We start from the raw sequence: 54,010 nt of genomic DNA on the forward strand, positions 1-54,010 counted from the left end.
CACCAAGTTCGAAGCTGAGGCCTACATCCTCACCAAAGAAGAAGGCGGTCGTCACACGCCGTTCTTCGCGAACTACCGCCCACAGTTCTACTTCCGTACAACTGACGTCACCGGCACAGTTCAGCTTCCAGCTGGCACTGAGATGGTTATGCCAGGCGACAACCTGAAGTTCGACGTTGAGCTGATCGCACCAATCGCGATGGAGCAAGGCCTCCGCTTCGCGATCCGCGAAGGCGGCCGCACAGTTGGCGCTGGTGTTGTATCCAAGATCACTGAGTAATGGGGTGCGGGCCTAGGCCCGCGCACCACGTGGGTGACCTGGGGCAGTCGTTCGTAAGAACGATGAGAGCAGAGAACCCACTCGGTTGTTACTAAACAGAAGGCCGCTTCCAAAAGGAGGCGGCCTTTTTGCGTTGGTTAAGTTGTGGGAGCATTAAACTTCCGCTTGGCGGACGACGCGGACTTTCAGTTTCTTGCCTTCGCTAACGCAGCATTTCCTCGCACTTGCAGCGGCATGCATTTTGCAGTGCAGCGGATTTCACCAGAGCGGCCATCCATGCGGGGATTTTGAAAATCGCAAGCAACGATGCTCCGCGATCGAGATGTTCGATCCAGTCTACTGCATCGAACATCCAATTTAGCCATGTCGATTTGCTACATGCCAGCCATCTTGCTGCGCTTAGAACATGTCGCGAAGATCGAGTGTGGGAGCGTCTCGCTCAATTTCGAACGCTGTGGCACCTTGGTCTGAGATGATCTGAACCTCTAGCTCCAGTGCGTTCGGGAATGGGCCAAAGTAGGCAAAAGTGATCAAAGACGCTACCTCGGTATCCAAGCAATTTAGCAGATATTCCGTATGGAATTCTGTGTGGCCTGTCTCTTCGGCATGTTCTTCGTGACCATGATCTTCATCGCCGTGTTCATGACCTTCTTTTGTATGCTCCTCATGCCCATATTCAATCGCAACCAAAATCTGGTCACCCGGTACGGCGAAGAAGTTCTCTGATCTGGGCCAAAACGGAGTTTTTCAACAGTATCAGCCCAAAGTTGCATTTATTTCGAATAGCGCGGACGTCTGCATTTGCGCGTAATCTCAAATGTCGGTGCGGATTTGGTGGCCTGGTCCAAAGAGAAGGCGCACGCTGGTAACTGCCGTGTCGATATCCCACGTAATGCGGTCGATTGTGAACAATGCACTCTGGAGAGGGCATTGCAGGACATCTGCTTCACCCTGCGTTGCTGATGTCGCTGAGAACTTTATTTCGCCGTGCGTGTAGGGTGCATGTTTGAGCAACCATTCGTTTGCACTGATCGTCTCAAAGTTCTCGTCTAAGATAGAGGGAACTACGGCTGGGTTGATCCACCGATCCTCATAGGCGTAGGACGCACCATCGGCCAAGTGCAAAGCGCAGACATGTAGCAACCACTGGTCCGGTGGCGTTTTCATGGCTTTGCTAACAGATGGCGGCGGTGCAATTTCGCGCCGTTTGATCCGCTGATAGTCGTAAGAATGGCCTGCATCCTCGACTTCGTTACGGATCACGGCAATGTTCAAAGTAGCTTTGGCAACGGGCTGAACCGCCACCCGCGTTCCTGCCTTGCGCCTGCGGTCCAACACGCCAGTTTCTGCTACAGCGCGCAATGCGCGGTTGACTGTGGTCCGCGCGCATCCAAATTCTAACGCGAGGTCTGCCTCATTCGGGATCAGATCACCAGGCCGCCATTCGCGTGCATGGATGCGGCGAAGGACTTCGGTCTGCACACTTTGCCAGTTCCGAAATTTCGGCGTGTTCATAGGGCTTCTTTCAGATCATCAATGGTGCGTTTGTATGCCGCGATGATGGCCTTGCGTGCAACATGTTCACCACCCGTCACCATATGACGCCCTGCAGACCAAACATCACGTACAAGGCGGTCGTCACCCGCAAAAATCCAAGCATCCAATGCGGTGTCGCCGCTGCGGCCCCACATATGTTCGTTGTCCGTATCAAGGGCCATCATGTCGGCCCAATGACCTGCCTCAAGCCGTCCGGTTTGGCGTTGGGCTGCCTGCGCCCCGCCGCGAAGAATTTCTTCAAATAACCTATGACCGGTCGAGAGTTCACTCGTTGCCAGCGCAGCGCGCGTGCCGTCCCGCAAGCGTTGCGAATATTCCAACGTACGCAGCTCTTCACTCAGGGCAATTCGGACATTGCTGTCGGAACCGATCGCAATCTTTCCGTTTGTATCCAACCATCGTACCGCGTCAAAAATACCGTCCCCTAGGCTGCTTTCGGTAATCGGGCATAACCCTGCCACTGCCCCTGATTGCGCCAAGCGCACTGTCTCGCTCGGCGTCATCTGGGTGCCGTGGATCAGGCACCACCGTGCATCCAGCCCCATATTGTCCAGCGCCCACTCCACGGGCCGAGCGTCCCAATAGGCTTGCACTTCATCAACCTCAAGCACCTGTTCTGCCAGATGCATATGGATTGGCCCTGTTGGAAACAGTGTTGCGTAAGATTTTAACGTCTCGACACCAACGGCCCGCAGTGAATGAGGGGCAACCCCGTGCTTGGTATCGGTAGGTAACGATGAGAGAGAAGCGATGGCTCCGTCATGCAAGGTTTGAAATTGTTCCAGATCGTTGCCAAACCTGATCTGGCCGTCTGTCAGCGCTCGTCCATCACATCCGCCAAATTGATAATGTACGGGGAGCAAGCACAACCCAATTCCCGTTTGCGATGCGGCAGCGGCCACGCGTGATGACATCTCTGCAATGTTATCATAGGGCACGCCGCCCGGTTGGTGATGCAGATAGTGGAATTCAGCATTCGTCGCATAACCTGCTTCTAGCATTTCCATCTGGACGAACGCTGTAATGGCTTGAACGTGATCAGGGTTTAAGCGGTCCAAGAACCGGAACATCAATTGCCGCCACGTCCAGAAACTGTCGCTAGGGTTCGGACCGCGCCTTTCGGTCAGGCCGGCCATCGCGCGTTGGAACGCGTGGCTGTGCACATTCACGGGTGAAGGAAGCAACATGTCGGTTGTCGTGCCAGCAGCGGCCGCATCCGATTGCACCGCCGAAATACGCCCGTCGACATCAATGTCGACCCGCACATCGGACGCCCAACCCGATGGCAGTAACGCAGATTTAGCCCAAATAGTTTTCATGATGCTCTCGCTTGACAAGTTTATTATGTATGCACATAAAAACACCAAGTGCTCATTATTGCAAGCAAGGCGATACATATGCTTTTGACCAATGGACAGGTTGCGACCCTCAAAGACGACGATAGCTTTGGCTTGATCGAAGATGGCGTGATTGCATTGGATGGTGCACAAATCGCCTGGGTCGGCATTGCGGCTGATGTGCCAGATACCTACCGAAACTTGCCAACCCATGATCTAGAAGGACGGCTTGTCACGCCTGCATTGATAGATTGCCACTCTCACGTCGTATTCGGCGGCAATCGCGCGGCGGAGTTCGAACAACGATTAAATGGTGCCAGCTATGAAGAGGTTGCAAAGGCAGGCGGCGGTATTGTCTCGACCGTAACTGCCACGCGTGCCGCATCCGATGAAACTCTGCTCGCAGATGCTTTGAAGCGGGTTGATACTATGATCGCCGAAGGCGTGACGCTTCTTGAAGTGAAGTCTGGTTACGGTTTGGACCGCGATTCTGAGTTGAAAATGCTGCGGGTGGCGCGTCGGATTTCCGAAGTGCGCCCAATTGACGTGCGCACCAGTTTCCTTGGCGCACACGCGGCTCCTTCGGAATATACGGGACACCCCGACGATTATATCGACGAGGTTTGCATCCCGACATTGCGCGCAGCCCACGGTGAGGGGTTGATCGACGCGGTCGACGGGTTCTGCGAGGGCATCGCATTTGATACGTCCCAGATTGCCCGCGTTTTTACCGTGGCTCAGGAGCTTGGCTTGCCAGTAAAACTGCACGCTGAACAGTTATCCAATATAGGTGGCACACAACTTGCGGCACGACATAATGCACTGAGCGCTGATCATGTTGAATACGCAACGGACGACGATGCTGCAGCTCTGGCTAATTCGGGCACTGTCGCCGTTGTTCTGCCTGGCGCGTTTTACACACTCCGAGAAACACAAGCGCCCCCGATCCAGTCTTTTCGCGACCACGGTGTCCGCATAGCGTTGGCCACCGATTGCAATCCCGGGTCTTCGCCGCTGACGTCACCGTTGCTGACGATGAACATGGCCTGCACGCTGTTCCGTATGACACCACTAGAGGCGCTGCTGGGCATGACCACCCACGCCGCCCGTGCACTGGGCGAAACCAACCGTGGCCGCATCATCGCGGGCAACCGCGCCGACCTCAATATCTGGGATGTCGCGCATCCGGCTGAACTTTCCTATCGCATCGGGTTCAACCCTTTGCACACACGCATTTTTAAGGGGTCGCTATGACAGTCTCGTTAACACCGGGTGCCGCGACATTAGCGCAGTTGCACGATATTTGGTCCCATCAAAAACCCGTCACGCTTGATGCGTCTTCGCACGCCGGCATCCACGCCGCCGCCGCTGTCGTTGCTAAAGCCGCCGCAAGCGATACCGCTGTCTACGGCGTCAACACAGGTTTTGGAAAGCTCGCGAGTGTCACGATTGCAGCCCAAGACGTGGCGACCCTTCAACGTAATTTGATCCTGTCGCACTGCTGTGGCGTGGGCGATCCGTTGGACACGGCGACCACACGATTGATGATGGTGCTAAAGCTGTTATCGCTGGGGCGCGGCGCATCGGGCGTGGTGATGTCCACCGTTGAGATGATCGAGGCAATGCTGGCCCGCGACGTGACACCCATCATCCCCAGCCAAGGTTCTGTCGGAGCGTCCGGCGATCTGGCCCCGCTCGCACATATGGCTGCAGCGATGATCGGCGAGGGCGAAGCGGTGTTTGACGGCACACGCATGCCAGCGGGTGAGGCACTGTCCAAGGCAGAGATCACGCCGATTGTTCTGGGGGCCAAAGAGGGCCTCGCACTGATCAACGGCACGCAGTTTTCAAACGCCTGCGCGCTTGTGGGCTTGTGGGGGGCGTGGCAAAACGCGGCGACGTCTGTGCTGACGTGTGCGTTATCCACCGACGCGATCATGGGGTCCACGGCACCTTTGCAAGATGCGATCCATACGCTCCGAGGTCACGCGGGACAGATTGCCGTTGCACGTGCGCAACGCGCCCTTATGGAAGGGTCGGTGATCCGCGAAAGCCACGTTGAGGGCGACGCGCGCGTGCAAGACCCGTATTGCATTCGCTGCCAGCCACAGGTCACGGGGGCTGCATTGGACGTGCTTCATTTCGCAGCCCGCACGCTTGAGATTGAAGCAAACGCAGTCACAGATAACCCGTTAGTTTTGGTCGACGATGATATGATCGTCTCGGGGGGCAATTTCCATGCCGAACCCGTTGGGTTTGCTGCCGACCAAATCGCCGTTGCCGTGTCCGAAATCGGTGCAATCGCACAGCGCCGTGTGGCCTTAATGGTGGACCCGACGCTGAGCTTTGATCTACCGCCATTCCTGACACCTGATCCGGGCCTGAATTCTGGCCTTATGATCGCCGAAGTCACGACTGCGGCGTTGATGAGCGAGAACAAGCACCTCGCCAATCCGTGCACAACCGACAGCACGCCGACCTCGGCCAACCAAGAGGATCACGTGTCCATGGCCGCCCACGCGGCAAGGCGATTGTTGCGAATGAACGCGAACCTGAATGTAATCCTCGGGGTCGAGGCAATGTGCGGTGTGCAAGGAATCGAATTTCGCGCGCCCTTACAAACAAGTGCACCATTGCAGGCAGCGATGAGTACTTTGCGCGCAGAGGTTCCCACAATCAAAGAAGACCGCTACATGGCGCTGTCGATTGAAGCCGCCGCAGCAATGGTTGCTTCAGGCAAGCTGACTGGTGCAGTTGACCTACCACCTTTCGTGAAAGGGCATGCAAAATGACACCTGTGTCAGTCACCCAAGGGTGTAGCCCGATTGTTTTAGGCTTGCCGCACACAGGAACGTTTGTGCCCGATGATGTAAGCGCAAATCTCAATGAAAATGGGCGCAAACTGGCTGATACGGATTGGCATATCGACAAGCTTTATGATGGGTTAATTCCAAACTTAACAACGGTCAGGGCTAACTTTCACCGCTACGTCATTGATGCCAATCGCGATCCTGAGGGGGCCAGCCTGTACCCCGGGCAAAACACGACGACGCTGGTACCATTGACTGATTTTGATGGTCTGAACATTTGGGATACGCCCCCAACCGAAGCCGACGTCGCGGCGCGGCGCAGTGCGTTCCATGCGCCCTATCATAACGCCCTCACGACAGAGCTGGACCGCGTCCGCGATATCCATGGCATAGCAATCTTGTACGATTGTCATTCTATCCGTTCCCACATCCCACATTTGTTTGAAGGCTTCCTTCCCGATTTCAACATCGGAACAAATCTGGGCACGACTTGCGCAGACCGGATCGAAGCTGCAACAGTTGAAATTTGCAAGCACGCCGAAGGCTACAGCAACACGTTGAACGGACGTTTCAAAGGCGGTTGGACGACGCGTCACTACGGACATCCCGCCTTAGGTATTCATGCAATCCAGATGGAACTGGCCCAATCAGTTTACCTAACCGACGAAGCCGCACCTTGGACCTATGATCAAGCCCGCGCGGATCGCTTGCGACCACACCTGACACAAATTCTCATTGCTTTGGCCGAACTGGCCCCGTCTTTAGGAGGCACCCAATGACCAATTCCCGCCACAACCTGCGCGATGTCTTTGCCCCAACAGGCACTGAGATCACGGCCAAAAGCTGGCTAACCGAAGCGCCCATGCGAATGCTGATGAACAACCTACACCCCGACGTGGCAGAGAACCCGCACGAGTTGGTGGTGTATGGTGGCATTGGCCGTGCCGCACGCACATGGGAGGATTTTGATGCCATCGTCGCTGCCCTCAAAGTGTTAGAAGATACACAGACATTGCTGGTTCAATCAGGCAAACCGGTTGGCGTATTCAATACCCACAAAGATGCACCGCGCGTTCTGATCGCCAATTCCAACCTCGTGCCGCATTGGGCGACGTGGGACCACTTTAACGAACTCGATAAAAAGGGCCTCGCGATGTACGGCCAGATGACGGCGGGGTCGTGGATTTACATCGGGACGCAAGGCATTGTGCAAGGTACCTATGAGACGTTCATGGAAGCGGGTCGTCAGCACTACGATGGCAATCTGACAGGGCGCTGGATTTTGACTGGCGGTCTGGGGGGCATGGGCGGCGCACAACCTTTGGCTGCGGTGATGGCTGGTGCATGCTGCTTGGCCGTCGAATGCGACGAAACTCGCGCAGATTTCCGCCTGCGCACGCGCTATGTGGACGAAAAGACCCACGATCTGGACGAAGCTTTGGCCATGATCGAGGCTTGGACCAAAGCAGGCGAGGCAAAATCAGTTGCGTTGATTGGCAACGCGGCCGATGTGTTCCCCGAACTGGTCAAGCGGGGCGTAAAGCCTGACATGGTCACCGATCAAACATCTGCCCATGATCCGATCCACGGCTACCTACCGCAAGGTTGGAACGTAGCACAGTGGCGTGAAAAACAAGAGAGCGCGCCGAAGGAAGTCGAAGAAGCAGCTCGCGCGTCGATGAAAACCCAAGTCGCAGCGATGGTGGATTTCTGGAACGCAGGGGTTCCGACGCTGGATTACGGCAACAACATTCGCCAAGTTGCGCAGGAAGAAGGGCTAGAAAACGCGTTTGCATTCCCCGGATTTGTGCCTGCTTATATTCGCCCGCTGTTTTGTCGCGGCGTTGGCCCGTTCCGTTGGTGCGCCCTGTCTGGTGACCCAGAAGATATCTACAAAACCGATGCCAAGGTGAAAGAATTGATCGACGATCCGCATCTGCACAACTGGCTCGATATGGCGCGCGAACGTATTGCTTTCCAAGGTCTACCTGCACGGATTTGCTGGGTTGGTTTGGGGCTGCGTGACAAGCTAGGCCTTGCGTTCAACGAAATGGTCCGGACTGGCGAACTCAGCGCGCCTGTTGTGATTGGCCGTGACCACCTCGACAGCGGCTCCGTCGCCTCGCCCAACCGCGAGACGGAAGCGATGAAAGACGGGTCAGATGCTGTATCTGACTGGCCCCTTTTGAATGCGATGCTGAACGTCGCTGGCGGGGCCACATGGGTGTCTCTGCACCACGGCGGTGGTGTTGGCATGGGCTTCTCTCAGCATTCCGGCATGGTCATCTGCTGTGACGGAACCGAGGATGCAGACCGCCGGATCAAGAATGTGTTATGGAACGATCCGGCGACGGGCGTCATGCGTCATGCCGATGCTGGATATGAGGACGCACTGGATTGCGCACGCGAGAACGGCCTGAACCTCCCTGGCATTTTGTGACATGATCGACTTAATCATTGGCGACGCAGCCCTGACACCCACGGCCTTAGATCGAGCGGTTCGCGAAAAGCACCGCGTTCGGATCGCAGAGAGCGCAATGGTTCGTGTGCGAAGTGCACGGGTGGTCGTGGATGATATTCTTTTGGAAGATGCGCCGGTCTATGGCGTGAACACCGGTGTCGGATCGCAAAAGGCGCACGCCGTCGATCTGAGTGCGATCACCGATTATAACCGCGCCTTGATCCGCGCTCATGGCACCCGTGTACCGGGACCCCATGCGTCGCAGGAAACGGTGCGCGCGACTTTGATCGTCATGATAAACGAGCATTGTCATGGGCTTTCAGGTATCTCCCCTGAGTTACTAAGTCTGATGGCGGAACTGGCCAATGCAGACATTATGCCCAAGATTGATGCCAGCGGTTCCGTAGGTGCATCAGACCTCGTGCCCCTTGCACAGATTGCTGAATGGATACTGTCAGATCCGCGTTCCATCGCCGCAGAATTGCCAAAGGCCAAAGATGCGCTTTGTCTCATCAATTGTAATGCATTCAGTTTAGCCGTTGCCGCGCTCGGGTCCTCCGATTTAAAATCTCTTTTCTCGGGCTTCGAACATGCCGCAGTATTCTCTCTTGAAGGGTTTCGCGCCAACCTCGATGCGGTTTCCCAAGATGTTGCATGCATGACTGCCCGTGTCGGGCAGCGTGAGGTTGCTGACAACCTCGCGGGTCTTCTCAAAGGCAGCGCGTTGCTAGAAAAAGGCAAGGCCCGGTTTCTTCAGGATCCGCTTAGCTTTCGTAATGTCACACAAGTCCTCGGTGCCGCATTGGAATGTGCCGACTGGTTAGAACGGGTATTAACCGATGAAATGGCCAGTTCGGTCGTGAATCCAATGATCGTCCGGTCCGATAGTTCGGCTGTAAGCCATGGCAATATGGATACGACACGCCTGACATTGGCGATCGACATGATGCGACAAGCCTTAGCAAAGGTTGCTGATGTCGTGGGGGAGCGTGTTCAGAAGCAGCAGTGGCCAACGTTTTCGGGATTACCAATCGGGCTTGCACAAGATGACGCCCCAACGGGCGGGGTTCAATTCCTTAATCTCGGGCATATTACGGCATCACTCGTCACTTCCGTGAAAATTTGGGCTACGCCCCATCTTTTGCACTCTGTCGGTCAAGTGGCGGACGGGGTTGAGGATACAGCCAGCAATGCCGTTCATTCGGCATTTGATCTAAACCGACAAATTGAGGCTTGCTTCAAGATCGCAACACTCGAAACGATCGTTGCACTATGGGCGATAGATCGGCGCGACCTACCAGTCGAGGATTTGGGACAAGCACAACGCGCCCTTTGTGATCAGTTAAAGCCACTTCTTCCGATCGGCAGTGAGGGTGCAGACACTTTTGACTTAGCCCCCTGTGTCAAACTGTTCCGCGACTATTTTTCGACCGTTGAAAGCAATGAGTGCGGTTTAAAGTAGTTGATTTTACTCTTTGCTGAGATGCATTGAAAACAATTTTACTGTGATTTTTTTCATTTCTCACATCATTGAAAAACACGAAAGGGTGGTTGGCGCAGCTGCAGCGACAGACTTTTTTGGCCGTACTTTGTGAATTCGTATATCATGTCTCGCTGCAGATTGCACGAATGACCGGTTTTCTCGCCACTCAGCAGCATTGAAAATTACGCAAGCGCAGCAAATTTCGCGCTGGGTGCGCAGGCAGCGCGAAAACTGAATTCACACAATGGGCTCAAAGCAGTCATCCGAAATAACACCAAAGCCCGGAATCAAGCGCGTAGCGCGCCGGGCGTCGCCAGACCGCGGGGTGGCGATATTGTAACCACAGCTCACCATTTCAACGGGGGATGTGCTCAGCTACCATAAAGTGGTGTGAACCAGTGTTGCATCGCCACCCCGCGGTCTGGCGATGCCCGACTTGTGACCAACTGAGAGGTTGCACGGCGCCCAGATTAGCAACGGGGTGTCGCTGTCACTTTGCATTCGCAAAATGACCTTGCGCATGGGCTTTAAAATCTCTGGGGATTTTAAACCCGTCAAAAAAGGTGTTGCCACACCCACCGACTCCCCCTATAGCACCCACACGGAACAGGGGTACGCGATGCGTGCCCTTCTTTTGTTCTGGAAAATAGACGCGATGAGGGTGCCGGATGAGCCGGTATCTTCCAATCCGTTAAGACCTCATTCGAGGGATATATGTCATGGCAGCAAGCCAAAACATTCGCATCCGCCTGAAAGCATTCGACTACCGGGTACTTGATGCATCCACACAAGAGATCGTTAACACAGCTAAGCGCACCGGCGCTGACGTTCGTGGCCCGATCCCTTTGCCAAACAAGATTGAAAAATTCACCGTTCTGCGTGGTCCACACGTAGACAAAAAATCCCGCGATCAGTTCGAGATCCGTACGCACAAGCGTCTGCTCGACATCGTTGACCCAACTCCGCAGACCGTGGACGCGCTGATGAAGCTCGACCTTGCTGCTGGCGTTGACGTCCAGATCTCGGTTTAAGGAGGGCTACTGAATGTTGCGCTCTGGTGTAATTGCGAAGAAGGTCGGCATGACCCGCCTCTTCATGGAAGACGGCAAGCAGATCCCTGTCACCGTTCTTCAACTCGAAAAGCTGGAAGTTGTGGCCAACCGCACAATTGAGAAGGACGGCTACACAGCTGTTCAGCTCGGTGCAGGCACAGCAAAAGCTAAACGGACGTCCAAAGCCATGCGCGGTCACTTCGCCGCTGCTAAGGTGGAGCCTAAGCGCAAGGTCGCTGAGTTCCGTGTGACCGAAGGCAACCTGATCCCCGTTGGTGAAGAAATCATCGCGGAGCACTACTTTGACGGCCAGTTCGTTGACGTAGCAGGGACTTCGATCGGTAAAGGCTTCCAAGGTGCTATGAAGCGTCACAACTTTGGGGGCCTTCGCGCTACTCACGGTGTGTCGATCTCTCACCGTTCGCACGGTTCGACTGGCCAGTGTCAGGATCCGGGTAAGGTTTTCAAGGGCAAGAAGATGGCTGGCCACATGGGCGCCGTCCGCGTGACCACGCAGAACCTGCAAGTTGTTAAAACTGACAACGAGCGCGGCCTGATCATGATCAAAGGCGCCGTTCCTGGTTCCAAAGGTGGCTGGGTCACCGTTAAAGACGCCGTGAAGAAGCCTTTGGCTGACACCGTTGTCTTCCCTGCCGCGCTGCGTTCCGCCGCTGTAACTGAAGCACCAGCTGAAGCTGCTGCCCCAGAAGGAGATGCGTCCGATGAAAGCTGATGCAATCAAACTTGACGGCAAATCGGCCGGCTCCGTAGAGCTGTCTGACGCCATCTTCGGCCTCGAGCCACGTGTAGACATTCTGCACCGTGTGGTTCGCTGGCAGCGCAACAACGCGCAGGCTGGTACTCACAAGGTGAAGACCCGTTCCGAAGTTAACTACTCGACCAAGAAGATATACCGTCAAAAAGGTACTGGTGGCGCACGTCACGGTGCTCGTTCGGCTCCGATCTTCCGCGGTGGTGGTGTCTACAAAGGCCCAACACCTCGCAGCCACGGCCACGAGCTTCCTAAGAAAGTTCGTAAGCTTGGCCTGATGCACGCTCTGTCCGCGAAAGCGGTTGCAGGCGAGCTGGTCATCATCGACAGCATCGACGTGAAAGACGTGAAAACCAAAACTTTGGCCGCACAGGTTAAGGAATTGGGTTGGAAGCGCGCTTTGATCATCGACGGTGCCGACGTGAACGCTGACTTCGTTCAAGCTGCCCGCAACATCGCTGGTCTGGACGTTCTGCCAACAATGGGCGCGAATGTCTTCGACATCCTGAAACGCGACACTTTGGTTATCACCAAAGCTGGTCTCGAAGCACTGGAGGCTCGCCTGTCATGAGCACGAAGTCTGAGCACTACGACGTGATCCGCAAGCCGTTGATCACCGAGAAAGCCACATTGGCCTCGGAGAACAACGCGGTTGTATTTGAGGTCGCTATTGAGGCCAACAAGCCGATGATCAAAGAAGCAGTGGAAACACTCTTCGGCGTCAAGGTGAAGGCGGTTAACACCTCCATCACTAAAGGTAAGGTTAAGCGTTTCCGCGGCCAGCCTGGTCGTCGTAAGGACGTGAAGAAGGCGTATGTTACCCTCGAAGAAGGTAACACAATCGACGTCTCTACCGGTCTTTGATTGGTTGGTGCGCTAGAAGGCGCACCACTTAAAGAATTAGAAACCCCGGTCTGGAAACAGGCTGGGGTTTTTTGTTGCCCGTTGAATTGAGCATAGAGCCGCCCAAACACAAAAATGTTGCGAGACATTTGCCAAGGCGCCGCTACATTCAAATTCATATTCAATGACGGAGATGGCAAGATGAAACGGTTAACCGCAAAAGACTTTGATCCCAAAATTTTAGAACTCTACGATTTCTACGCCCACGGGCAGATCACCAAACGCCAGTTCCTTGATGGGGCGGCCAAGTTCGCAGTGGCTGGCATGACCGCCACGACCATCCTCGGGCTGATGTCCCCGAACTATGCGCTGGCCGAGCAGGTCTCGTTCAACGACCCTGATATTGAACCCGAATACGTCACCTACCCATCCCCCAACGGCCACGGTGAAGTGCGCGGCTACATGGTCCGCCCCGCTGGTGTTGAGGGCAAACTGCCCGCAGTGGTCGTGGTGCACGAGAACCGTGGCCTCAACCCCTACATCGAAGACGTGGCACGCCGTTTGGCCAAGGCTGGCTTCATGGCACTGGCACCGGATGGCTTAACTTCGGTGGGCGGCTACCCCGGCAATGACGCGGAGGGGCGCGAGTTGCAGCGCACTGTGGACCGCACGAAGCTAATGAACGATTTCTTTGCAGCCGTAGAGCACTTGATGGCGCATGAAGGCTCCACCGGCAACGTCGGGATCACCGGCTTTTGCTACGGCGGCGGCGTGTCCAACGCGGCGGCGGTGGCCTATCCTGAGCTGAAGGCCGCGGTGCCCTATTATGGTCGCCAAGCGGCTGCCGAAGACGTGCCGAAAATCAAGGCGCCTTTGCTGTTGCACTACGGCGAACTCGATCAGCGCGTGAACGAGGGCTGGCCTGCCTATGAGGCCGCGTTGAAAGAGCACGGCAAAGATTACGAGGCCCATATCTATGAGAAGGCCAACCACGGCTTCCACAACGACAGCACGCCCCGCTACGACGAAGAGATGGCGAACCTGTCATGGGATCGCACCATCGCGCATTTTAAGAAGCATCTTGTGTAAGGTGAGGCGGTCCTCTTTCTAGAGGATCGCTTTGCGACGGCAATGAAGCCTCGGCTGCGAAAGCAGTCGGGGCTTTGTTTTTGGAGGGGCAAAGTTCGTGCCGGTCCGATGATTGAGTTTGGCGCGCCCGCGCGGGTATGTTTGAGGTCGATCCTCTAGAAAGCGGCTATTTCAAAGCAACAGCAATGATAAGCGCCGCAATCTTGCGATCTTTTGGATTGCTGAGCGCAGCACCCGAAGACAATTCCTTCGCGCCACGAGGACTAAGACCTGTGCGTTGTAATCCCGCAGGATCCAGCGTTGGGTATCTGACTTTGATCTCTTCGAACGGTAAGTTGTGGTGTGCCGCCGTCTGGCGTTTCACCTCGGCTACAAGTTTCATATTTCCTGACATTGAATTTTCCTTGCTAAAATTTGGGTACTCGGAACGGATGAAGTAAATAACTTCGCGGGCATCATGTCTCGGATTGGCATTTCGATCAAGCGGGCGTTTGCGAAGGCCCAGGTTCGAAATAATCCGCTCGGTCCCTATCATTCCTCGCTCCATAGCGTATGGGGTGTGGAACCCATTAGGAGAATGCACAATGGAAGCGTCACAAAGCGTACCAGACCTAGTTGCGGCGGCGCGCGAAGCGGCGAAGGATGCAAAGCCAGAGGAGCTGGCAGCGGTTGCCGTTGATGTCTTTTCGGCGTTCGAGGCGCGGATGCAGCACCACTTCAAGCGCGGCCCGTTCTCGCGCAAGCTACGCGCGGTGTTGTTGAAGGAGGGGCAGGCGGACCTCGCCGGGCGGCTGCACCAATACTACCTCGCGGTGAATGTGCTGAAGCACGGGAAAGGCGCGAGCCTGCGCGAGCTGCTGGATACGCAAAGCGCGCTGATTGTGGTAAAGCCGTTCGACGAGACGACCCCCGAGGCGGCGCTTGTCGATGTCACCGCACCGAGCTTTTTTGAAGGTCTAATGGCGACTATTCTGGACGCGTACGCGTTTCTTGAAAACAAGTAGCCCCGTTCCGCCTCCGGCCCTGCTCGGACTCAAGCCGCAGGCGCCGAGCATCGCCGGACCGTCCCACGGGCTGGCGATTTTCTGAGGCTGGGTTTGGCCTTGAGAAAGGGGACGTGCCTGGCTGCCATAAAGTGGTGTACCGGGAGGTCAGATCACCATCCCCCGGTCCAGCGATGCTCGGTTGTTTGACTGAATGTCTGCTTCGAGCCCAAATTGCACATAGTATTTGGTTATTTTCGCGATCCAGTTTACGAATTTTAGCATGACTAAGTTGCACCAAAAAACTGAAATAACTGGAACGTGTTGGATAGAGTTTAATATCTCTGGCAGCTCGGAAAAGTTCGAACATTGGCAGAGTTCATCCGCCTATGCATCACTCGATAGCATGTATGAAATACTGGATGTGCTCGTACACTGCTTTGAAAAATTTGATTTATACGGGCCCCCACTTTTTGTTGAGCCGCAAAACACAAAGGTCTTCATCGAGGCGTTGGACGATTTTTCAAAGTCTGCCCCATCTTCAACCAAAGCCTTCGCACGCGACCTAATTGATTTCTTCTCAAAGAGCCTGACAGGTGGTAAGCCGCTTTGGATTCTCACGGTATAGGTAATGGCGGCTTAGTCCGCATAGCTGCCATTCATGCTTCAAGCCGTCACTAACCTCTTGACCCCCAACACCCTCCAACCTAAACACCGACATCGGCCAAGCCCCAGATTCGTCTGGGGCTTTGCTGTTGTTCGCAAGAACACTTTAATTCGGGGACCTTCGGGGCCCTATAAACCAAGCAGCGGTAAGTCCCGCTTGCTCCAAAACGGAAGACAGAAAGCATGGCACTTAAGTCGTATAAGCCGACGACGCCAGGCCAACGTGGGTTGGTTCTGATCGACCGCTCGGAACTTTGGAAAGGCCGCCCGGTCAAAGCCCTCACGCAGGGTTTGACCAAGAATGGCGGACGGAACAATACCGGTCGGATCACAATGCGTCGCAAGGGTGGGGGCGCCAAGCGTCTTTACCGGATCGTTGACTTCAAGCGGACGAAATTTGACGTCACAGCTACAGTCGAGCGGATCGAATATGACCCGAACCGGACTGCGTTTATCGCACTGGTGAAATATGAAGACGGCGAGCAGGCCTACATCCTTGCTCCACAACGCTTGGGCGTTGGTGACACCGTCGTAGCCTCGGCCAAGGCCGACGTGAAGCCGGGCAACGCGATGCCGTTCTCCGGTCTGCCAATCGGCACAATCATCCACAACATCGAGTTGAAGCCAGGCAAAGGCGGCCAGATCGCCCGTGCTGCTGGGACTTACGCTCAGTTTGTGGGCCGTGACGGTGGCTACGCTCAGATCCGTCTGAGCTCCGGCGAGCTTCGCCTCGTCCGTCAGGAATGCATGTGTACCGTTGGTGCCGTGTCGAACCCAGACAACTCCAACCAAAACTTCGGTAAAGCGGGCCGCAACCGTCACAAGGGCATCCGCCCATCTGTGCGTGGTGTTGTTATGAACCCCGTTGATCACCCACACGGTGGTGGTGAAGGTCGGACCTCTGGTGGTCGTCACCCGGTTTCCCCATGGGGCAAGCCAACAAAAGGTGCACGTACTCGCAACAAGAACAAAGCGTCGCAAAAGCTGATCATCCGCTCGCGTCACGCCAAGAAGAAGGGACGCTAGTATATGTCTCGCTCTGTATGGAAAGGTCCTTTCGTCGACGCTTATGTGTTGAAGAAGGCCGAAGCTGCCAAAGACAGCAGCCGCAACGACGTGATCAAAATCTGGTCGCGCCGCTCCACTATCCTGCCTCAGTTCGTTGGTCTCACTTTTGGTGTGTACAACGGCCGGAAGCACATCCCAGTAAGCGTTACCGAAGACATGATCGGTCAGAAGTTTGGTGAGTATTCCCCAACTCGGACCTACTACGGTCACGCCGCTGACAAAAAAGCGAAGAGGAAGTAAGCCATGGGTAAGGATAAGAACCCCCGCCGCGTGGCAGACAACGAAGCAATGGCAAAACTGCGCATGCTCCGTACTTCCCCGCAAAAACTGAACCTCGTGGCTCAGTTGATCCGTGGCAAGAAAGTTGACAAGGCTTTGTCCGACCTCACTTTCTCCAAGAAGCGTATCTCTGACGACGTTAAGAAATGCCTGCAGTCCGCAATCGCGAACGCTGAGAACAACCACAACCTCGACGTGGATGATCTGATCGTGGCCGAGGCCTATGTTGGTAAAAACTTGACCATGAAACGCGGTCGCCCTCGGGCCCGTGGCCGGTTCGGCAAGATCGTTAAGCCGTTTTCCGAGCTGACAATCAAGGTGCGCCAAGTTCAAGCTGAGGAGCAAGCATAATGGGTAATAAAGTAAATCCTATCGGCATGCGTCTTCAGGTCAACCGCACCTGGGACAGCCGCTGGTACGCTGAAAGCAAAGACTTCGGTGACATGCTTCTGGAAGATATCCGGATGCGTGAGTTCATCAAAGTTGAGTGCAAACAAGCCGGCATCAGCCGTGTGATCATCGAGCGTCCGCACAAGAAGTGCCGCGTCACGATCCACACAGCACGCCCAGGCGTCATCATCGGCAAAAAAGGCGCCGATATTGAAGGTCTGCGCAAGAAGCTGTCCGCGTTCACTGAAAGCGAACTGCACCTCAACATTCTTGAGGTTCGTAAGCCTGAACTGGACGCAGCACTGGTTGGCGAGTCCATCGCCCAGCAGCTGGAACGTCGTGTGTCCTTCCGTCGCGCTATGAAGCGCTCGGTACAGAACGCAATGCGCATGGGCGCCCTCGGCATCCGTATCAATCTCGCTGGCCGCCTTGGTGGCGCCGAGATCGCTCGGACCGAATGGTACCGTGAAGGCCGCGTGCCTTTGCACACCCTGCGTGCCGACATCGATTACGCACACGTTGAAGCGATGACTGCCTATGGCATCATCGGGATCAAAACATGGATCTTCAAAGGCGAGATCATGGAACACGATCCACAAGCGCGTGACCGTAAGCAACAGGAACTCCAAGACGGCCCAACACCTCGCGGTGCTGGCGGTCGTCGCTAAGGGGGGCGTGAACAATGCTACAACCAAAGCGTACTAAATTTCGCAAGATGCACAAAGGCCGCATCAAGGGCGAAGCAAAGGGCGGGACAGACCTGAACTTTGGCACCTACGGTCTTAAGGCAGTTGAACCTGAGCGTATCACTGCGCGCCAGATCGAAGCTGCTCGTCGTGCAATGACGCGTCACATGAAACGTCAAGGCCGTGTCTGGATCCGTATTTTCCCAGACTTGCCAGTAACCTCCAAGCCTATCGAAGTTCGTATGGGTAAGGGTAAAGGTTCCGTGGACTTTTGGGCATGTAAGGTCAAACCTGGCCGTATGATGTTCGAAATCGACGGTGTGGCCGAGCCAATCGCCCGTGAGGCCCTGCGCCTTGCTGCGATGAAGCTGCCTATCAAAACACGGGTTGTTGTCCGCGAGGATTGGTAACCCCGTTGCGCTTTGGCGCGACGACGTAGAAATGACGACGTAGAAATAAAGGCCCCCGCTGAGAAATCGGCGGGGGCTTTTTTGTATTTAGACTTAGGGCTAGAAGAAGGGATGACTGATTTACATGACGAATATCATTTCTATTGGACTGGCCCTTTTAGCCAATGGCAGCCCTCGACGATCGAGTTGGACGAGGTTGTGTTCAACAGCGCCGAGCAGGCGATGATGTACCTAAAAGCCAAGCTCTTTGGTGATGATGAGATCGCGACCCAAATTTTACTCGCAGAGGATCCGGGGAAGCAAAAGGCGCTTGGCCAAAAGGTGGCTGGCTTTGACAACGCGACATGGGATGCCAACAAGGGCGAGATCGTTCTGCGGATCAACCTCGCGAAGTTTCGCCAGAACAAAGGTCTGCGCCGCAAGCTGTTTCAAACGGGTGCGAAGCTTTTGGTCGAGGCAAGTCCAGTTGATACCATTTGGGGCATAGGTTTGGACGCTGCGACGGCCTCCGTTACGCCCCCGTCGGACTGGCCGGGGCAGAACCTGTTGGGCAAGACGTTGACTAAGGTGAAGGCCGAACTGCGGTTGGAATATCCTGACGAAGCTGTCGCGCTTTAGCGCGACGCGGCGTGTTTTCCCGAAAACGGGCGTTCCGCCATGGTAGACTTAAGGAAGCCCCCGCTGAGAAAACGGCGGGGGTTATTCTTTTGATAAGACAATGGTAGGTAGAATTAGACTTTACTGAGAGTAACATGGTCATGACAGAGCCCAGTATCCCAGATTGGATTAATGCGATTGCAGCTGCGACAGGTGCGCTGGCGATTGTAGCAGGTTTGTTCGGTGCAAAAAATTCGATTGAAGAAAGTCGCAATACAGCACGTGAACTCAGAAAGTCTGAGGTGGCAGAAGAGTTGATCGCGATTGCATTTAACGTCGAGGATGCTTTGAAGGATATACGAAACCCCTTTAGCTCCATCCCTCAAGAAAAGCTTAAGGATAACCGCTATCCGTATCAGCGTCGCTATGAAAGGATAGTTATTTATAACGAGTTATTTAGGAGCTTGCGAGACGCACAAATCCGTGTACGCGCTGTGGTGAATGATCCGAAGGTTGACGAAGCGGTTGAGGTTCTTTTTTCTGCGCGAAGTAGTGTTGCCGTGGCCGTTGAGATTTTGGCTGATTACGCGGACGATCATTCTACCGAATTGTCAGACGACGAAAAAAACCACATGAAATCTTTGAAGAAAGATATGTATGGTAGCTTTTCTAAGCGTGATGAACTTGGCTCCGAAATCACATCTGCCATCGCGTGTATAGAAGAGCGGCTAGGGCCTGTGGCTCGCCTCAATAGCTAGCTCACTTCCCTTTTGTTCGTGGTGTTGCTTTGCTCACTACTGCCTAAGCTGTGCACTGTCGACTATTACCCCCAAGCGTAATTAAAGCTCACCGAGATTCTATCATCCTCAGACATATTCATCGGCACCTCATGCCGCAGAAAACTCTCCCACAACAACACATCCCCAACCACTGGCTTCACATAGATGAACTGCCGCAGTTCCTCGCGGGCATCTTTCAGACGGGTAGGGGCGGCCATCATCATTTGGGACCGTGGGTCCTCCAACTTCAACGCCGACGCGCCTTCGGGCATGGCCACATAGGTGGTGCCGGAGATCACCGAATGCGGGTGGATGTGGGAGGTGTGGATGCCGCCTTGGGGTAGGATGTTGATCCAGATGTCCTCTAGCTTCAGCTCGCGCCCGTCTAGGTCCAGCTCTAGATCCGCTGCGAATTCGGCGACGTGTTTGTCCAGCGCCTCGACCACTGCCTTGAAGATAGGCGACCGCCACGGCAGGTCCGTCAGCGACGCGTAGCTTGTGTAGCCCGCGAATTGGTTCTCCTCGCACCAGTCCTGACCGGCCTCGTCATCCTCAGCGGTGCCAAGGCACTCGTCCTCCAGCTCCTCTGGATCAATGGGGGTGCCATGATCGGCAAGGCGGGCTTGGTACAGGCGGGTCACGAAGAGGGAGCGTATGTTCATAACACCTGATACCGCAGGCCAAGACGCAAGTAAGCCCCTATTTTACAGATATATGCGCAGAGTCAGCGACAGGGCTTGCAATAAGTCGGGCAGGGGTCTAAAGCCACATTTCATCATGAACTCCATTGGAATCAGGGTGACCTCTTTAGGGGCCCTCCGATGTATGAAAAAGGAAAAGGCTATGAACGCCAGCGAGCTTCGCGAGAAGACTGCTGACCAGCTCAATGAAGAGCTTGTCGCACTGAAAAAGGAAGCATTTAACTTGCGCTTCCAACAGGCCACCGGCCAACTCGAAAACACTGCACGTATGCGCGACGTTAAGCGCGGTGCTGCACGTGTGAAAACAATCCTGAACGAAAAAGCGCAAGCTGCAGCTGGGGAGGCTAACTAATGCCTAAGCGTATCCTGAGTGGTGTCGTCACCAGCAACCAGAACGAGCAAACTGTAACAGTTTCCGTTGAGCGCCGTTTTCAGCACCCAGTGATGAAAAAGATTATCCGTAAGTCCAAGAAGTACCGGGCTCACGATGAGAAGAACACGTTTAACGTGGGTGACAAGGTTAGCATTCAAGAATGCGCGCCGAAGTCCAAAACCAAGCGTTGGGAAGTTATCGTCGGTTAAACGATAACTTTTCGATTTATTCGAAACCCTGGGGCCTGAAAACGGGTCCCCAAAGGTCGGGAGACATCAAATGATCCAGATGCAGACCAACCTAGATGTGGCTGATAACAGCGGCGCTCGCCGTGTTCAGTGCATTAAGGTTTTGGGTGGTTCCAAGCGTAAGTACGCATCCGTCGGCGACGTAATTGTCGTGTCGGTTAAGGAAGCCATCCCACGCGGCCGTGTGAAAAAAGGCGACGTTCGTAAGGCCGTCGTTGTTCGCACAGCTAAAGAAGTTCGTCGCGAAGATGGCACAGCCATCCGCTTTGACCGCAACGCAGCGGTTATCCTGAACAACAACAATGAGCCAATCGGTACACGTATCTTTGGGCCAGTTGTTCGTGAGTTGCGCGGCAAAAACTTCATGAAAATCATTTCGCTCGCGCCGGAGGTGCTGTGATATGGCTGCTAAATTGAAAAAGGGCGATAAGATCGTCGTGCTGACCGGCAAAGATAAGGGCAAAGAGGGCACTATCGCCTCCGTTAACCCTAAGACCGGTAAAGCCATCGTGGAAGGCATCAACATTGCCATTCGCCACGTGAAGCAAAGCCAGAACTCGCAAGGTGGTCGCGTACCACAAGCGATGCCAATCCAGCTGAGCAACCTCTCCTTGATCGACTCCAACGGTAAGGCCACTCGCGTGGGCTTCAAAATGGACGGCGACAAGAAGGTGCGCTTTGCTAAGACAACAGGGGACGTGATCTGATGCTTGACGACGCAAACTACACCCCACGCCTGAAGACTGTTTATGCCGACACAATCCGTGCCGCCATGAAAGAAGAATTCGGCTACAAAAACGACATGCAGATCCCGCGCTTGGACAAAATTGTCCTGAACATCGGCGCTGGTAAAGCTGCGGTTAAAGACAGCAAAAAGCCCGCTGGTGCTGCTGCTGACCTGACCGCCATCGCTGGCCAAAAAGCCATGGTGACCCGTGCTAAGAAATCCATCGCTGGCTTCCGCGTCCGCGAAGAGATGCCTATTGGCGCCAAGGTTACTTTGCGCGGCGAGCGTATGTTCGAATTCCTTGATCGCCTGATCACAATCGCAATGCCTCGTATCCGTGACTTCCGCGGCGTATCTGGCAAGTCGTTCGACGGCCGTGGCAACTACGCCATGGGTCTCAAAGAGCACCTCGTGTTCCCAGAGATTGACTTCGACAAGATTGATGAAGCCTGGGGCATGGATATCGTTATCTGCACCACCGCAACCACCGACGCTGAAGCAAAGAGCCTGTTGAAAGCTTTCAACATGCCTTTCAACAGCTGATCGCTGGAGGGAATTAGACATGGCTAAAAAAGCAATGATCGAACGCGAAAAGAAGCGCGAAAAGCTGGTGAAGAAATACGCCGCTAAACGTGCTGCTCTGCTCGCTATCGCAAACGACCAAGAGAAACCAATGGAAGAGCGCTTCAAAGCACGTCTGAAATTGGCTGAACTGCCGCGCAACAGCTCGGCTACCCGTTTGCATAACCGCTGCCAACTGACCGGACGTCCTCACGCTTACTACCGTAAGCTGAAGATTTCGCGGATCATGTTGCGGGACTTGGGCTCTGCTGGCCTGATCCCCGGCATGGTTAAGTCCAGCTGGTAAGGAGGGCATTAGATTATGAACGATCCTATCGCAGATATGCTCACACGTATCCGTAACTCGCAGCTTCGCGGCAAAGCCACTGTCGAGACACCAGCGTCCAAGCTTCGCGCTTGGGTTTTGGACGTCCTCGCAGACGAAGGCTACATCCGTGGCTATGAGGCGACTACGGGCAAAGACGGTCACCCGGCTTTGAACATTGAGCTGAAATATTACGAAGGCACTCCTGTCATTCGCGAACTGAAGCGGGTTTCTAAACCTGGTCGTCGCGTTTACGTGGGTTCCAAAGACATCCCAACAGTCCGTCAGGGCCTGGGCGTGTCGATTGTCAGCACGCCTCGCGGTGTGATGTCGGACGCAAATGCTCGCAGCCAAAACATTGGCGGCGAAGTTCTTTGCACGGTATTCTAAGGAGCGCCTAGTATGTCTCGTATTGGTAAAAAACCAGTCGATCTGCCTTCCGGCGTTACCGCGTCCGTTTCTGGCCAGACCATCGAAGTTAAGGGCCCTAAGGGCGTCCGTACCTTCAAAGCAACTGATGATGTTAGCTTCGGCGTCGAAGACAACGCAGTTACCATCACGCCTCGCGGCTCTTCCAAGCGCGCGCGCCAGCAGTGGGGCATGAGCCGCACTATGGTCGCAAACTTGGTGACCGGCGTGACTGACGGCTTCAAGAAAGAGCTTGAAATTCAAGGTGTGGGTTACCGCGCCGCGATGGAAGGCAAAAACCTGAAGCTGAACCTCGGCCTGTCGCATGACGTTGTGTACGAAGTGCCTGAGGGTGTGACCGTTGTGGCTCCTAAGCCCACCGAGATCACCATCGAGGGGATTGACGAGCAGCTGGTCGGCCAAGTGGCTGCCAACATCCGCGCGTGGCGCAAGCCAGAGCCTTACAAAGGCAAAGGCATCCGCTACAAAGGCGAGTTCGTCTTCCGCAAAGAAGGGAAGAAGAAATAATGGCTAATACTAAACGCGATCTGTTCATCAAACGCCGCCTGCGCGTTCGTAACAAACTTCGCAAGGTTAACGCTGGACGTGTTCGTCTGTCCGTTCACCGCTCGAACAAAAACATCAGCGTGCAGCTGATCGATGATGTGAACGGCGTAACAATCGCTTCGGCTTCTTCTCTCGAGAAGGATCTGGGCATCGTTGGCAAGAACAACATCGAAGCTGCAACTAAAGTCGGTACGACTATTGCGGAACGCGCCAAAAAAGCTGGCGTTTCCGAGGCGTATTTCGACCGCGGTGGTTTCCTCTTCCACGGTAAAGTGAAGGCCTTGGCCGAAGCTGCCCGTGAAGGTGGTCTGAAAATCTAAGTCTTTGGGCGCTCCTCTTGAGGGGCGCCCATTTTTGCAGGTCACCTATGGCCTCGATGATCGGGGGGCTCACGCCCACTGCGATTGAACCAAAAGCGCCCTAGGCGCATGAATTTAAGGAATTGCCCAATGGCAAGAGAACAAGGAAATCGCGGTCGCCGCGATCGGGAAGAAACACCCGAATTTGCAGATCGTCTCGTAGCGATCAACCGCGTATCCAAAACCGTTAAAGGTGGTAAGCGCTTTGGCTTCGCCGCACTTGTCGTTGTTGGCGACCAAAAAGGCCGCGTAGGCTTTGGTAAAGGTAAAGCGAAAGAGGTCCCAGAGGCCATCCGCAAAGCCACCGAGCAAGCTAAGCGCCAAATGATCCGCGTTCCACTGCGCGAAGGCCGCACGTTGCACCACGATGTATCGGGCCGTCACGGTGCTGGTAAAGTTGTGATGCGGACTGCACCACAAGGTACTGGTATCATCGCTGGTGGTCCAATGCGTGCTGTGTTCGAGATGCTCGGCGTACAGGACGTTGTTGCGAAATCCATCGGTTCGCAAAACCCTTACAACATGATCCGTGCTACTTTGAACGGTCTCGTGAACGAAGCGTCGCCTCGTATGGTTGCGCAGCGTCGTGGTAAGAAAGTTGCCGACATTTTGAAGTCGGACGCCCCTGCAACTGCTGAAGCTGCCCCAGAAGCTGCTTCTGCCGAAGCTGAAGCGTAAGGAGCTGAACAATGGCTAAAACTATCGTTGTAAAACAGGTTGGCTCGCCAATCCGTCGTCCCGCCAAACAGCGCGCTACGCTGATCGGCTTGGGCCTGAACAAGATGAACCGCACACGCGAGCTGGAAGATACACCTTCCGTCCGCGGCATGGTTGATAGCATCTCGCACATGGTCGAGATCATCGAAGAAAAAGGCTAAGCGTCACGCTTAGCACTTCGACAGTCTAAAAATTAGAAACGCCTCGCTGAAAAGCGGGGCGTTTTTTTGAAAATTTGTGTAGTGTTATTTAAAATCAGTTCCATAGTTTTTTGAAAGACAACTATTCCAATGATGCACAATGATTACATTAGTAAACTTCCCAAAAATGAACTTCTGGCAGCGAACCAAATCTGCACTGACTTCTTAGGTGGAGACTTAAATGAAGCACCACGAGATGTAGCTTACACTCTTGAAGTATTGCTGGAGGGGCAAATGCCTGCAGGGTGGGAAAAGGAAGTAATAAGAACTTCATTCTTTGGAGCAGTGTTGGGGTTGACGACACCACAACTTTCGAATTCAGAGCGAAAAATTTACCTGATTCACCGACATGTGAAGGCATTACTGGCAAGAGCTACTATTATGAATCCTCAGTTAGTAAATATCTATCTTGTTGAGCTTTCAGACGGTGAGACAGCGAAAATAGATGGTCTATTGGCGGAAATTAGGGACATCATTCGTGGCAGTAAGGCGATCAGTGAAGATCACAGGAGAAGGCTTCTTAAAGTTGTTAACAGCCTCCAGTCAGAAGTGGACAAAGAGTACAGTGACTTTCGCGTCTTCTTAGATGGAATGGTTGAAGCAAGCGAAGCACTTGGAGACGCAGGCGAAAATGTTAAGCCCGTTTTCGATCGGATGAAGGAGGTGCTTGGAATTGCCGATAAAGTTCGTAAAGCTAAAGAGGCGATAACCGGACCTGAACAGCCAAAGGCTTTACCTGCTCCACCAAAGGAGCTTCCTGCTCCGACAGAGGAGCTCTAGTATTTGCTGCGAGTGTTTCTGAAGTTAAGCTTGAAGCTATGCCATCGCCTTCTCGGGTGGCTGCCTACAGTTGATGAGTTGGTTTGAATTTAGCTAAGCCTTGCAACAGAGTGCACAGCGGTCTATAGCCACGCCGGTGGGCATCCGGCCTACAGAATCAACAAGAAACGCCGCGTTTGGTCCATTTCGCTTCGAGGACCCTTCCGGCAATAGGAGAAGCGACATGAAACTTCACGAACTGCACGACAATCCCGGCGCAACCCGCACCAAAAAACGCATCGGCCGTGGCCCTGGCTCCGGTAAAGGTAAGATGGGTGGCCGTGGTATCAAAGGTCAAAAATCCCGCTCGGGTGTTGCCCTGAACGGCTACGAGGGTGGCCAAATGCCACTGTACATGCGTCTTCCTAAGCGTGGCTTTAACTCCCGCAACAAGAAGTCTTTCGCTGTTGTGAACCTCGGCATGATCCAGAAATTCATCGACGCCAAGAAATTGGACGCCAAAGGCGACATCACTGAGGACGCTTTGATCGAAGCTGGCATCGTGCGTCGTAAGCTTGACGGCGTTCGCATTCTTGCAAAAGGCGACATCACATCCAAAGTGACATTGACTGTTACTGGCGCTTCTAAAACGGCTGTTGAAGCTGTTGAAAAGGCCGGCGGCAAGCTTAACACTGCGGCTGCTGCTGAATAAGCCTTGTGAGGGGCCTATACGCCCCTTACATATCTGATAAGTTTTCCAGCGCCGCGACGGGAAGCCCCGTTCGCGGCGCTGTGCATATTTAGACAGGGATACCCAAGCACATGGCTTCAGCCGCCGAGCAAATGGCACAAAACATGAGCTGGTCCGCCTTCGGGAAGGCCACCGAGTTACGCCAACGCATTCTCTTCACCATCGGTTTGCTTATTGTCTACCGTTTGGGCACCTATATTCCTATTCCGGGCATCGACGCGGACGCCTTGCAGGCGTTTGTCGAGCAAGCCCAGCAGGGCATCGGCGGCGTGTTGAACATGTTCACCGGTGGCGCGATTGGCCGCATGGGGCTCTTTGCTCTAGGTATTATGCCTTACATTTCGGCCTCGATCATTGTGCAGCTGATGACCGCTATGGTCCCGCAGCTGGAGCAATTGAAGAAAGAGGGCGAGCAAGGCCGCAAAAAGATCAACCAATACACCCGCTTCGGCACGGTTTTCTTGGCGACATTGCAGGCATATGGCCTCGCAGCCGGGCTCGAGGGCTCGGGACTTGCCACGGAAGCGGGTCTTTATTTCCGCATAAGCGCGGTTGTCACGCTGGTCGGCGGCACCATGTTCCTGATGTGGTTGGGTGAACAGATCACTCAGCGCGGTATCGGCAACGGCATCTCCTTGATCATCTTCGTGGGCATCATCGCTGAAATTCCAGCCGCATTGGCGCAGTTCTTTGCCCAAGGCCGTTCCGGCTCCATCAGCCCAGCGGTTATCGTGGGTGTGATGTTGATGGTTGTTTTGACAATCATGTTCGTGGTCTTCATGGAACGCGCATTGCGTAAGATCCACATCCAATACCCGCGTCGCCAAGTCGGCATGAAGGTCTATGATGGCGGCTCCTCGCACTTGCCAGTTAAGGTTAACCCCGCGGGCGTTATCCCAGCGATCTTCGCATCGTCCTTGCTGCTGTTGCCAACGACGTTCTCCACCTTCTCTGGTGGGCAGACGAACGAGTTCATGGCTTACGTGCTGCCGCTGTTTGGCCAAGGCCAGCCACTGAACTTGCTGTTCTTCACTGTGATGATCGTGTTCTTCGCGTATTTCTACACCTTCAACGTGGCCTTCAAGCCTGACGAAGTGGCTGAAAACCTGAAGTCGCAAAACGGCTTTATCCCAGGCATTCGCCCAGGCGAAAAAACGGCCGAATACCTCGAGTATGTGGTGAACCGCATTTTGGTAGTCGGTGCCGCCTATCTGGCCGCTGTGTGTCTGTTGCCTGAAATCTTGCGTGCCCAGTTGGCGATCCCATTCTACTTCGGTGGTACGTCGGTGCTGATCGTTGTGTCCGTAACGATGGACACTATTCAACAGGTTCAGTCCCACATGTTGGCCCACCAGTATGAGGGCCTTATTGAGAAGTCTCAGTTGCGCGGTAAGAAACGTGGCGGCAAGAACAAGGCAAAAGGGCCATCGCGTCGATGAATATTATACTGCTTGGACCGCCCGGCGCGGGGAAGGGGACACAGGCCGCTAAGCTCGTGGACCAACGCAATATGATCCAACTCTCGACGGGCGACATGCTGCGCGAGGCCAAAAGCTCTGGCACCGAGATGGGCAACAAAGTTGCTGCGATCATGGATGCGGGGCAGTTGGTCACCGATGAGATCGTGATTGGCCTGATCGAGGAGAAGCTCGCAGGCGACCACGCTGGCGGGTTTATCTTTGACGGTTTCCCACGCACCCTGCCACAGGCGGATGCATTGGCGGCTTTGTTGGCTAAGCATGGCGCTGCGTTGGACGCAGTGGTTGAGCTGGCGGTGAATGACGAAGTGCTGGTTGGCCGTATCGTTGGCCGCGCCGAGGAGGCGCGTGCCGCAGGCAAGACCGCCCGCGCAGACGACAATGAGGAAAGCCTGAAGGTTCGCCTGATGGAATACTACAAAAAGACCTCCCCGCTGATTGGCTACTACTACGCCAAGGGTGACCTGAGCAGTATTGACGGCCTAGGCGAAATTGACGCCGTGGCTTCCGCCATCTCGGGTGTTTTGGACAAGTAACCCCCACGGCTGGGTGGGGGGCTATTGACCATAAGTTAAAAACCCCCTAAGTCGCATCATCCCCAAGGGGAATCGCACCACGGCCTAGCTAGCTGAGACGGTGTTGACCATATCTAAGCCAAGCCCGCAGGTTATGAAAAACCTTCGGGCTTACGTTGTGAAAAAAGGTTCCGGAGCTACGGAACCGCGACTGAAAAAGGAATTGCCACTTGGCACGTATTTCCGGCGTTAACCTGCCAGACGCAAAGCGCGTCCCCATCGCACTGACATACATCACTGGTATCGGCCACACTTCCGCGAAAGCGATTTGTGAAGCGATCAGCATCGACTCTACTCGCCGCATGAACGAGCTCTCGGACGCCGAGATCTTGAAAATTCGTGAGTACATCGACGAGCACTACAACGTCGAAGGCGACTTGCGTCGTGAGACAACCATGAACATCAAACGTTTGATGGATCTGGGTTGCTACCGTGGCCTGCGCCACCGTCGTAACCTCCCTGTTCGCGGTCAACGGACCCACACGAACGCACGCACTCGCAAAGGCCCTGCAAAGGCCATTGCTGGTAAGAAGAAGTAAGGGGAGATTTGATCCATGGCACGTGAAAAAGTTCGTACGAAGAAAAAGGTCCGCAAGAATATCGCCGCTGGCGTTGCGCACGTAAACTCTTCCTTCAACAACACAAAAATCCTGATCTCTGACGTTCAGGGCAACGCAATCTCTTGGTCCTCCGCAGGGACCATGGGCTTCAAAGGGTCGCGTAAATCGACCCCTTACGCCGCTCAGATGGCTGCCGAAGACGCAGGCCGTAAGGCTCAGGAACACGGCGTTAAAACGCTGGAAGTCGAAGTTCAGGGTCCAGGCTCTGGTCGTGAGTCCGCGCTTCGTGCGTTGGCCGCTGCTGGCTTCCAAATCTCGTCCATCCGCGACGTGACGCCAATGGCCCACAACGGCTGCCGCCCACCAAAGCGCCGCCGCGTCTAAAGCTACGTATTCTATCGCGCGGTCCCCGTCTTATTTTGGACGGGGTCCGTGTTTGTCATTTCAACCTCGAGTGGCCCCGATATTGGACATGATCCGGGCCGAGCATGGAGGCGACACTTATGATCCACAAGAACTGGCAAGAGCTGATCAAGCCAACCCAACTGGACGTTAAGCCCGGCAACGATCCTGCACGCAAAGCGACTGTTATTGCTGAGCCGCTGGAACGTGGTTTTGGTCTAACAATGGGCAACGCCCTGCGCCGCGTGCTGATGAGCTCGCTGCAAGGTGCGGCTATTACTTCCGTTCAAATCGACAACGTTCTGCACGAGTTCTCCTCGATCGCAGGTGTTCGCGAAGACGTCACTGACGTAATCTTGAACCTCAAAGGCGTGGCAATCCGCATGGAAGTCGAAGGGCCAAAGCGCCTGTCGGTTTCCGCGAAGGGCCCAGCAGTTGTAACGGCTGGCGACATCTCTGATTCCGCTGGCATCGAGATCCTGAACCGCGACCACATCATCTGCCACCTCGATGACGGCGCTGAGCTGTTCATGGAACTGACAGTGAACACTGGCAAAGGCTACGTCTCCGCTGAGAAGAACAAGCCTGAAGATGCACCAATCGGCCTGATCCCGATCGACGCAATCTTCTCGCCGGTTAAGAAAGTGTCTTACGACGTACAGCCGACCCGTGAAGGTCAAGTGTTGGACTACGATAAGCTGACTATGAAAGTCGAAACTGACGGCTCCCTGACACCTGACGATGCAGTTGCTTACGCAGCGCGCATTCTTCAGGATCAACTTGGCATCTTCGTCAACTTCGACGAGCCAGAGTCTGCTCGTGCGCAGGACGACGAAGACGAACTCGAGTTCAACCCACTTCTGCTGAAGAAAGTGGACGAGCTGGAACTGTCTGTGCGTTCGGCAAACTGCCTGAAGAACGACAACATCGTCTACATTGGCGACCTGATCCAGAAGACCGAAGCCGAGATGCTCCGCACTCCAAACTTCGGCCGCAAATCCCTCAACGAGATCAAAGAAGTGCTGTCTGGCATGGGCTTGCACCTCGGGATGGACATCGTGGATTGGCCACCAGAGAACATCGAAGATCTTGCTAAGAAATTCGAAGACGCGTTCTAAGAAATTTGTAGGGCGGGGTTTTTCCCCGCCTTACCGCGCCGCCGAAGCGTGCCAGACGAAAGTCCGACACAATGCCGACGCAGCGCAGACCCCAAAAATGCCGGCGAAATGACCGGGAACATATGGGCAATCCTGCCCCAACAGAGGCACCGACACGCATCGGTGACCCGTACAAAGTATAGACTGAAGGAACGACCAAATGCGTCACTCACGAGGCTACCGCCGCCTAAATCGCACACACGAACACCGTAAAGCGCTGTTCATCAACATGTGTGGCTCGCTCATCGAGCACGAGCAAATCAAAACAACATTGCCGAAAGCCAAAGAACTTCGCCCAATCATCGAAAAGATGATCACATTGGCGAAACGCGGCGATCTGCACGCCCGCCGTCAGGCCGCAAGCAAGCTGGTTCAAGACAAAGACGTCGCCAAGCTGTTTGACGTTTTGGGCCCACGCTACAAAGACCGCCAAGGTGGTTATGTTCGCGTAATGAAAGCTGGCTTCCGCTACGGCGACATGGCGCCAATGGCGATCATCGAATTCGTCGACCGCGACGTCTCCGCTAAAGGTGCTGCTGACAAAGCCCGCCTTGAAGCAGAAGAAGCTGCTGAATAATTCGCCCCTTCATTGAGGCATCTTGAAAAGCCCCGCCCTAACCGGCGGGGCTTTTCACTTTTGTGTCATGCGCTCGACAACTGCCGCTTTGCAGAATAATTCTTACAAAACGACGATCAGTTGGGGCGAGACCATCCTTAGACGTACATTCCTTATAGCGCCCGTGGCGGCCTTGGCTTTGGCGGGTTGTAGCGCCAAGCCAATCCTCGACCCATCTGATGCGCAGATCAACGCCTTGGCCGCGACCATCCGCTCCCTTGGTGATCACGTTGACCCTGTCGAGGCGACCCGTGCCGCAAATATCGCCTACAAGTACCCAATCGCGTTGGCGGCGGAATACGGCGTTGAGGACGCGCCGATTGCTCACAATCGCAAGGTCAACCTTGGCAAAAAGCCGCGCGGTCTTTGCTGGCATTGGGCAGAAGACCTGCAAGCGCGACTGATCCAAGAAAACTTCGAAACCCTTGATGTGCACCGCGCCATCGCCAATGGTTTGAACCCGATCTTGCTTTCGCATAGCACCGCGCTGATCTCCGCGAAGGGCGACACCATGTATGACGCCATTGTCTTGGATCCTTGGCGCCACAGCGGCACGCTGTTTTGGAGTAAGACCAAGGAAGATAAGCGCTACAAATGGTACCCGCGCTTGGAAATTCTGACGGAGCGCCAGCGTCGCCGTCTGGCCTACGAAGGCGACCTGTAGTCCAGCACGAAGATTGAATTCCTAACGCTGGCGCGGCATATGAAAGAGACGCACCAAATAGGGATCCCGCATGCGACTGCTATTATCCGCCTTCATTAGCCTTGCCTTGATGTCATCCGCCACGGCGGAAACCAAGGTTCCCACGAACCAAACAGAAATAAGCTTGAGCTTCGTTCCATTGGTGAAAGAAGCCGCACCTGCAGTGGTGAACATCTTTGCGAACCGTGTCGTTCAGCAATCCGAAAGCCCCTTTCGCGGCAATCCCATGTTTGAAGGTATGTTTAACGGCCAGCAGAGGATGCGCCCACGGGTTCAAAACTCGCTCGGGTCGGGAGTGATCTTGTCTGAAGACGGGATTGTCGTCTCCAACTATCACGTGGTGGGTATGGCGACCGTTATTCGCGTTGTGCTGACTGACCGCCGTGAATTCGAGGCCGAGGTGCTATTGGCGGACCAGAGCAGTGATCTGGCCATTTTGAAAATTAGCGCCGACACAGCGCTTCCACATTTGAACCTTCGCGATAGCGATAGTGTCGAAGTTGGGGAGCTTGCTTTGGCGATTGGTAACCCCTTTGGTATTGGGCAAACTGTGACCTCCGGCATCATCTCCGGATTGGCACGCTCTGGCGTGGCGACGGGCAACGCGCGTGGCTATTTCTTGCAAACGGACGCTGCGATTAACCCAGGGAATTCTGGCGGGGCTTTGGTCGATGTGAACGGTGAGTTGATCGGCGTGAATACATCCATCCTGACGCGCTCTGGGGGGTCGAACGGTGTTGGCTTCGCGATCCCTGCAAACCTTGTTGCACGCTATGTGGAACAAGCCCGCGCGGGCAACCGCACGTTCACGCAGGCTTGGGCGGGGATTTACGGCCAAGCCGTGGATTTTTCGCTGGCCGAAGGCTTTGGTCTAAGTGTGCCTGAAGGGGTGGTGATCTCGTCGATGCATCCGGTCAGCCCGTTTGCGGTTGCGGGGTTGTCGTCGGGGGACATCGTGTTGTCGGTTGATGGTCAGCCGGTCAATACTCCGGCAGAGATGCTGTTTCGCATGTCGGTGCGCCCTGTGGGCGAGAACATTAACATTGAATACCTTTCAGGCGGGGAAGTCCGAGAGGCTGAGGTCGCATTGATCGAAGCACCAGATACCCCCGACCGAGACGCTCGGACTATTCAGGACGGCACATTGGCGGGTCTGGGTATTGCCAACATCAACCCCGCGATTCAGCAGGAAATGAAGCTGGCGACATCCGTGGATGAAGGCGTTGTCGTAACGCGGGTCTTGGGGCCTCTTAGACGTCTTGGTCTTCGTGTGGGCGATGTTTTGAGCTCAATAAACGGCCAAGACATTGAAAGTACCGCTGACGTCGAAGACGCGTCAAAGGCAGATTCTCGGGGCTGGCAAATCGACGGTGTTCGCGGCGGGCAGCGGTTCTCTTACCGGTTCCGTATCTAATGGCCGATCTGTTCGATACAGGTGCTGCGGTCCCGTCCAAGATGCAACCTCTAGCGGATCGGTTGAGACCGAAAACGCTGGAGGAGGTGATCGGGCAGGAACAGGTCCTTGGTCCAGACAGCCCGCTAGGGGTCATGTTGGCATCGGATGCCTTGTCGTCATTGATTTTCTGGGGGCCTCCGGGTGTCGGGAAAACCACGATTGCACGATTACTAGCAGATGAAACGGACCTGCATTTCGTCCAAATCAGCGCGATCTTTACCGGCGTGCCAGACCTCAAGAAGGTCTTTGAGGCCGCCAGAATTCGCCGCCAAAACGGGCAGGGAACGCTGCTATTCGTCGACGAGATACACCGTTTCAACAAGGCCCAGCAGGACGGGTTCCTGCCGTATATGGAAGATGGCACCATTTTGTTGGTGGGTGCGACGACAGAAAACCCGTCGTTTGAATTGAACGCTGCGGTTCTGTCGCGCGCTCAAGTGCTGGTCCTATCGCGCCTATCATTGGTTGATTTGGAACGTCTCGCGCAACGAGCGGAAAAGGATGTGAACAAGACCTTACCGCTTGACCCTGATGCGCGTGCAGCCCTGCTGGAAATGGCGGATGGGGACGGGCGGGCGCTGTTGAACCTGATAGAGCAGGTCAGCGCGTGGAAAATCGACGGCAAGCTGAACCCCGAAGGCTTGGGCAAACGCCTGATGCGCCGCGCGGCGCAATACGACAAATCCGGTGACAGCCATTACAACCTGATCTCGGCGCTGCATAAATCCGTGCGCGGCTCTGACCCTGACGCGGCGCTTTATTGGTTCGCACGTATGCTGACGGGGGGCGAAGACCCTAGGTATCTGGCGCGGCGGATCACGCGTATGGCGGTGGAGGACATTGGCCTTGCAGATACGCATTCGCACCGCGTGTGTTTGGACGCATGGGAAACCTATGAGCGCCTAGGCTCACCCGAGGGGGAGTTGGCGTTGGCGCAGGCGGTGACCTATCTGGCCTTGGCTCCTAAATCGAACGCTGGCTACGCGGCCTATAAGAACGCGATGGCTGCCGCGAAGAAAACTGGGTCGGAGCCGCCGCCTAAGCATATTCTAAACGCCCCCACGGCGCTGATGAAAGATCAAGGCTACGGGGACGGCTACGCATATGACCATGACGCGGAGGATGGGTTCTCAGGACAGAACTACTTCCCCGAAACCATGAAGCGCGGGGTGTATTACACACCTGTAGAGCGGGGATTTGAGCGCGAGTTGAAGCGCCGCTTGGATTACTTCGCTAAACTGCGGGTAAAACGCGAAACTTGACTCTGCCCCTTGCAAGGCAGAGAGAACGGCCATGTTTTATACCACTCTTCAAGTCGCCCTTGGCGGGGCCATCGGAGCATCGCTCCGCTTCCTTGCCGGTGTTGGCATCTTCAAGCTGACTGGTCCGGGCTTTCCCGTGGCTGTGCTGTCGGTGAACATCCTTGGCAGCTTTGTCATGGGGATGTTCGTGGTATTCGCTGCCAAGACGTCAAACACCCATCTGAGCCCCTTCGTTATGACGGGCCTCTTGGGTGGCTTCACGACGTTTTCCGCCTTTTCCCTAGAGGCATATACGTTATTTGAGCGTGGCCAGACGGGGGCCGCCGGTCTATACGTGCTGGCTTCCGTTATTCTGTCCATCGCTGGACTGATCGCAGGCGTTATGATCGCCAGAGGACTATTCGCATGAGCAAGGTTCAGACCCTTAAAGTTGGCCCCGATGAGGCCGAGCAACGATTGGACCGCTGGTTCCGCAAGCAATTTCCACACGTCCCACAAGGGCGGATCGAGAAGATGTGCCGTAAGGGTGAAATCCGCGTCGATGGTGGTCGGGTCAAATCCAACACCCGTGTGGGGCCGGGGCAAGAAGTGCGCATTCCGCCGCTGCCAACTGAGGAAGACATGGAAGCGCAAGTTCGCATGCAGCATGTCTCCAAGGCGGATGCCAAGATGATCCGTGACTGCGTGATCTACAAAGACGACCACATCATTGCGCTGAACAAGCCACCGGGTTTGGCAGTGCAGGGCGGCTCGAAGACCACGCGCCACGTTGATGGCATGGCGGGTGCATTGAGCTTTGATCGCCACGACACACCGAAGCTGGTGCACCGCTTGGACAAAGACACGTCTGGCGTTCTTGTGCTGGCACGCACGCCTGCGATGGCAACCGCGCTGACGGCCGCCTTCCGGCACCATGGCACGCGTAAGATTTATTGGGCGATGGTTGCTGGTGTCCCTTACCCGAAAATCGGCACGGTTAAATACGGGCTGGTCAAAGCAGGCGGCCACGGCAAGGGCGGCGAGGGCGAGAAGATGCATTGCGTCCACCCGCGTGATGTCGCCACGACCGAGGGCGCTAAACGGGCGCAAACCGATTACGCAACGCTGTGCTTCCTTGGCCAGCGGGCATCTTGGATGGCGCTTGTGCCAGTAACGGGACGTACTCACCAGTTGCGCGCGCATATGGCCGAGATGGGCCACCCGATTGTGGGCGATGGTAAGTATGGCGGCTCTGGCCAAGAGAACATGGGCGACGGTTGGGGCTCCCAACTGGGCGATGAGATCAGCAAGAAGTTGCACCTGCACGCGCGCTCGTTGGAGTTTGAGCACCCCGTGACTGGCAAGATCATCACGTTGAAGGCGGATCTACCTGTTCATATGAAGCGTACCTGGGACTTCCTTGGTTGGGCCGAGAACGACGTGCCGCATGATCCATTTGATGGCGATGAGAAATGGCAGAGCTAAAGCTCGTTGTTTTTGACGTTGATGGAACGCTGGTAGATAGCCAAGACGACATCGTGTCGGCGATGGCGACCGCGTTTCAGGGGATTGGGAAACCTGTGCCGTCACGCGCAGATGTTTTGGGCATCGTTGGCCTGTCATTGCCCGCAGCCTTTGAGAAGCTCGCGCCGGAGTTGTATCCGGAGCATGGCGAGACGTTGGTGGAGGGCTACAAGACCTCTTTCATGACATCGCGCAAGCTGCGAAACAGCACGCAAAGCAGCCCGTTGTATGCGGGCGCTCTGGACGCGATTAAGCGCCTGCATGTCCAAGACAACGTGCTATTGGGCATTGCGACAGGAAAATCGCGCCGTGGACTTGATCACCTTCTGGATGCACATGATCTACGGAAGTATTTTGTGACGGCACAGGTGGCGGATGACCACCCGTCGAAGCCTCATCCGTCGATGCTGGAGCAATGCATGTATGACGCAGGTGTTGAGGCGTCGCAGGCCGTCATGATTGGCGATACCAGTTACGACATGGACATGGCCGCGAATGCATCGATGGCGTCTGTCGGGGTGGCTTGGGGCTACCACACGGTGCAGACCCTACAGGAACGGGCAAGCGTTGTGATTGATGACTTCGGCGCGTTGGACGCCGCCTTGGACAAGATTTGGAGCAAGACAACATGAACGAATGGGCCGCAAAGCGATTCTGGAAAGCCACCACCGCCGATAAAGTAGACGGCGGTTACACAGTGCATCTAGACGGCCGCCCCGTGCGCACCCCTGCAAAGACGCTGGTTGTTGTGCCGACCCAATCCATGGCGGACGCGATGCGGGACGAATGGGAGGCGCAAGATGAGAAGATTGATCCGCTGACCATGCCTGTGACGAGGGCTGCAAATGCCGCCTTGGACAAGGTGTCGACGCAGCATGCCGAAGTGGTCGAGATGCTTGCGGCTTACGGTGACAGTGATCTGCTGTGCTACCGCGCTGATTCCCCTGAAGCGCTCGTTGCGCAACAAGCGACCGGATGGGATCCGCTGATCGATTGGGCGGCGACCGAATTAAAGGCACCACTTAAGCTGCGCACGGGCATCATGCATGAACCGCAAGACCCGCAGTCAATTCAGGTTCTACAGGCGCTCGTCGCTGAACTTGACCCGTTTCGGTTGACGGCCTTTCACGATCTGGTGGCGATTACCGGCTCTTTGATTTTAGGGCTGGCGATCACGCGAGGACGACTGGACGCACAAACCGCGTGGGACTTAAGCCGAATCGATGAAGAATGGCAGATTGCGCAATGGGGTCGCGATGAGGATGCGGATGCACAAGCAGGGAAGAAAAAGGAGGATCTTCTAAGAGCGGCCGTATTTTTCTCTCTATGCGCTTAATATGGGGCCGAAACAGGCCCTTTTGCGACGCATTGTGCTGCATTTAGAGAAAACGAAAAACTCTTACACTATTTTGCTACGCCTTACCTAAAGTCAATCTCGGGTATTGGCTTGACGTTCCTACATTGATTTGGCCTTATTCATGTTCACCGAGGAGAGTCACATCTCCTTAGTATCGCTCACGGCCTTCACTCGGCCGAAAAAACCACTCCGCTAAAGGAGTGGACCATCAGGAAGAGGTTAACATGAAAAAATCCGTTTTTCTTGGCGCCCTGACAGTTGCTGGCATCATTGCTGGTGGCGCACAGGCAGCCACGCTTGACGAAGTAAAAGCACGCGGCAAGCTGAACTGCGGTGTTACAACCGGCGTTCCAGGCTTTGCTGAGCCAGACGCAAGCGGCGTATGGCAGGGCTTTGACGTGGCTGTATGCCGCGCAGTTGCTGCTGCTGTTCTGGGTGACGGCAACGCTGTAGAATTCGTTCCAACAACTGGTAAGACACGCTTTACAGCGCTGGCTTCCGGCGAGATCGATCTGCTGGCACGTAACACAACTTGGACATTCTCCCGTGACGTCGACCTTAAGTTCGAATTCACTGGCGTGAACTACTATGACGGCCAAGGCTTCATGGTTCCAAAAGATCTGGGTGTTGCATCCGCTAAAGATCTGGACGGCGCGACTGTATGTATCCAAACTGGTACAACAACAGAGCTGAACTTGGCGGACTTCTTCCGCTCGAACGGCATCTCTTACGAGCCAGTTCCAATCGAAACCGGTGCAGAAGCTGTACAACAGTACATCGCTGGCGCTTGTGACGTGTACACTACTGACGCATCCGCTCTGGCTGCTCAGCGTGCAAACTTCGAAGATCCTGCTGCACACGTTCTGCTGCCAGAAATCGTATCCAAAGAGCCACTCGGCCCACTGGTACGTCACGGCGACAATGAATGGGCTGACATCGCTCGTTGGACACTGAACGCACTGATCACAGCTGAAGAGCTGGGTGTGACTTCCGTGAACCTCGAAGAGCTTTCCGGCGGTTCCGACAATCCAGAAATCAACCGTCTGCTGGGCACCGAAGGTGAACTTGGCGGCATGTTGGGTCTGGAAGCTGGCTGGGCGAAAGCTGCACTTGGTGTTGCTGGTAACTACGGCGAAATCTTCGAGCAAAACATCGGCGCTGCGACCCCAATCGGTCTGGCCCGCGGTTTGAACGCTCAATGGACTGACGGCGGCCTGATCTACTCGCCACCGTTCCGCTAAATACTTAGAGTTAAGGGCGCGGTTTTACCGCGCCCTTTTCTTATCTACCCATCTAACCATCTAAAAAGAGCTGGAAGCAACGCACGCGAAAATGACGTGCACTACTAATGCGCCAGCCAAGACAGGGAACGTCCCAGATGACGACAATAGCCGACCCCCACAAGGAGTCGTTCAAGCTATCTATGCTGCTGAACGACACGCGCTACCGCTCTCTCACATTTCAATTCATTGCGCTCGTGGCGATCATCGCCACCATGGCTTTCATTGGCGGCAACCTCGTTCGCAACTTGGCCGAAGCCGGATTGAACATCTCGTATGATTTTCTTGGAGCGCAGGCTGGATATGATATCAACCAGCGCCCAATCTCATATGACAGCCAAGATACCCACGGTCGCGCGGCGATCGTAGGATTGCTGAACACGCTGATCGTAGCCTTCCTAGGCTGTATCACCGCCACCGTTATCGGTGTGGTTGCAGGGGTTTTGCGCCTGTCGCCCAACTGGTTGGTACGCAAGATCATGTCGTTCTACGTGGAAATCTTCCGCAACGTGCCAGTGCTGATTTGGATCTTGATCATCTTCTCGATCATGATCAACGCAACGCCCGCACCGCGCGCCTTTAGGGGGGATAACGCCACCGCGTCTATGTGGTTATTTGACTCCGTTGCGGTCACGAACCGTGGCGTTTATCTGCCAAAGCCGATTTGGGGCACAGGGTCATTGCTGGTTGTTGGGGTCTTCATTGCCTCCATCATCGGTATCTTCTTGTACCGCCGCTATGCGCGCAAGCAGCTGTTTGATCACGGCAAGATGGTTCCAACCCTATGGCCAACCATCGGCCTGTTTTTCATTCCTGCCATTCTGGCGCAGATCGTTTTGGGCTCGCCTATCACTTTGGAATACCCAGAGCTGAAAGGCTTCAACTTCACAGGTGGTGCGCAAATTCGCGGCTCGCTGATTGCATTGTGGTTCGCATTGGCGATCTACACAGGTGCCTTCATCGCCGAGAACGTGCGGGCTGGCATTCTTGCTATCTCTAAAGGCCAAAGCGAGGCCGCTGGCGCGTTGGGTTTGCGTCCGGGACGGATCATGAATCTTGTGGTCTTGCCGCAAGCGCTTCGGATCATCATTCCGCCGCTGATTTCTCAATACCTGAACATTACCAAGAACTCCTCGCTCGCGATTGCGGTGGGTTACATGGATCTGACTGGTACGTTGGGTGGCATCACCTTGCTGCAAACTGGTCGTGCCATTGAGGCCGTGCTGCTGTTGATGTTGTTCTACCTCATCATCTCGCTGTCGATCTCGTTCGTCATGAATATCTACAACAACTCAATGAAGCTGAAGGAGCGCTGATCATGTCTGATAGTACATCCAACGTCGCCTTCGTGCGCACAGAACAAATTCCACCGTCGGCCCCTCCTTTGAATGCCGCCGGACCTGTCAAATGGATCAAGGACAATTTGTTCTCTGGTGTTTTCAACACCATTCTAACCTTGCTTGCCTTCTACGTAGTGGCTCGCTTCACGGTCTTCGTGTTCCCATGGTTCTATAATGGCGTTTGGGAGGCGGCGAGCCGTAAGGAATGCCTTGAAATCCTTGACGGTGTGAACGGGGCCTGTTTTGCGGTTCTCGTGGATCGCTGGGATCACTTGGTGTTTGGCTTCAAGTATCCACCAGAAGGTTACTGGCGCATTCTGCTGTCCTTCGTGCTGCTTCTTGTGGCGGCAGCTCCGGCGCTGTTCGGGTCTTTGCCACGCAAGATGCTGTTCTTCACAGCCTTCTATCCGTTTGTGGCCTTTTGGTTGATTTGGGGCGGCTCCCTTTGGTTGCCTCTCACGATCCTCGGTTTGATCTTGGCCACGATGTATGTGTTCCGCATGGTATCGTCTCAGATACCGGTGAACATCCGTCAGGGAGTTGCTGCGGCCATTGGTTTGGTCTGTGGTGCGGGCTTGGCTTACTTGCTGTTCATCGGCGCGCAAGAACTGGTGTTCATCGCTGGATCAGTAGGCACCGAAGGTTTGATCTCAACCATCGCTTACGGTGTATTCTGGGTCATGGCGATTTTCGCCTTTGTCTTCTGTGTGCCAATGGGCATTTTCGTCGGCTACGCCATCTACAACAGCTATGAAGACGGCGGGCTGGTCTCGATCGTAACGTCACTTCTATTCGGCTATTTGGTGTTTTCCTTCTTGCTGGCCCCGATTTGGATGGCCTTGAATGCGGTGGTTCCAATCGAGCTACAGGCAGTTGCGTCGCGCGACATGGGGGGCTTCATGCTCAACATGCTGCTGGGCACGATCTGTGTGTCGCTGTCGATCCCGCTTGGTATCTTGTTGGCCCTTGGCCGTCAGTCGCCAATGCCGCTGATCAAAGGCGTCTGCGTGGTGTTCATCGAGTTCATCCGTGGCGTTCCGTTGATCACGCTGCTGTTCGTGGCGAACGTTATGTTGGCGTACTTCTTGCCACCAAGCTCCAACTTCGACTTGATCTTGCGCGTTATCATCATGATCACGCTCTTCTCGGCAGCCTATATCGCCGAGGTGATCCGTGGGGGCCTCGCGGCCTTGCCAAAAGGTCAGTATGAAGCGGCGGACAGCCTTGGTCTGGACTACGGCCAAGCAACACGTCTGATCATCTTGCCACAAGCCTTGAAGATTTCGATCCCGGGCATCGTGAACGTGGCGGTGGGGCTGTTTAAGGATACCACGCTGGTGTCGATCATCTCGATGTTCGATCTGGTTGGGATGATCCGTGGCCCGATCCAGAACTCGACCGAGTGGACCAGTGTTTACTGGGAAGTGTACGGCTTCGGCGCGTTACTCTTCTTCGTCGTCTGCTACTCGATCTCGCAATATTCCCAGTGGCTCGAGCGTCAGCTCAACACAAGCCATCACTAAGGAGACCTGAACCATGAACCAACAATCTCAAATGACGGTCTCCGACGAGGTCGCAATCGAAATCACCAACATGAACAAGTGGTATGGCACTTTCCACGTGCTGCGCGACATTGATCTGACGGTGCAACGTGGCGAGCGTATCGTTATCTGTGGGCCGTCTGGCTCGGGCAAATCGACGCTGATCCGCTGCATCAACGCGTTGGAGGAGCACCAGAAGGGCAAGATCGAAGTTGACGGGACCGTGCTATCCTCGGACCTGAAAAACATCGACAAGATCCGGTCGGAAGTGGGGATGTGTTTCCAACACTTCAACCTGTTCCCGCACCTGACCATTCTGGAAAACTGCACTTTGGCGCCGATCTGGGTTCGCAAAACACCTAAGAAAGAAGCCGAAGAAATCGCGATGCACTTCCTTGAGAAGGTGAAAATTCCTGACCAAGCGTTGAAGTACCCTGGCCAATTGTCCGGTGGTCAGCAGCAGCGTGTGGCGATCGCCCGCTCTTTGTGCATGAAGCCTCGCATCATGCTGTTCGATGAGCCGACATCCGCACTTGACCCAGAGATGATCAAAGAGGTGCTCGACACCATGATCGAGCTGGCGGAAGAGGGGATGACCATGCTTTGCGTGACCCACGAGATGGGCTTTGCCCGTCAGGTCGCCAACCGCGTGATCTTCATGGATGCCGGACAAATCGTTGAGCAAAACGAGCCGGAAGAGTTCTTTAACAACCCGAAGTCCGAACGGACCCAGTTGTTCTTGAGCCAGATTCTCGGCCACTAAGACCGAGACGACCAATGCAAAAGGCCCCGAGATTTCTCGGGGCCTTTTTGCGTTTGTGAGGGTGCTCCTAAGCGGTGTGCAGTTCTTTCAGTTCGCGCGGAACGATGAATTGGATGACATGGGCCATGCCTAACTTCAATTCAGACCAATCCTCAACAGGAACCTCTGCGATTAAGGTTGCAGTGGTGGGGTAGACGCCAAATCGGTCGTGGGTGGGGGTTACGTCGACAATTCGTGACGCCAGCTCTGCCATTCCTGGGTTGTGGCCGACGACCATCAGGTCGCCCTTAGGCGCGCGTTGGATGCGCGACAGGATCGCGTCAGAGGATGCGTGGTACAGGTCATCGTCCAAGGTCAAACTGGGCGTGCCGCCCATGTGTTCGACCATTAATTCCGCAGTTTCGCGGGCGCGGATAGCACTGGAAGAAATTACCTGCGCGGGGACATGCCTGCGACCCACTACCCATTTTCCCATTCGCTGCGCTGCTGACTGGCCCCTTTCATTGAGTGGGCGGTCATGGTCGTCCAGCATCAGGTCGTCCCAGCTGGATTTGGCGTGGCGGGTGAGGATGAGTTTCAAGTAGCGGCCCCCTTGTGGAATATCGACATGTGATACGCCGATTGCTCCTCCATCCTGCCATAGCTTTGTGACAGCGGGCAAGCACGACGCACATTGCAGCCGCTCATGAGCTGGGTTTGGCCCGCTTCGGTATCAAGGAACGCGTGACAGGTCGGGACGTCATATCCCGCGCTGCCAAGTGCTCCGGAGGGGCAAGCGGTTAGGCAGGGCTGTGTCGCGCAGCTACCGCATGGCTTGGCGCTTATGGGCGGTAATTCCATATGTTCGGAGAGGGCCAATGCGCCACGGTAGGAAACCATCAAACCGGCGTCTTTGTGCACCAGCAAGGACACTGGGCTTTGCCATGCTTGTCCTGATGCTAAGGCCCACCGAAAGAACGGTTGATATGGCGGGCCGCCAAAAGGGAACAACGCGGTGGAATTTGTTTCCAGTGCTAGCGAGGATATGACGCGGGTCGACCAACGATCCATCGGATCTGGGGTCTTGTCCCGCCATTCGGGGCTGTCGGTGAACGTGGCCCAAAATCCCGGTTCGCGAGGGCCTAGGAGAACCACAGTGCGGCAGTCTTTGGGGGCTAGGTCGTCAGGCTTGGGGTGAAATGCCCCAAGGATGCTGAGGTGTTGTGCATCGCACAGCTCCTCAAGCCTCGCGAGGGTTACCACTGACGGAATGGCATTTTCAAAGACCAACCAAGCTTCGCGGGGCGGTCATCTTGCCAACGCAGTCCGATCTTCATGTCGTCATGCCCTTCGGCAGGTTGAGCAATGTAGGTACGGAACATGCGATCCCAAATGGACAGCGAGAAGCCGTAGTTGCTGTCATGCTCGTGGCGATGTACCGAATGGTGCACACGGTGCATATCGGGGGTAACCAGAAACACGCGCACAAAGGCGTCCAGTTTCAGGGGCAGTTTGATGTTGGCATGGTTGAACATGGCGGTGCCATTCAAGATGATCTCAAACAAGATCACGGCAACACCTGCTGGCCCTAGAAGATAGACGAGCCCGATCTTAAGGATCATCGATAAGGCAATCTCAATGGGGTGGAACCGAATGGCTGTGGTCACATCGATGTCGACATCTGCATGGTGAACTTGGTGTAAACGCCAAAGCACCGGAACCTTATGTGAGACCAAGTGCTGCGCCCAAATGGCGAAGTCTAGGATCAAGATAGCAAGTGTCACTTCCAGCCATACGGGCCAATCGGTGGCATTGAAGACGCCCCAGCCTTTGCTTGCAGCATCATAGGCGGCCCCCACGGCCAGCAAAGGCAGGAAGATTGCCAAGGCACGAAGGGTGACAGAATCAATGATGATGATGGCCCAATTGGTGGTCCACCGCGCCTTTCGTGTTTGCGTTCTGTCACGACGCGGCGCGAAAGCCTCCAGCGCGGCAAAGAGTGAGAACAGGCCCGCAAAGACCACTAGGCGGATGAGAGCTTCGTTTTCCATAAGGCGAAACTACTGTGTTCCGCGACTGTGACAAGTGCCGCGGTGACGCAGATGCAAACGGTAACATGAATGTGCAGGAAGAGGGTTTAGGTGTCCTGACGGATCAACGAGCCTGCCCCATGTGGAGTGAACAGCTCAAGCAGGCAGGCATTGGGCGCGCGCCCATCCAGAATGACTGTAGCGCGTACGCCGCCGTCCAATGCCGCAAGAGCCGTTTCCGTCTTTGGGATCATGCCGCCTGCGATTACACCTTCTTCGGTCAACTGGCGGATGTAGGACGCGGTAAGCTCCGTCACCACTTCGCCGGTAGCGTCTTTCACGCCAGCAACATCTGTCAGCAACAACAGCCGGTCCGCTTTAAGGGCAGCGGCCACCGCGCCCGCAGCGGTGTCGCCGTTGATATTGAAGGTCTCGCCGTTGTCGCCAAAGCCCAATGGGGCGATGACGGGAATGATGTTGGCGTCGAACATCTCACGCAACACGTCTGCGTTGACGTCAACGGGCTCGCCCACAAAGCCCAGCTCAGGTTGCGAGGGCTCGCAGCGGATCATTGCGGCGTCTTTTCCTGACAATCCCACACCGCGACCACCTTGACGGTTGATCGCTTGCACGATCCGCTTGTTTACGGAGCCCGACAGCACCATTTCCACGACTTCTACCGTGGCGGCATCTGTCACACGTTTGCCGTTCACGAATTCGGAATTCACCCCAAGCCTTGCCAACATATCGTTGATCATTGGCCCGCCGCCGTGGACGATCACAGGGTTGATCCCGACTTGCTGCATCAACACGACATCGCGCGCGAAGAGGTCCATTGCCTCGTCGCTACCCATGGCATGGCCGCCCAACTTGATCACGATGATCGCATCGTCGTAGCGCTGCAGGTAGGGCAGTGCAGCAGACAAGGTTTGCGCGGTGTCGATCCAGTTGCTGTTCATAGCGGTTTGCTTTTTCATGTTGAGCCGGTCAGTTGCGGGTTTAGGGGCTTTTACAGCGTGTCAAAGTCGCTGCCAAGTCGCGCGAAATTACACCAGCGTGCCAATGATGTGGCGCAAGGTCGGGATACCTATGCCTTTCTCCGAGGAGGTCAGGACGATCTCTGGGAAGGCGGCCGGGTGCCTTTGCAACGCGGTGCTAACTTGGGCGATGACTTTTTCCAGCTCGCCTTTTTTCAATTTGTCGGTCTTGGTCAACACAACTTGGAATGTGACCGCCGATTTGTTCAGCAAGGACAAGATTTCTTCGTCCACAGCTTTTACCCCATGGCGCGAATCGATGAGAACGAACGCGCGACGCAGCGTTTGACGGCCCGACAGATACGCTTTGAGCAGGCGTTGCCATTTTTTCACAACCGCTAGCGGGGCTTCAGCGAAACCGTAACCCGGAAGGTCGACCAAGTAGTGACTGTCCGTTAGCGTGAAGAAGTTAATTTCTTGCGTGCGCCCGGGGGTGTTGGACGTACGTGCCAGAGACTTACGGCCGGTTAGTGCGTTGATCAAACTTGATTTTCCGACGTTCGAGCGCCCGGCAAAGCAGATTTCAAGCCGATCGGCAGGGGGCATGCCATCCATCGCGACGACGCCCTTTAGAAAATCGGTCTCGCCCGCGAACATGACGCGGCCCTTCTCGATTTCTTCTGGTGTCGGCTCTTCTACAACGGTGAAAGTAAAGCTGGTCATATGATCTGTGCCTTGTCGCCGTTGCGAATGACGCCAGAGTTTTTGACGACGCCGTAGATGCCAAAGTCTTGGTGACCCCAAGTTTTGAGCGCGCCCAAAGTATCTGCATCACGTTCGCCCGTGTCAGGGTTTGCGGTGGTCGCGAGGCAACGTGTGATACGTTCCTCGATGCTGAACTCTACCTCGCCAATGCGAAGGGTTTTACCGATCCAGTCAAATTCGCTCCAAGCCTCTAGCCCATCTAACCAGAGGTTCGCACGCCAACGGTTCATTGACAGCTCAGTGTCTAGCTTGCCTTCTACGGCACGGTGGGTTGCGACATTGGCAATGGAGATGGACGGGAACGGAGTGTCCGTCATGCCGCGCCCATCGACCCGCACGACGCGTTCAGATTGTGCGCGGTCCTCAGGCATAAGCGGGCGAACCCACTCGACCAGTTGAGCTTCGTCGCGTTCGGGGTGCAGGGTCACTGTCTCTAACTTCGGGTGCGTTAGGGTCAGGGCTTCGGTCGCTTCATCCAGCTGACAGCGAACAGCCATCAGTTGGGGGGCCTTGGCCCCCCGAGAGAAATTAGCGCATTTCGCCCACTCTTTGCCGTCAATGCGAGCCCCCTCATGGGCGATGGCCCATGTGCGATCCCATGGCATTGTGCGGCCCGCCTCAAGCGAAACTTCGTCCAATGGCTCTTGCCCGTGTGCTTTGACGGGGTATCGCCAGATATGGGCAAGAGTCGTGGTCATTCCTTGTCACCTGCCGGAGCTTTGTTCCGTTTAAAGCCAGATTTGATATTGCCGAAAATGTCCGGCTTGTACCCTTGGCTACGCATGATGGTGTATTGCTGCGTGAACGTGATGATGTTGTTCGCGATCCAGTAGAGCACCAAGCCGGATGCGAAGCTACCGAGCATGAACATGAAGACCCATGGCATCCAAGCAAAGATCATCGCTTGGGTTGCGTCGGCGGGTGCTGGATTGAGTTTTTGCTGCAGCCACATGGAAACGCCCAAGATGATTGGCAGAACGCCCAAGGACAAAATAAAGAACAGAGAACCGGGCTCGGGCGTTGCATAGGGCAGGGCGCCGAACAGGTTTAGGATCGAAGATGGATCAGGCGAGGACAAGTCGCGGATCCAGCCAACCCATGGCGCATGGCGCAGCTCGATTGTGTTGAAGATCACCTTGTAGAGCGAGAAGAAAATTGGGATCTGCAAAAGGATCGGCAAGCAACCAGCGGCAGGGTTTACCTTCTCTTTCTTGTAGAGCGCCATCATCTCTTGCTGAAGCTTTTGGCGGTCGTCGCCAGCTTTTTCTTTAAGCTCCTGCATTTGCGGTTGAAGCTCTTTCATCTTCGCCATGGAGACGTAGGACTTATATGCAAGTGGGAAGAGGACCGACTTGATCAACAGGGTCAAAACAATGATCGACCAGCCCATGTTGCCAATGATGCTGTTGAGCCAGTGCAATACTGAGAAGATTGGCTTGGTCAGGAAGAAGAACCAGCCCCAGTCGATGCTGTCGATGAAGTTGTGGACGCCCTGAGCTTCATAGGTTTTAATTTTTTCCCACTCTTTGGCGCCTGCGAATAAACGCGTGCTCACTTCAACCGTTTCGCCCGCTGCAATATCCACAGGCTGCAAGCGCGCCTCTGTTTGGTAGATGTCCGCACCAGGCACGTATTTCACAACCGAGGTAAACGGAGTTGCGCTGTCGGGGATCAGGGTTGTCATCCAGTATTTGTCGGCAAAGCCAACCCAGCTGTTTTCGGTGACGGCTGTGACCTCAGCGTTCGCGGCTTCGCGCGGAACCGTTGGGAAGTCCGGCATGTCGTCGTAGTCGATCTCGCTCAACACGCCATCAGCCATGACAACGACGCCTTCATGCGCGATGAAGAAACCTTCGATTTCAGGCTCGCCGTGACGTGCAACGATGCCATAAGGCTGGATGCGTTGTGCTGTTCCGGTGGCGTTTTCCACTTTTTGGGTAATGGTAAACATGAAGTTTTCATCAACGGCGAAGGTGCGGTTGAAGATCAAGCCCGCGCCATTGTCCCAAGCCAAGGTGACAGGCGCACCGGGCGCAAGTGTTTCGCCCTCGGCCAATGTCCATGGCGTGTTCGCGCCGGGAACTTGATCGTAGGTTAGGGAGCCGGATGGGGCCCAGCCATAAAGAGCGTAATAGGATTGATCGGTGCCGACGGGAGAGAGGAGCGTCACGTTTTCGGAGTCATCCTCAAGCGTTTCGCGGTAGGAGGACAAGGACAAGTCATCAAGGCGGCCGCCAGTGAGAGAGATTGATCCCTTTAGGCTAGGTGTCTCGATTGTGATGCGCGTGTCTTCCGCCAGCGCGGTGGCACGTGCTTCGGCGACCGATACAGGCGCCGGAGCAGGTGTTGCAGTTGCCGTCGCCGGTGGCAGGGCCGCTGTTCCGTCAGATTGCACTGTCGCCGTTGGATTGGCGTTGGGGTCAACCGCAGGCTGATGCTGAGGAAAAAAGTACATCCAACCAATGATCACCAAAACGCTGAGCGCAGTAGCAAGAATGAGGTTCTTGTTTTGATCGTCCATTATCGGGCCGCCACCTGTCAATTTTAAGTCAGGCTGGTTCAACAGGCTGGGGAGTGAAAGGTCAAGCAGTATTGGTTGAATCGCCCACTTTTGAATGTGACAAAGCGTCCATTAAAGTGAGGCGCATTTACCCAATTCGGCGCGGGAAACAACTTGTGTGGGACACGTTTGATTGATGCTCCGTAATCCAGTTCGTTGTCTGCTCAAATGGCATCGGCTTGGCAATCGCATACCCCTGCATGTGGGTGCAGCCCAATTGTGACAGAATGCTTTTCTCGCCCACGGTCTCGACACCTTCAGCGAGCGTTTCGATTTGTAATTGATCCGCCATGCTGATGATTGCATTGACCATTCGCTGCTGATCAGGGTCTTCATCGGCACGCGTGATGAAGGATCGGTCAATCTTTACACGATCAACGGCGAAGCGGCGAATGTTGGCAAGAGACGCATGCCCCGTTCCGAAGTCATCTAGGTCGATGCGGTAGCCTTGTTTCCCTAATGCCCTGATATTGCGGGTAACTATGTCATCATCTTCTGAGATCACAGTTTCCAGTATTTCGACGGTCAGTCGCTCTGGACGTAGATCGAACCGGTCAACATCCCACTTTATCCGCTCAATGAGGCCGGGGTTTCGTAGGTCTTGTGTCGCGAAATTGACGGCAACCGAAGGTATTTTGTGCCCAGCGATATCCCACGCACGAATGGCTCGTAGAGCATGTTGGAGCATGGTTTCGCTTAATTGCTCCAACGCATTTCCAGCTTCGATGCTCGGCAAAAACTCTGCGGGTGAAAGTAACCCGCGTGTCGGGTGGTCCCATCTTGCCAAGGCCTCAAACCCGGTGATCATTCCGGTGTCGGTCGAAATTTGCGGTTGATACCACGCAACAATCTCACCATCGGTTAATGCCCGTAGGACATCGTTGGACATAGTGGAGCAATCATTGATGTGAGTAGGGGTGTTGGAGGAAAATCCCCTAAGGTTGTCGGGACCTTTTGATCTGGCGTCCATGAGAGCGAGAATCGCCGATTGCCGCATAGATGCCGCTGTGTGCTCAGGTGCTTGAGCTTCCAAGCAGAACCCCGAACTTACGGTGACGTAGGCATTTGAGTTGTCGACGGATATGGCTTCGCGAGCTGACACCTGCAGCCGCTCAATCAATGAAATAACTGCTCCCAATTCCGGCGTGCGAATCTTGGGCACTGACAAAGCGAGTTGCGTCTCGTTTAAACGCGCGACAGTGTCACCCTCGCGCAGAACGGCGCAAAGGCGATCTGTTAATTCGGACATGATGGTTTCTATACCCGTGGGGCCCCAAGCATTGCGTAACTCTTCCGGCGAATCCAATTCCAACATGATCGCAGCACAGCGGGTGTGGGCGTCGGATTTCGCCAACCCGTCGTTCAACGCAGCGTCAATTCCAGCTTCGCCATCTGTGGATAGCTGAAGCCTGTAAGGGCGCGCTTGTACTGGGCGAATACCAAGCAATAACAAAGGAATAGAGAAACTCGCGAAGGCGATGAATTGCCATTGGCTTGTCGCATATGAGATGCCTGCAATCATAGGTAACGCAGCTAGCCCAAAGCGCGTTACTGCCTTCGATTCAAATAGTTTGTAGGCCCATAATTTTAGATATTTCATCGCTTACCCTCTCGCACCCTAACAAGGCGAACTTAAGGGCGAGATATCCCAGCAGCGTTAATCTTCGCCACGCAAATTCGGAAGCTTTTGTTCAACTTTTACCGGATCGCGTGTCAGCCCCGCGAAGTCAAACAGGCTTGGGTCTAGCAGGTGAGATGGATTGGTGTTGGTCAGCGCGCGGAACATCTTGTTACGGCGGCCAGGGGCCCTTTGCTCCCATGTATCCAGCATTTGCTTGATGTTTTGTCGCTGCAATCCATCTTGCGAGCCACATAGATCACACGGGATAATCGGATAGTTCATGTCACGCGCAAATCGTTCGCAATCGGCTTCTGCAATGTAGGCCAGCGGGCGGTAGACGAATACGTCACCCTCTTCATTTAGTAGCTTCGGGGGCATAGCAGACAGGCGCGAGCCATGGAACAGGTTCAAAAAGAAGGTTTCAAGAATGTCGTCGCGGTGGTGGCCAAGGACGACGGCGGAACAGCCTTCCTCGCGGGCGATGCGGTACAGGTTGCCACGGCGAAGACGTGAGCATAACGCACAATAGGTACGTCCTGCCGGAACCTTGTCTTTCACGATTGAGTAGGTGTCTTGGTATTCGATCCGGTTTGGAACGCCCATTTTTTCCAAAAATTCTGGCAACACCGTTGCGGGAAAGTTTGGCTGGCCTTGATCCAGATTGCAGGCAAGTATTTCGACAGGCAGCAAACCGCGCCATTGAAGCTCGGTTAGGGCGGCCAGAAGGGTGTAGCTATCCTTGCCGCCTGACAAACAGACCAACCATTTAGCGCCCCGTTCAACCATGCCGAAGTCGTCGATTGCTTGACGCGTGTCACGGATGATGCGTTTGCGCAGCTTTTTGAACTCGGTCGTCGAGGGCGCGCCGTGAAACAGCGCGTGAATGTCGTCCAGTGGCTCGTCGGGCGTGTCAGGTTTATCCAGCATGGCCGCGCTTATAGGCACAGGTGAGTAACAAAGAAAGAGGGGCTATAATCAGTCCGGCACGTCGTCCACCCCCATGCCACCCCAAGGATGGCAACGGGAGATGCGGCGCATTGTAAGCCAAGATCCCTTAATGCCGCCGTGCTTCTTTAACGCTTGTAGTGCATAGGCGGAGCACGTGGGGTCATAGCGACAATTGTGCCCGACCCAAGGACTGAACATTGCGCGGTAGCCACGTACCGGTAGGGCGCATATCCACGCAAGAGGGGTCATGAGTGGACCTTTGTAACTGCGCGCTTCAGTTCAGAGACGAGTTGATCGAAGGGGCGGGACACCGTTTCATTGGGTCGCCCAACCAAGACGTAATCCCAACCATTTAGGGCTTCAACACCCAAGACGATACGCGCAACTTCACGCAACCTGCGTTTTGCACGGTTGCGCATCACCGCATTGCCGATTTTCTTGGAACAGGTGTAACCCACGCGCGGGCCGTCTTCATCACCACGAAGGCGCGCTTGAAGAAGAAATCCCGGTTGACCAGAACGCTTGGCGCGCGCCGCGCGCAGAAAGTCGGCTCGCTTGCTGATAACATCTAGACGAACGAAAACCGCCGGTGGCACGTCCGCGACGGGGACGTCTTGTCCTGTCACGCGGGCCTCCGGCGGCATCTAGATCAATCGGAAGAAGAAGGGCGCTTACGCGCTCAGCTTCGTCCGGCCTTTCGCGCGGCGCGCGTTCAGGATCTTGCGACCAGCTTTGGTTGCCATGCGTGCACGGAAGCCGTGGCGGTGTTTGCGAACCAGGTTCGACGGTTGGTAAGTACGTTTGCTCATGAGCGAGGCTCCTGCGGATCGGGGGCAAATCTACAAAGGATTCGAACCCATATGTGTTCAGAGCCTGCGTCATAGACAGCCCTGCGTTCTGCGTCAACGGGCAAACAAGACCAAACCTGCAACAATTCGCAGTGACGTTGTAACCTAGTTTGCATTTATCGGCCATCTAGGGGGTATTTAGCTCACCCATGATCAAGCACCCGTGAACCACGGTATCAAATGACCAGTATATCGCCCAATAGGGTTACAACTTGTAGCATGCAAACATCCAAGAATATGGCGGAAATGATGGCAAACTCAGAAAAATCAACCCTGCAGCAAAGGCTGCCAATCATAATAATCGTTGCAGTGGCCCTCATTGGGGCATTCACATTGCGTGATTACTTAAGTTTTGAGTCGCTGCGCGATAACCGTGAGGCGTTGATCGAGTTTCGGGATGCCAACTACTTAACCGCGGTCTTGGGTTTTATTGCTATCTACATTGTCATAGTGGGCTTCTCCTTGCCAGGGGCGGGGGTTGCGACGCTGACGGGAGGCTTTCTTTTCGCGACGTTTCCTGGGTTTCTTTATAACATCACGGCGGCAACCATTGGGGCGACCGCAATTTTTTCCGCAGCGCGCATGGGGTTTGGCGACAAACTCGCAGCCAAAATGGAAAGCGGTTCGGGAATGATCAAAAAGCTGAAGGACGGCATTGATGAGAATCAGTGGTCCGTCTTGTTCTTGATCCGGCTTGTTCCCGCCGTCCCGTTCTTCGTGGCTAACTTGGTACCTGCGTTGGTCGACGTGCCTTTGCGCCGTTTCGTGATTTCGACGTTCTTTGGTATTCTCCCCGGATCCTTGGTGCTGACATCTGTGGGCGCTGGTTTGGGCGAAGTTTTCGCAAGTGGCGAAACACCTAACCTTGGCATCATCTTTGAGCCGCATATACTGCTGCCAATTCTGGGGCTGAGCGTTTTGGCGCTGCTTCCGATCATTATTAAGGCCGTTCGCGGCAAAGAGGGACTTTGAGCATGACTAAGATTACAACCGACCTGTTGGTAATTGGCGGCGGCTCGGGCGGGCTTTCTGTTGCTGCGGGCGCTGTTCAGATGGGCGCTGATGTTGTTTTGCTTGAAGACCACAAGATGGGTGGCGACTGTTTAAACTATGGGTGTGTCCCCTCGAAGGCACTGATCGCAGCTGGCAAGCAAGCCTACACATTGCAACATGGTGCAAAGTTTGGCGTGGCTGACGTGAAGCCGAAGGTGGACTACGCAGCGGCCAAGGACCACGTAAACAAAGTGATCGCCACGATCGAACCGGTCGATAGCCCAGAGCGATTCGAAGGCTTGGGTGTGAATGTTATTCTCGAGCGTGGGCGCTTCACGGGGGAAAATACGGTTCAAGCCGGAGACACGGAGATTACGGCGCGACGGATCGTTGTGTCCACGGGGTCTTCCCCATTTGTGCCGCCTATCCCTGGGATTGAAACAGTTCCCTACCTAACCAATGAAAGCTTGTGGGATCTACGTGAGCTGCCCGAGCATCTGTTGGTAATTGGTGGTGGCCCGATTGGCATCGAGATGGCTCAGGCACATTTGCGCCTTGGGGCGAAGGTGACGGTTATCGAAGGCATGAAGGCAATGGGCAAAGATGACCCAGAGCTCGCGGCAATCGTGTTGGAGCGGATGCGCGAAGAGGGCATGGTCATCGAAGAGGATGCCTTGGCCGAAGAAATTAGCGGCAAAGCAGGCGATATCACGGTGAAGGCCAAGGATGGCCGCGTCTTTAAAGGAACGCATTTGTTGATGGCCGTTGGCCGCGCGGCAAATGTGAATGACATGGATTTAGAGAAGGCGGGGATCGAGTATTCTCGTACTGGCATTGATGTGGACGCATCAATGCGCACCTCCAATAAGAAGGTATATGCGATCGGCGACGTGGCTGGGCAGCTGCAATTTACCCATGTCGCGGGCTACCACGCGGGCGTGGTTATTCGCTCCATTCTGTTTGGCCTGCCGTCTAAGGCCAAGCAAGGACACATCCCATGGGCCACTTATACTGATCCTGAGTTGGCGCAAGTGGGTCTGACCGAGGCGCAAGCGCGT

General features: G+C 55.0%; 69 protein-coding genes and 1 pseudogene (1 of these 70 cut by a window edge). 52 read left to right on the forward strand and 18 right to left on the reverse strand.

Annotated features, from left to right (window positions below; genetic code table 11):
* Nucleotides 1-280 (forward strand): annotated as a pseudogene (gene tuf, locus ABJN86_RS05920) (elongation factor Tu); the annotation flags it as partial.
* 202 nt (nucleotides 281-482) lie between these two features.
* Here tuf and ABJN86_RS05925 read toward each other — a convergent pair.
* The 4 genes from ABJN86_RS05925 to ABJN86_RS05940 all read right to left on the reverse strand — a co-directional run bounded on the left by ABJN86_RS05925 (nucleotide 483) and on the right by ABJN86_RS05940 (nucleotide 3,156).
* On the reverse strand, nucleotides 483-632 hold the full coding sequence (locus tag ABJN86_RS05925) for a hypothetical protein (RefSeq protein ID WP_348365497.1): 150 nt from the start codon (nucleotides 630-632) through the stop codon (nucleotides 483-485).
* Between the two features lie 47 nt (nucleotides 633-679).
* On the reverse strand, nucleotides 680-970 hold the full coding sequence (locus tag ABJN86_RS05930; protein ID WP_348365499.1) for a DUF2796 domain-containing protein: 291 nt from the start codon (nucleotides 968-970) through the stop codon (nucleotides 680-682).
* Nucleotides 971-1,093: 123 nt separating this feature from the next.
* The gene (locus ABJN86_RS05935; RefSeq protein ID WP_348365500.1) at nucleotides 1,094-1,795 is read right to left on the reverse strand and encodes a UTRA domain-containing protein; all 702 of its coding nucleotides are present in this window, start codon (nucleotides 1,793-1,795) and stop codon (nucleotides 1,094-1,096) included.
* Nucleotides 1,792-3,156, reverse strand: coding sequence for a formimidoylglutamate deiminase (locus ABJN86_RS05940; protein WP_348365501.1), 1,365 nt, complete (start codon nucleotides 3,154-3,156; stop codon nucleotides 1,792-1,794). The genes ABJN86_RS05935 and ABJN86_RS05940 overlap by 4 nt, the downstream gene beginning before the upstream one ends.
* Before the next feature lie 78 nt (nucleotides 3,157-3,234).
* On the opposite strand from ABJN86_RS05940, the gene hutI reads away from it, so the two are divergent.
* From hutI to yghX, 10 genes are all read left to right on the forward strand, one after another.
* Nucleotides 3,235-4,428, forward strand: coding sequence for an imidazolonepropionase (gene hutI, locus ABJN86_RS05945; protein ID WP_348365503.1), 1,194 nt, complete (start codon nucleotides 3,235-3,237; stop codon nucleotides 4,426-4,428).
* A complete protein-coding gene (gene hutH / locus ABJN86_RS05950) occupies nucleotides 4,425-5,966 on the forward strand; it encodes a histidine ammonia-lyase (protein ID WP_348365505.1) in 1,542 nt (513 codons plus the stop codon). Before hutI ends, hutH begins: the two co-directional genes overlap by 4 nt.
* Nucleotides 5,963-6,763 carry an N-formylglutamate deformylase gene (gene hutG / locus ABJN86_RS05955; protein WP_348365507.1) on the forward strand — a complete coding sequence of 267 codons (801 nt, stop codon included), beginning with the start codon at nucleotides 5,963-5,965 and terminating at the stop codon, nucleotides 6,761-6,763. The genes hutH and hutG overlap by 4 nt, the downstream gene beginning before the upstream one ends.
* Nucleotides 6,760-8,424: a urocanate hydratase gene (hutU, locus tag ABJN86_RS05960; RefSeq protein ID WP_348365509.1), complete on the forward strand. Its 1,665-nt coding sequence runs from the start codon at nucleotides 6,760-6,762 to the stop codon at nucleotides 8,422-8,424. The genes hutG and hutU overlap by 4 nt, the downstream gene beginning before the upstream one ends.
* 1 nt (nucleotide 8,425) lies before the next feature.
* Nucleotides 8,426-9,907 (forward strand): aromatic amino acid lyase, encoded by a 1,482-nt coding sequence (locus tag ABJN86_RS05965; protein WP_348365511.1) that lies wholly within the window; start codon nucleotides 8,426-8,428, stop codon nucleotides 9,905-9,907.
* Nucleotides 9,908-10,647: 740 nt separating this feature from the next.
* A complete protein-coding gene (rpsJ, locus tag ABJN86_RS05970; protein ID WP_021101968.1) occupies nucleotides 10,648-10,959 on the forward strand; it encodes a 30S ribosomal protein S10 in 312 nt (103 codons plus the stop codon).
* Between the two features lie 13 nt (nucleotides 10,960-10,972).
* Nucleotides 10,973-11,713 carry a 50S ribosomal protein L3 gene (rplC, locus tag ABJN86_RS05975; protein ID WP_348365513.1) on the forward strand — a complete coding sequence of 247 codons (741 nt, stop codon included), beginning with the start codon at nucleotides 10,973-10,975 and terminating at the stop codon, nucleotides 11,711-11,713.
* Nucleotides 11,703-12,323 carry a 50S ribosomal protein L4 gene (rplD, locus tag ABJN86_RS05980; RefSeq protein WP_348365515.1) on the forward strand — a complete coding sequence of 207 codons (621 nt, stop codon included), beginning with the start codon at nucleotides 11,703-11,705 and terminating at the stop codon, nucleotides 12,321-12,323. Before rplC ends, rplD begins: the two co-directional genes overlap by 11 nt.
* Entirely contained in the window at nucleotides 12,320-12,616 is a 297-nt protein-coding gene (locus ABJN86_RS05985; RefSeq protein ID WP_348365516.1) for a 50S ribosomal protein L23, read from the forward strand. Before rplD ends, ABJN86_RS05985 begins: the two co-directional genes overlap by 4 nt.
* A gap of 180 nt (nucleotides 12,617-12,796) precedes the next feature.
* Nucleotides 12,797-13,684, forward strand: a complete 888-nt coding sequence (gene yghX, locus ABJN86_RS05990) for a YghX family hydrolase (RefSeq protein WP_348365518.1) — start codon at nucleotides 12,797-12,799, stop codon at nucleotides 13,682-13,684.
* Between the two features lie 166 nt (nucleotides 13,685-13,850).
* On the opposite strand, the gene ABJN86_RS05995 is transcribed toward yghX, so the two are convergent.
* The gene (locus ABJN86_RS05995; protein ID WP_348365519.1) at nucleotides 13,851-14,219 is read right to left on the reverse strand and encodes a hypothetical protein; all 369 of its coding nucleotides are present in this window, start codon (nucleotides 14,217-14,219) and stop codon (nucleotides 13,851-13,853) included.
* A 49-nt stretch (nucleotides 14,220-14,268) separates the two neighbouring features.
* Between ABJN86_RS05995 and ABJN86_RS06000 the strand changes: the two genes are divergently transcribed.
* From ABJN86_RS06000 to ABJN86_RS06040, 9 genes are all read left to right on the forward strand, one after another.
* Nucleotides 14,269-14,688 carry a hypothetical protein gene (locus ABJN86_RS06000; protein WP_348365521.1) on the forward strand — a complete coding sequence of 140 codons (420 nt, stop codon included), beginning with the start codon at nucleotides 14,269-14,271 and terminating at the stop codon, nucleotides 14,686-14,688.
* A gap of 262 nt (nucleotides 14,689-14,950) precedes the next feature.
* Nucleotides 14,951-15,295 carry a hypothetical protein gene (locus ABJN86_RS06005; RefSeq protein ID WP_348365522.1) on the forward strand — a complete coding sequence of 115 codons (345 nt, stop codon included), beginning with the start codon at nucleotides 14,951-14,953 and terminating at the stop codon, nucleotides 15,293-15,295.
* A 221-nt stretch (nucleotides 15,296-15,516) separates the two neighbouring features.
* A complete protein-coding gene (gene rplB, locus ABJN86_RS06010; protein WP_348365524.1) occupies nucleotides 15,517-16,359 on the forward strand; it encodes a 50S ribosomal protein L2 in 843 nt (280 codons plus the stop codon).
* Between the two features lie 3 nt (nucleotides 16,360-16,362).
* The gene (gene rpsS, locus ABJN86_RS06015; RefSeq protein ID WP_348365526.1) at nucleotides 16,363-16,641 is read left to right on the forward strand and encodes a 30S ribosomal protein S19; all 279 of its coding nucleotides are present in this window, start codon (nucleotides 16,363-16,365) and stop codon (nucleotides 16,639-16,641) included.
* A gap of 3 nt (nucleotides 16,642-16,644) precedes the next feature.
* Nucleotides 16,645-17,031, forward strand: a complete 387-nt coding sequence (gene rplV / locus ABJN86_RS06020) for a 50S ribosomal protein L22 (protein WP_298258390.1) — start codon at nucleotides 16,645-16,647, stop codon at nucleotides 17,029-17,031.
* Nucleotides 17,031-17,738, forward strand: a complete 708-nt coding sequence (gene rpsC / locus ABJN86_RS06025) for a 30S ribosomal protein S3 (RefSeq protein WP_348365528.1) — start codon at nucleotides 17,031-17,033, stop codon at nucleotides 17,736-17,738. The genes rplV and rpsC overlap by 1 nt, the downstream gene beginning before the upstream one ends.
* Nucleotides 17,739-17,752: 14 nt before the next feature.
* A complete protein-coding gene (rplP, locus tag ABJN86_RS06030) occupies nucleotides 17,753-18,166 on the forward strand; it encodes a 50S ribosomal protein L16 (protein WP_348365529.1) in 414 nt (137 codons plus the stop codon).
* 111 nt (nucleotides 18,167-18,277) lie between these two features.
* Entirely contained in the window at nucleotides 18,278-18,784 is a 507-nt protein-coding gene (locus ABJN86_RS06035) for an NADAR family protein (protein WP_348365530.1), read from the forward strand.
* A gap of 134 nt (nucleotides 18,785-18,918) precedes the next feature.
* Nucleotides 18,919-19,521 (forward strand): hypothetical protein, encoded by a 603-nt coding sequence (locus tag ABJN86_RS06040; protein ID WP_348365532.1) that lies wholly within the window; start codon nucleotides 18,919-18,921, stop codon nucleotides 19,519-19,521.
* 65 nt (nucleotides 19,522-19,586) lie between these two features.
* Here ABJN86_RS06040 and ABJN86_RS06045 read toward each other — a convergent pair whose 3' ends face one another.
* On the reverse strand, nucleotides 19,587-20,204 hold the full coding sequence (locus tag ABJN86_RS06045; RefSeq protein WP_348365533.1) for a TIGR02466 family protein: 618 nt from the start codon (nucleotides 20,202-20,204) through the stop codon (nucleotides 19,587-19,589).
* 181 nt (nucleotides 20,205-20,385) lie between these two features.
* On the opposite strand from ABJN86_RS06045, the gene rpmC reads away from it, so the two are divergent.
* The 30 genes from rpmC (at nucleotide 20,386) to ABJN86_RS06195 (ending at nucleotide 42,231) form a co-directional block, all read left to right on the forward strand.
* On the forward strand, nucleotides 20,386-20,595 hold the full coding sequence (gene rpmC / locus ABJN86_RS06050; protein ID WP_089947412.1) for a 50S ribosomal protein L29: 210 nt from the start codon (nucleotides 20,386-20,388) through the stop codon (nucleotides 20,593-20,595).
* Nucleotides 20,595-20,825: a 30S ribosomal protein S17 gene (gene rpsQ / locus ABJN86_RS06055; RefSeq protein ID WP_298258377.1), complete on the forward strand. Its 231-nt coding sequence runs from the start codon at nucleotides 20,595-20,597 to the stop codon at nucleotides 20,823-20,825. Before rpmC ends, rpsQ begins: the two co-directional genes overlap by 1 nt.
* A 70-nt stretch (nucleotides 20,826-20,895) precedes the next feature.
* Nucleotides 20,896-21,264: a 50S ribosomal protein L14 gene (rplN, locus tag ABJN86_RS06060; RefSeq protein ID WP_068340767.1), complete on the forward strand. Its 369-nt coding sequence runs from the start codon at nucleotides 20,896-20,898 to the stop codon at nucleotides 21,262-21,264.
* Between the two features lies 1 nt (nucleotide 21,265).
* Nucleotides 21,266-21,571, forward strand: coding sequence for a 50S ribosomal protein L24 (rplX, locus tag ABJN86_RS06065; protein ID WP_348365536.1), 306 nt, complete (start codon nucleotides 21,266-21,268; stop codon nucleotides 21,569-21,571).
* The gene (rplE, locus tag ABJN86_RS06070) at nucleotides 21,571-22,134 is read left to right on the forward strand and encodes a 50S ribosomal protein L5 (protein ID WP_348365538.1); all 564 of its coding nucleotides are present in this window, start codon (nucleotides 21,571-21,573) and stop codon (nucleotides 22,132-22,134) included. The genes rplX and rplE overlap by 1 nt, the downstream gene beginning before the upstream one ends.
* A gap of 19 nt (nucleotides 22,135-22,153) precedes the next feature.
* A complete protein-coding gene (gene rpsN / locus ABJN86_RS06075) occupies nucleotides 22,154-22,459 on the forward strand; it encodes a 30S ribosomal protein S14 (RefSeq protein ID WP_073142245.1) in 306 nt (101 codons plus the stop codon).
* A 15-nt stretch (nucleotides 22,460-22,474) separates the two neighbouring features.
* Nucleotides 22,475-22,867 (forward strand): 30S ribosomal protein S8, encoded by a 393-nt coding sequence (rpsH, locus tag ABJN86_RS06080; RefSeq protein WP_348365539.1) that lies wholly within the window; start codon nucleotides 22,475-22,477, stop codon nucleotides 22,865-22,867.
* 12 nt (nucleotides 22,868-22,879) lie between these two features.
* Nucleotides 22,880-23,413 carry a 50S ribosomal protein L6 gene (gene rplF, locus ABJN86_RS06085; RefSeq protein ID WP_348365541.1) on the forward strand — a complete coding sequence of 178 codons (534 nt, stop codon included), beginning with the start codon at nucleotides 22,880-22,882 and terminating at the stop codon, nucleotides 23,411-23,413.
* Nucleotides 23,413-23,772, forward strand: a complete 360-nt coding sequence (gene rplR, locus ABJN86_RS06090) for a 50S ribosomal protein L18 (protein ID WP_348365543.1) — start codon at nucleotides 23,413-23,415, stop codon at nucleotides 23,770-23,772. The genes rplF and rplR overlap by 1 nt, the downstream gene beginning before the upstream one ends.
* 129 nt (nucleotides 23,773-23,901) lie before the next feature.
* A complete protein-coding gene (gene rpsE, locus ABJN86_RS06095) occupies nucleotides 23,902-24,489 on the forward strand; it encodes a 30S ribosomal protein S5 (RefSeq protein ID WP_348365545.1) in 588 nt (195 codons plus the stop codon).
* 11 nt (nucleotides 24,490-24,500) lie between these two features.
* The gene (gene rpmD, locus ABJN86_RS06100; RefSeq protein ID WP_348365546.1) at nucleotides 24,501-24,689 is read left to right on the forward strand and encodes a 50S ribosomal protein L30; all 189 of its coding nucleotides are present in this window, start codon (nucleotides 24,501-24,503) and stop codon (nucleotides 24,687-24,689) included.
* A gap of 129 nt (nucleotides 24,690-24,818) precedes the next feature.
* Nucleotides 24,819-25,508, forward strand: coding sequence for a hypothetical protein (locus ABJN86_RS06105; RefSeq protein ID WP_348365547.1), 690 nt, complete (start codon nucleotides 24,819-24,821; stop codon nucleotides 25,506-25,508).
* Nucleotides 25,509-25,731: 223 nt separating this feature from the next.
* Nucleotides 25,732-26,199 (forward strand): 50S ribosomal protein L15, encoded by a 468-nt coding sequence (gene rplO / locus ABJN86_RS06110; protein WP_348365549.1) that lies wholly within the window; start codon nucleotides 25,732-25,734, stop codon nucleotides 26,197-26,199.
* Between the two features lie 110 nt (nucleotides 26,200-26,309).
* On the forward strand, nucleotides 26,310-27,677 hold the full coding sequence (secY, locus tag ABJN86_RS06115) for a preprotein translocase subunit SecY (RefSeq protein ID WP_348365550.1): 1,368 nt from the start codon (nucleotides 26,310-26,312) through the stop codon (nucleotides 27,675-27,677).
* Entirely contained in the window at nucleotides 27,674-28,252 is a 579-nt protein-coding gene (locus ABJN86_RS06120; RefSeq protein WP_348365551.1) for an adenylate kinase, read from the forward strand. Before secY ends, ABJN86_RS06120 begins: the two co-directional genes overlap by 4 nt.
* Nucleotides 28,253-28,461: 209 nt before the next feature.
* Nucleotides 28,462-28,830 carry a 30S ribosomal protein S13 gene (rpsM, locus tag ABJN86_RS06125; protein WP_348365552.1) on the forward strand — a complete coding sequence of 123 codons (369 nt, stop codon included), beginning with the start codon at nucleotides 28,462-28,464 and terminating at the stop codon, nucleotides 28,828-28,830.
* 15 nt (nucleotides 28,831-28,845) lie between these two features.
* Nucleotides 28,846-29,235: a 30S ribosomal protein S11 gene (gene rpsK, locus ABJN86_RS06130; protein WP_298258345.1), complete on the forward strand. Its 390-nt coding sequence runs from the start codon at nucleotides 28,846-28,848 to the stop codon at nucleotides 29,233-29,235.
* A 119-nt stretch (nucleotides 29,236-29,354) separates the two neighbouring features.
* Nucleotides 29,355-30,371: a DNA-directed RNA polymerase subunit alpha gene (locus ABJN86_RS06135; RefSeq protein WP_348365553.1), complete on the forward strand. Its 1,017-nt coding sequence runs from the start codon at nucleotides 29,355-29,357 to the stop codon at nucleotides 30,369-30,371.
* 199 nt (nucleotides 30,372-30,570) lie between these two features.
* Entirely contained in the window at nucleotides 30,571-30,987 is a 417-nt protein-coding gene (gene rplQ / locus ABJN86_RS06140; protein WP_348365555.1) for a 50S ribosomal protein L17, read from the forward strand.
* Between the two features lie 22 nt (nucleotides 30,988-31,009).
* The gene (locus ABJN86_RS06145) at nucleotides 31,010-31,690 is read left to right on the forward strand and encodes a hypothetical protein (protein ID WP_348365556.1); all 681 of its coding nucleotides are present in this window, start codon (nucleotides 31,010-31,012) and stop codon (nucleotides 31,688-31,690) included.
* Between the two features lie 70 nt (nucleotides 31,691-31,760).
* A complete protein-coding gene (locus ABJN86_RS06150; protein WP_348365558.1) occupies nucleotides 31,761-33,143 on the forward strand; it encodes a trypsin-like peptidase domain-containing protein in 1,383 nt (460 codons plus the stop codon).
* On the forward strand, nucleotides 33,143-34,447 hold the full coding sequence (locus ABJN86_RS06155; RefSeq protein WP_348365560.1) for a replication-associated recombination protein A: 1,305 nt from the start codon (nucleotides 33,143-33,145) through the stop codon (nucleotides 34,445-34,447). Before ABJN86_RS06150 ends, ABJN86_RS06155 begins: the two co-directional genes overlap by 1 nt.
* Nucleotides 34,448-34,478: 31 nt before the next feature.
* Entirely contained in the window at nucleotides 34,479-34,856 is a 378-nt protein-coding gene (crcB, locus tag ABJN86_RS06160) for a fluoride efflux transporter CrcB (protein WP_348365562.1), read from the forward strand.
* Nucleotides 34,853-35,911: an RluA family pseudouridine synthase gene (locus tag ABJN86_RS06165; protein ID WP_348365563.1), complete on the forward strand. Its 1,059-nt coding sequence runs from the start codon at nucleotides 34,853-34,855 to the stop codon at nucleotides 35,909-35,911. The genes crcB and ABJN86_RS06165 overlap by 4 nt, the downstream gene beginning before the upstream one ends.
* The gene (locus ABJN86_RS06170) at nucleotides 35,899-36,582 is read left to right on the forward strand and encodes an HAD-IA family hydrolase (protein ID WP_348365565.1); all 684 of its coding nucleotides are present in this window, start codon (nucleotides 35,899-35,901) and stop codon (nucleotides 36,580-36,582) included. The genes ABJN86_RS06165 and ABJN86_RS06170 overlap by 13 nt, the downstream gene beginning before the upstream one ends.
* Nucleotides 36,579-37,286 (forward strand): ATP12 family protein, encoded by a 708-nt coding sequence (locus ABJN86_RS06175; RefSeq protein WP_348365567.1) that lies wholly within the window; start codon nucleotides 36,579-36,581, stop codon nucleotides 37,284-37,286. Before ABJN86_RS06170 ends, ABJN86_RS06175 begins: the two co-directional genes overlap by 4 nt.
* Nucleotides 37,287-37,531: 245 nt before the next feature.
* Entirely contained in the window at nucleotides 37,532-38,548 is a 1,017-nt protein-coding gene (locus tag ABJN86_RS06180) for an amino acid ABC transporter substrate-binding protein (protein WP_348365568.1), read from the forward strand.
* A 137-nt stretch (nucleotides 38,549-38,685) separates the two neighbouring features.
* Nucleotides 38,686-39,903, forward strand: coding sequence for an ABC transporter permease subunit (locus tag ABJN86_RS06185; protein ID WP_348365569.1), 1,218 nt, complete (start codon nucleotides 38,686-38,688; stop codon nucleotides 39,901-39,903).
* Nucleotides 39,904-39,905: 2 nt separating this feature from the next.
* The gene (locus ABJN86_RS06190) at nucleotides 39,906-41,450 is read left to right on the forward strand and encodes an amino acid ABC transporter permease (protein ID WP_348365570.1); all 1,545 of its coding nucleotides are present in this window, start codon (nucleotides 39,906-39,908) and stop codon (nucleotides 41,448-41,450) included.
* 13 nt (nucleotides 41,451-41,463) lie between these two features.
* A complete protein-coding gene (locus ABJN86_RS06195) occupies nucleotides 41,464-42,231 on the forward strand; it encodes an amino acid ABC transporter ATP-binding protein (protein WP_348365571.1) in 768 nt (255 codons plus the stop codon).
* A gap of 67 nt (nucleotides 42,232-42,298) precedes the next feature.
* Here ABJN86_RS06195 and ABJN86_RS06200 read toward each other — a convergent pair whose 3' ends face one another.
* From ABJN86_RS06200 to rpmH, 12 genes are all read right to left on the reverse strand, one after another.
* Nucleotides 42,299-42,811, reverse strand: a complete 513-nt coding sequence (locus tag ABJN86_RS06200; protein ID WP_348365573.1) for a histidine phosphatase family protein — start codon at nucleotides 42,809-42,811, stop codon at nucleotides 42,299-42,301.
* Entirely contained in the window at nucleotides 42,808-43,473 is a 666-nt protein-coding gene (locus ABJN86_RS06205) for a ferredoxin (protein WP_348365574.1), read from the reverse strand. Before ABJN86_RS06205 ends, ABJN86_RS06200 begins: the two co-directional genes overlap by 4 nt.
* Nucleotides 43,467-44,261, reverse strand: coding sequence for a sterol desaturase family protein (locus ABJN86_RS06210; RefSeq protein WP_348365576.1), 795 nt, complete (start codon nucleotides 44,259-44,261; stop codon nucleotides 43,467-43,469). The genes ABJN86_RS06205 and ABJN86_RS06210 overlap by 7 nt, the downstream gene beginning before the upstream one ends.
* An 86-nt stretch (nucleotides 44,262-44,347) precedes the next feature.
* Nucleotides 44,348-45,217 (reverse strand): acetylglutamate kinase, encoded by an 870-nt coding sequence (argB, locus tag ABJN86_RS06215; RefSeq protein ID WP_348365578.1) that lies wholly within the window; start codon nucleotides 45,215-45,217, stop codon nucleotides 44,348-44,350.
* Nucleotides 45,218-45,286: 69 nt separating this feature from the next.
* A complete protein-coding gene (gene yihA, locus ABJN86_RS06220; protein WP_348365580.1) occupies nucleotides 45,287-45,940 on the reverse strand; it encodes a ribosome biogenesis GTP-binding protein YihA/YsxC in 654 nt (217 codons plus the stop codon).
* Nucleotides 45,937-46,680 carry an MOSC N-terminal beta barrel domain-containing protein gene (locus ABJN86_RS06225; RefSeq protein ID WP_348365582.1) on the reverse strand — a complete coding sequence of 248 codons (744 nt, stop codon included), beginning with the start codon at nucleotides 46,678-46,680 and terminating at the stop codon, nucleotides 45,937-45,939. Before ABJN86_RS06225 ends, yihA begins: the two co-directional genes overlap by 4 nt.
* Nucleotides 46,677-48,503, reverse strand: a complete 1,827-nt coding sequence (yidC, locus tag ABJN86_RS06230) for a membrane protein insertase YidC (protein ID WP_348365583.1) — start codon at nucleotides 48,501-48,503, stop codon at nucleotides 46,677-46,679. The genes ABJN86_RS06225 and yidC overlap by 4 nt, the downstream gene beginning before the upstream one ends.
* Nucleotides 48,504-48,630: 127 nt before the next feature.
* Complete coding sequence (locus tag ABJN86_RS06235) at nucleotides 48,631-50,142, reverse strand: bifunctional diguanylate cyclase/phosphodiesterase (protein ID WP_348365585.1); 1,512 nt, start codon at nucleotides 50,140-50,142, stop codon at nucleotides 48,631-48,633.
* Nucleotides 50,143-50,199: 57 nt separating this feature from the next.
* Nucleotides 50,200-51,090, reverse strand: a complete 891-nt coding sequence (gene ttcA / locus ABJN86_RS06240; RefSeq protein ID WP_348365586.1) for a tRNA 2-thiocytidine(32) synthetase TtcA — start codon at nucleotides 51,088-51,090, stop codon at nucleotides 50,200-50,202.
* A 48-nt stretch (nucleotides 51,091-51,138) separates the two neighbouring features.
* Entirely contained in the window at nucleotides 51,139-51,360 is a 222-nt protein-coding gene (yidD, locus tag ABJN86_RS06245) for a membrane protein insertion efficiency factor YidD (RefSeq protein ID WP_348365588.1), read from the reverse strand.
* Entirely contained in the window at nucleotides 51,357-51,737 is a 381-nt protein-coding gene (rnpA, locus tag ABJN86_RS06250; protein ID WP_348365590.1) for a ribonuclease P protein component, read from the reverse strand. The genes yidD and rnpA overlap by 4 nt, the downstream gene beginning before the upstream one ends.
* Before the next feature lie 45 nt (nucleotides 51,738-51,782).
* Entirely contained in the window at nucleotides 51,783-51,920 is a 138-nt protein-coding gene (gene rpmH, locus ABJN86_RS06255) for a 50S ribosomal protein L34 (protein WP_298258298.1), read from the reverse strand.
* Between the two features lie 288 nt (nucleotides 51,921-52,208).
* Between rpmH and ABJN86_RS06260 the strand changes: the two genes are divergently transcribed.
* Both ABJN86_RS06260 and ABJN86_RS06265 read left to right on the forward strand, forming a co-directional pair.
* Nucleotides 52,209-52,931 (forward strand): VTT domain-containing protein, encoded by a 723-nt coding sequence (locus ABJN86_RS06260; RefSeq protein WP_348365592.1) that lies wholly within the window; start codon nucleotides 52,209-52,211, stop codon nucleotides 52,929-52,931.
* A gap of 2 nt (nucleotides 52,932-52,933) precedes the next feature.
* Nucleotides 52,934-54,010 carry the 5' portion of an FAD-dependent oxidoreductase gene (locus ABJN86_RS06265; RefSeq protein WP_348365593.1) on the forward strand. The gene runs 342 nt beyond the window's last position, so only the first 1,077 of its 1,419 coding nucleotides appear in the window; its start codon is at nucleotides 52,934-52,936; its stop codon lies beyond the right edge, outside the window.

Source organism: Litoreibacter sp. (assembly GCF_039974535.1).
Taxonomy (GTDB): Bacteria; Pseudomonadota; Alphaproteobacteria; order Rhodobacterales; family Rhodobacteraceae; genus Litoreibacter.

Coding starts and splice junctions, on each gene's coding strand:
- ABJN86_RS05925 (WP_348365497.1), bottom strand. CDS start 632: ATGTTCGATGCAGTAGACTGGATCGAACATCTCGATCGCGGAGCATCG.
- ABJN86_RS05935 (WP_348365500.1), bottom strand. CDS start 1,795: ATGAACACGCCGAAATTTCGGAACTGGCAAAGTGTGCAGACCGAAGTC.
- ABJN86_RS05940 (WP_348365501.1), bottom strand. CDS start 3,156: ATGAAAACTATTTGGGCTAAATCTGCGTTACTGCCATCGGGTTGGGCG.
- hutI (WP_348365503.1), top strand. CDS start 3,235: ATGCTTTTGACCAATGGACAGGTTGCGACCCTCAAAGACGACGATAGC.
- hutH (WP_348365505.1), top strand. CDS start 4,425: ATGACAGTCTCGTTAACACCGGGTGCCGCGACATTAGCGCAGTTGCAC.
- hutG (WP_348365507.1), top strand. CDS start 5,963: ATGACACCTGTGTCAGTCACCCAAGGGTGTAGCCCGATTGTTTTAGGC.
- hutU (WP_348365509.1), top strand. CDS start 6,760: ATGACCAATTCCCGCCACAACCTGCGCGATGTCTTTGCCCCAACAGGC.
- ABJN86_RS05965 (WP_348365511.1), top strand. CDS start 8,426: ATGATCGACTTAATCATTGGCGACGCAGCCCTGACACCCACGGCCTTA.
- rpsJ (WP_021101968.1), top strand. CDS start 10,648: ATGGCAGCAAGCCAAAACATTCGCATCCGCCTGAAAGCATTCGACTAC.
- rplC (WP_348365513.1), top strand. CDS start 10,973: ATGTTGCGCTCTGGTGTAATTGCGAAGAAGGTCGGCATGACCCGCCTC.
- rplD (WP_348365515.1), top strand. CDS start 11,703: ATGAAAGCTGATGCAATCAAACTTGACGGCAAATCGGCCGGCTCCGTA.
- ABJN86_RS05985 (WP_348365516.1), top strand. CDS start 12,320: ATGAGCACGAAGTCTGAGCACTACGACGTGATCCGCAAGCCGTTGATC.
- yghX (WP_348365518.1), top strand. CDS start 12,797: ATGAAACGGTTAACCGCAAAAGACTTTGATCCCAAAATTTTAGAACTC.
- ABJN86_RS05995 (WP_348365519.1), bottom strand. CDS start 14,219: ATGATAGGGACCGAGCGGATTATTTCGAACCTGGGCCTTCGCAAACGC.
- ABJN86_RS06000 (WP_348365521.1), top strand. CDS start 14,269: ATGGAAGCGTCACAAAGCGTACCAGACCTAGTTGCGGCGGCGCGCGAA.
- ABJN86_RS06005 (WP_348365522.1), top strand. CDS start 14,951: ATGACTAAGTTGCACCAAAAAACTGAAATAACTGGAACGTGTTGGATA.
- rplB (WP_348365524.1), top strand. CDS start 15,517: ATGGCACTTAAGTCGTATAAGCCGACGACGCCAGGCCAACGTGGGTTG.
- rpsS (WP_348365526.1), top strand. CDS start 16,363: ATGTCTCGCTCTGTATGGAAAGGTCCTTTCGTCGACGCTTATGTGTTG.
- rplV (WP_298258390.1), top strand. CDS start 16,645: ATGGGTAAGGATAAGAACCCCCGCCGCGTGGCAGACAACGAAGCAATG.
- rpsC (WP_348365528.1), top strand. CDS start 17,031: ATGGGTAATAAAGTAAATCCTATCGGCATGCGTCTTCAGGTCAACCGC.
- rplP (WP_348365529.1), top strand. CDS start 17,753: ATGCTACAACCAAAGCGTACTAAATTTCGCAAGATGCACAAAGGCCGC.
- ABJN86_RS06035 (WP_348365530.1), top strand. CDS start 18,278: ATGACTGATTTACATGACGAATATCATTTCTATTGGACTGGCCCTTTT.
- ABJN86_RS06040 (WP_348365532.1), top strand. CDS start 18,919: ATGGTCATGACAGAGCCCAGTATCCCAGATTGGATTAATGCGATTGCA.
- ABJN86_RS06045 (WP_348365533.1), bottom strand. CDS start 20,204: ATGAACATACGCTCCCTCTTCGTGACCCGCCTGTACCAAGCCCGCCTT.
- rpmC (WP_089947412.1), top strand. CDS start 20,386: ATGAACGCCAGCGAGCTTCGCGAGAAGACTGCTGACCAGCTCAATGAA.
- rpsQ (WP_298258377.1), top strand. CDS start 20,595: ATGCCTAAGCGTATCCTGAGTGGTGTCGTCACCAGCAACCAGAACGAG.
- rplN (WP_068340767.1), top strand. CDS start 20,896: ATGATCCAGATGCAGACCAACCTAGATGTGGCTGATAACAGCGGCGCT.
- rplX (WP_348365536.1), top strand. CDS start 21,266: ATGGCTGCTAAATTGAAAAAGGGCGATAAGATCGTCGTGCTGACCGGC.
- rplE (WP_348365538.1), top strand. CDS start 21,571: ATGCTTGACGACGCAAACTACACCCCACGCCTGAAGACTGTTTATGCC.
- rpsN (WP_073142245.1), top strand. CDS start 22,154: ATGGCTAAAAAAGCAATGATCGAACGCGAAAAGAAGCGCGAAAAGCTG.
- rpsH (WP_348365539.1), top strand. CDS start 22,475: ATGAACGATCCTATCGCAGATATGCTCACACGTATCCGTAACTCGCAG.
- rplF (WP_348365541.1), top strand. CDS start 22,880: ATGTCTCGTATTGGTAAAAAACCAGTCGATCTGCCTTCCGGCGTTACC.
- rplR (WP_348365543.1), top strand. CDS start 23,413: ATGGCTAATACTAAACGCGATCTGTTCATCAAACGCCGCCTGCGCGTT.
- rpsE (WP_348365545.1), top strand. CDS start 23,902: ATGGCAAGAGAACAAGGAAATCGCGGTCGCCGCGATCGGGAAGAAACA.
- rpmD (WP_348365546.1), top strand. CDS start 24,501: ATGGCTAAAACTATCGTTGTAAAACAGGTTGGCTCGCCAATCCGTCGT.
- ABJN86_RS06105 (WP_348365547.1), top strand. CDS start 24,819: ATGATGCACAATGATTACATTAGTAAACTTCCCAAAAATGAACTTCTG.
- rplO (WP_348365549.1), top strand. CDS start 25,732: ATGAAACTTCACGAACTGCACGACAATCCCGGCGCAACCCGCACCAAA.
- secY (WP_348365550.1), top strand. CDS start 26,310: ATGGCTTCAGCCGCCGAGCAAATGGCACAAAACATGAGCTGGTCCGCC.
- ABJN86_RS06120 (WP_348365551.1), top strand. CDS start 27,674: ATGAATATTATACTGCTTGGACCGCCCGGCGCGGGGAAGGGGACACAG.
- rpsK (WP_298258345.1), top strand. CDS start 28,846: ATGGCACGTGAAAAAGTTCGTACGAAGAAAAAGGTCCGCAAGAATATC.
- ABJN86_RS06135 (WP_348365553.1), top strand. CDS start 29,355: ATGATCCACAAGAACTGGCAAGAGCTGATCAAGCCAACCCAACTGGAC.
- rplQ (WP_348365555.1), top strand. CDS start 30,571: ATGCGTCACTCACGAGGCTACCGCCGCCTAAATCGCACACACGAACAC.
- ABJN86_RS06150 (WP_348365558.1), top strand. CDS start 31,761: ATGCGACTGCTATTATCCGCCTTCATTAGCCTTGCCTTGATGTCATCC.
- ABJN86_RS06155 (WP_348365560.1), top strand. CDS start 33,143: ATGGCCGATCTGTTCGATACAGGTGCTGCGGTCCCGTCCAAGATGCAA.
- crcB (WP_348365562.1), top strand. CDS start 34,479: ATGTTTTATACCACTCTTCAAGTCGCCCTTGGCGGGGCCATCGGAGCA.
- ABJN86_RS06165 (WP_348365563.1), top strand. CDS start 34,853: ATGAGCAAGGTTCAGACCCTTAAAGTTGGCCCCGATGAGGCCGAGCAA.
- ABJN86_RS06170 (WP_348365565.1), top strand. CDS start 35,899: ATGGCAGAGCTAAAGCTCGTTGTTTTTGACGTTGATGGAACGCTGGTA.
- ABJN86_RS06175 (WP_348365567.1), top strand. CDS start 36,579: ATGAACGAATGGGCCGCAAAGCGATTCTGGAAAGCCACCACCGCCGAT.
- ABJN86_RS06180 (WP_348365568.1), top strand. CDS start 37,532: ATGAAAAAATCCGTTTTTCTTGGCGCCCTGACAGTTGCTGGCATCATT.
- ABJN86_RS06185 (WP_348365569.1), top strand. CDS start 38,686: ATGACGACAATAGCCGACCCCCACAAGGAGTCGTTCAAGCTATCTATG.
- ABJN86_RS06190 (WP_348365570.1), top strand. CDS start 39,906: ATGTCTGATAGTACATCCAACGTCGCCTTCGTGCGCACAGAACAAATT.
- ABJN86_RS06195 (WP_348365571.1), top strand. CDS start 41,464: ATGAACCAACAATCTCAAATGACGGTCTCCGACGAGGTCGCAATCGAA.
- ABJN86_RS06210 (WP_348365576.1), bottom strand. CDS start 44,261: ATGGAAAACGAAGCTCTCATCCGCCTAGTGGTCTTTGCGGGCCTGTTC.
- argB (WP_348365578.1), bottom strand. CDS start 45,217: ATGAAAAAGCAAACCGCTATGAACAGCAACTGGATCGACACCGCGCAA.
- yihA (WP_348365580.1), bottom strand. CDS start 45,940: ATGACCAGCTTTACTTTCACCGTTGTAGAAGAGCCGACACCAGAAGAA.
- ABJN86_RS06225 (WP_348365582.1), bottom strand. CDS start 46,680: ATGACCACGACTCTTGCCCATATCTGGCGATACCCCGTCAAAGCACAC.
- yidC (WP_348365583.1), bottom strand. CDS start 48,503: ATGGACGATCAAAACAAGAACCTCATTCTTGCTACTGCGCTCAGCGTT.
- ABJN86_RS06235 (WP_348365585.1), bottom strand. CDS start 50,142: ATGAAATATCTAAAATTATGGGCCTACAAACTATTTGAATCGAAGGCA.
- ttcA (WP_348365586.1), bottom strand. CDS start 51,090: ATGCTGGATAAACCTGACACGCCCGACGAGCCACTGGACGACATTCAC.
- yidD (WP_348365588.1), bottom strand. CDS start 51,360: ATGACCCCTCTTGCGTGGATATGCGCCCTACCGGTACGTGGCTACCGC.
- rpmH (WP_298258298.1), bottom strand. CDS start 51,920: ATGAGCAAACGTACTTACCAACCGTCGAACCTGGTTCGCAAACACCGC.
- ABJN86_RS06260 (WP_348365592.1), top strand. CDS start 52,209: ATGGCAAACTCAGAAAAATCAACCCTGCAGCAAAGGCTGCCAATCATA.